This is a genomic window from Veillonella dispar (assembly GCF_900637515.1).
In the GTDB taxonomy this organism is placed as follows: Bacteria; Bacillota; Negativicutes; order Veillonellales; family Veillonellaceae; genus Veillonella; species Veillonella dispar.
On sequence record NZ_LR134375.1, the window covers coordinates 173015 to 230685 of the forward strand.

A 57671-nucleotide genomic window follows, 5' to 3' on the forward strand; every position below is an offset into this window, starting at 1 on the left:
GTCACAGGCTATCAAGGATGTAATTCCTAAGGCGAAACCAGTCCTATTAGAACCAATCTATGAAGTTAACGTGTATGCACCAGATGCTTTCATGGGCGACATCATGGGTGATTTAAATAGCCGTCGAGGTCGTGTATTAGGCATGGAACAAAGTGAAAGAACAGGTATTTCTGTTGTTAAAGCACAAGTACCATTGGCTGAAATGGCCGACTATGTGACAGCATTGCGCTCCATCACTCAAGGACAAGGCGTATTTAACCGTCAGTTCTATACTTATGAAGAGGTTCCACATAAGCAAGCGGAAGAAATTATCGCTGCTCATAAGACTCAAGAATAAAGTTAAGACCATGTCCACGTACTGTATCAAATACAGTTAGAATCACAACAACTGAATAGATAATTGCATATAGTAACAACTTAATAGCATAACAATTGACGTAAGTCATAAATTTGAATAGTATTTTACAGGAGCCCTCCATATATGTAGCGTATGGAGGGCTTTTACTATATATGCCTTACCATATTTGCGCCTCATATAAAGCGTATAATGGCTAGTCCTTTATGTATATATGTGCTAACATTAAAGGTAATATAATTGCTTATATATCAGGTGTTATTTCCATATAACGGGAAAGGATCGTATATGTTTTTCTCTAGCATTACTGCAGATTATACAAAAATGGGCTATCCTAAAGCCATCGTACGAGCTTTAGATTTCTTAAAGAATACAGATTTGAAAGCATTGCCAGGCGGTCGTCATGAAATTGAAGGTGACATGATGTATGCCAATGTGGACGATGTAGAAACCAAGCTATTTGAAACTACGAAACCTGAATCTCATCGCAACTATGTAGATATTCAATTTATGGTGAGCGGCGAAGAAAATATGGGCTTTTTCGTAGATAAAGGTCTCGTTAAACCTGTTGAATCCTATCCAGAACGAGATTGCTATTTCTATCCAAACGAAGCCGTTGATGAAGGGCACATCCACTGTCCGGAAGGGTATTATACGGTATTCTTCCCATCTGATATCCATAGACCTTTGTTAGCGGTTAATGATAAGCCTATTAAAATCCGCAAGGTTGTTGTAAAAGTGCACGTGGATCTCTTAGGCGAGTAATCCTATGAAGCGATACGAAGTTATAGGTGTTCTACTAACCCTATTAGGTGCCATTTTATGGGGCGTATCAGGTGCTTCAGTACAATTCCTAAGCAACTTTAGGGATATGAACTTAGAATGGCTAGTTACCATGCGATTAATTACAGCAGGGCTATTAACCGTTATCTATGCGTGGTTTAAGTATGGTAATGCTATCTTTGATGTCTTTCGAAATTTGAAAGATATAGTAGGCCTTATCGTTTTTGGCGTATTTGGTATGGCCTTGTGCCAATATACATACTTTAAATCCATTGCTTTGGCTGGGGCTGGCATTGCGACGGTACTCCAATACTTGGCGCCATCCATGATTATTATTTATATGCTAGCACGTTATGGTAAACGGCCCTCTAAAGGGGAGATTATTTCTGTTATATTGGCCTTGGTAGGTACGATTTGTTTGATGGGGAATGATGGCTTTTCTTTTGAAAGCTTCCCTCTGGCCGTGCTTATGTGGGGCCTCTTGTCTGCCGTGGGCGTCGCTGTATATAGTGTTTCTCCCGTAGATTTACTATATAAATATGGCACCTTACCGATTGTAGGCTTTGGTATGCTCCTCAGTGGTATTGTGGCGGCTATCTTGTTCCACCAACCAAATTCGTATGCCTTGTGGGATGTATGGACAGTTATTGGCTGTTTCAATGTTGTCTTTCTTGGGACCATTGTATCCTTTAATGCTTATTTAGAAGGTGTTAAGCGCATAGGCGCTGTGCCGGGCTCTATTTTGTCATCTATTGAACCGATTTCGGCGGCTTTCTTTGGATGGGCTTTTTTAGACAACCAATTTAGTGCATTAGGGCTAATTGGCATGGCCATGATCATCGCTACTGTTATTATTATCGCTCTTGAAAAACGTAATTAATATATGAGGTCTCTTTGCTGTATATTGCGGTTTAGAGGCCTCTTTGTTATGATGTTATAGTATTTTAATGTCGCATTAGATGGAGGAATTAGATGGGGGAGAAACAGTGGATTGGCATGGCGTTAGCCATTCTAGGAGCCTTGTTTTGGGGCCTTTCAGGCACATCTGTACAATATCTGGAAGGGGCAAAACACTTAAATGTAGAGTGGCTATTAGAGGTTCGGTTACTCGTGGCCGGGTTCTTGACGATTATATTGGCCTATATGCAAGATGGGATGCGCATCTTTGATATTTTTAAAAATAAAAAAGACTTTGGTAAATTGCTCATCTTCGGTGTTCTTGGCATCGCTTTAGCGCAGTATACATACTTTAGAGCCATCGCTATATCTGGCGTGGGTGTTGCTACGGTCCTTCAATATGTAGCGCCAACGTTGATTATTATTTATCTCTTCCTACGATACTTTAAAAAGCCATCCCTTGCAGAAACTGGCTGTGTTGTATTAGCCATGATTGGCACCGTTTGTATCGTCTCACAAGATGGATTAGATATGGCAAATATTAATGGTGAAGCTTTACTGTGGGGACTCATTTCTGCAGCTAGCATCTGTGTCTATACATTGCAACCTATTGAACTATTAAAGAAATATGGCACTACATCGATTGTTGGTTTTGCCATGTTTATCTGTGGGGTTATTTCGTTAGCCATGTTCCAGCAAATCGATTCTGAAGCAATTTGGGATGGTATGACATGGCTTGGATTATTCGCCATTATTATATTGGGGACGGTTGTATCCTTTAATGCTTATATCGAAGGGGTGCGACGGATTGGTGCCGTACAAGGCTCTATTCTTTCTTCGTTGGAACCGATTTCAGCCGCTCTATTTGGCTGGGCATTATTGGGAAATGAATTTACCTTTATCGGAATTATAGGTATGATTTGTATCATTGCCACCGTATTCATTATCGCCTGGGATCGACAACGACAAATCAAACGAGAAGTGCTAGAAAAACTGAACAAAGTAGAGATAAACTAAAGAAACTTAATTAAATAGAAATTAATTAGACAAACGAAAACACATATACCATGAGGTATATGTGTTTTTTGTAATCAAATATTATATTTTTTGCTAAGTTAGGATCTAGAATATTTTGTTTATTTATTAATACAAATGAATTTTCATAGGTATAGAAATTATCTAAATCTATGTAGTGGTAACCTTCGTATTGGTTTTTAGCCAATTTGTAGTTCCTTCCTTCTGTTTGTAACATAATTTTTTAATTCTAGAACTGATTCAGTTGTAGGAGTGAAGTCTTCAATCATAGATGAACCTATGGCATACCAAACTGCATCAAAGTCCTCATAATTATCAAATTGTACATCTAAAATGGTGAGTTTTTCTTTATTTACATTTAATGTCATAGGCACCTCCTTTATTACTATTATTATAGCATAGCTCGTCTCTTTATTTTGTATACATGACCTATTTTATTGACTATTTACTTATCTATTCATATAGTTAATATATAAGTACTAATTAATTTTTAGGAGGTTCCTATGTCTGTAAAAGATTTCGTACAACAACGACGTGATGATTTTATCGCTATGCGTCGTGATTTTCATATGTATCCAGAGCCAGCTTGGCTTGAATATCGTTCTGCTTCTAAAGTAGCTGAAAAGATAATTTCTTTAGGGTATGATGTAGCACTTGGTGCAGATGTACTCGATTTAGATTCTCGTATGGGTTTACCTAGCGAAGAGGTTATGAAAGCAGCCATGGCTCGCGCTATGGATGAAGGCGCTGATCCTGAGCTCGTAGAAAAAATGGGCTATGGTAAAACAGCTATCGTAGCAACTATGAAGTTCAGTGATGATGGTCCTGTAGGAGCGTTCCGTGCAGATATGGATTCCAATGATGTAATCGAATCTAAAGCATCTAACCATATTCCTGCTAAGAATGGTTTCCGTTCCCGCCATGAGAAGGCTATGCATGCTTGTGGTCATGATACACATATGACAATGGGCCTTGGCCTTGCTGAATATATTGCTACACATAAGGATGGCTTGAAGGGTACTATTAAACTTATCTTCCAACCAGCAGAGGAAGGCGTACGTGGTGCTAAAGCGATGGTAGAGGCTGGCGTAGTAGATGACGTTGACTTGATGTTCGGCATGCATATCGGATTCAATGAACAGTTATCTAATTGCTTTGCTTGTAGTGATCATGGCTTTTTAGCGACTACAAAACTTGATGCTGTATTCCATGGCTATTCTTCCCATGCAGGTGGTTCCCCAGAAAAGGCTCAAAATGCCATGCTTGCAGGCTGTACAGCTGTTATTAACTTACAAGCCATTGCTCGCCATAGTGGGGGTGCATCTCGCATGAATGTAGGCGTTTTTGAAAGTGGTACAGGTCGCAATGTTACTCCTGATGTAGCAACACTTAAATTAGAAACTCGTGGTGCTACTACAGAGATCAATGATTATATGATTGAACGTACTAAGACCATTATTAAAGGTGCTGCAGAAATGCATGATTGTACCTTTGAAATTACAAAACAAGGTGAAACTCCTGCAGGACGTATTAGCGATGATTTAGCTCGCGAAGTACAATCTATCATTGAACCATTAGGTATCTTTAAAGAAGTTCCATTCGATTATAGCGGTGGCGGTAGTGAAGACTGTGCTTACTTCTTAAATCGTGTTATTGATCGTGGTGGTCGAGCAACCTATATGGTATTGGGCTCAGCTATTAAAGCACCTCATCATAATCCATTATTCGATATCGATGAAGAAGACATGCTAAACGGTATTGTTGCGTTAGGTACAATTGCTACTCACTATTTAAAATAGGACATATTGATTGAGATATTGTGATGCATACATCCAAGCTATAGGTACATAACTATATAGATGTATGCATCGAAATATGTATAGTGTGCTATATATTAGATGTAATATGAGTATTAGATTGTGAGGTGTTATATGATTCAACGAGAGCGTTTAGCTAAAGATTTTGATGCTATGGCACAGTTGACTGCACCTGGTGAGGGAATCAATCGCCTAGCTTTTACCGATGCAGATTGGAAGGGGCGTCAATATATTATTGATTGTATGACTGATGCGGGTCTAACTGTAGAGATAGACGATTTTGGAAATGTACTAGGCTATAAGGTAGGTAAGAATCCTGATTTACCGGTTGTCATGGTTGGTTCTCATACGGACAGCGTGCCTAATGGAGGCAATTATGATGGTGTGGTGGGTGTATTATCTGCTATCGAAGCGGTTCGCAGTATGACTGATGATGGTTTTGAACATGATCATACCATTGCAGTGGTAGACTTTATGTGTGAAGAGTCTAGCCGCTTTGGAGCAGCCACATTAGGCAGTAAAGCTATGCGCGGTGAATTGACATTGCAAGATTTACATCGCTTAGTAGATAAACAAGGTATTTCCTTGTATGACGCATTAAAAGCGCGTAATTTAAATCTAGATGCTATTGAACATATGGAATATAAACGACCTGTAAAGTCTTTCACAGAAATTCATATTGAACAAGGTAAAGTGTTAGAGCACAAAGCTAAACCCATCGGCGTTGTAACTGGTATTGCCGCACCAGAGCGGTTCTATGTAACCATTCGTGGCAATGCAGATCATAGTGGGGCTACACCAATGAACTTGCGTCATGATGCACTCTGTGGGGCTTCTAAAATCATTCTCGGTATTGAGGAGATTGCATCTATGCAAGAGGAGCCTCCAGTAGTGGGTACAGTCGGTGTAGTAGAGGTTGTGCCAGGAGCGATGAACGTTATTCCTGGAGCAGTTAAACTGGGCGTAGATATTCGCAGTATTTCTAAGGTGGCCCGAGATTCTGTAGTTACCCTCATTAAGGAATTTATTGATGTTATTGCAGAGAAACGAGGCTTATCCTATACGATTGAACCTGTTGCACAGGATCATCCTGTAGTGATGAATCCGGCTATGATTCGCGAAATTGAAGAGGCTGTTAAGTCTGTAGGCGTAGACTATATGACCATGCCAAGCGGTGCTGGTCATGATGCCATGCATTGGGCTGATGATGTTCCTACAGGAATGATTTTTATCCCATGCCGTGAAGGTATCAGCCATAATCCAGCTGAATTTGCAGATATGGATGACATCGTTACGGGAGCTAAGATATTAGACACGGTGCTAAGAAAGCTTAGCTTAGAAAGTACTAAACTTAACTAGGTTGAGTACTGTGGAATATTTGATGTAGATATAATTTAGTTAGATCTGTGTTAACTAGCTAAGATATCATGTTTTACGTGGTTAGAAGGGTGTATTCCGTAATAGAATGGCAGAGAATACTTGCTATTGATAGGGAATACATGGATTGGAGAGATTATGGTTATTGCTGGTGTTGTTATCGTAGTGGCAACGTTTATTGCCATTATTAAGCAGTTTGAAACACGGCTTGTGTTGTTATTATCGGGCTTATTAATGTGTTTTATAGGTGGGCAGCTTAGTGCTGGTACGACAGCCTTTGTAAAAGAGCTTACAAATCCAGGTCTTGTACCAACTATTTGTACAGTGCTTGGTTTTAGTTATGTTATGGAGTATACAAAATGTACAGAGCACATGGTATATTTCATCTCTGCAGGCCTTAAAAAGATGACTAAAATCATCATTCCTGGTGCTGTTATTATTACGTTCTTGATCAATATTGCGTTACCTACAGCGGCAGGCTGTGCAGCTGCAGTAGGTGCTCTATTAATTCCTGCACTTATTCGCTCCGGTGTGCATCCAGCGATGGCAGGTTCCGCTATTTTCTTAGGAACTTGGGGTAGTGCATTGAGTCCTGGTCTTATGTTTAACCCTCAAGTAGCACAACTTGCCGGTGAAGACGTAATGACCGTTATCGCTAGCTTTTCTATGCAAGCCATTATTGGCATTGTCGTAGCAGCTATTTTGCTCAATATCGTAGCTATCGTTAAGAAAGAGCATACAGGATATGTATTGAAAGAGGCTAACGAAGAAGAAGGCAAAGAATTTAAAGTAAATTATTTATATGCTATCATCCCAATTATTCCGCTTGTATTACTCGTACTCGGTAGTAAACAAGTAGCAGTGATTCCTGAAATTTCTGTTCCTGTATCTATGCTCATTGGTACAGCTATCGGTATTATTGCCGTACGTCCTAATGTAACGGAAGCAGTTAAGAAATTCTTCCGCGGTACTGGCGATGGTATGTGTGATGTTGTGGGTCTTATGGCTGCGGCGGCAGCCTTTACTGCGGGTATGCAGTACATTGGGCTTACAAATGCACTCATTGATGGTATGAAGAACTCTCAACAAATCGCTCAAATTGGTGCGGCCTTTGGTCCATTCTTATTAGCTGTTATCTCTGGTTCTGGTAATGCAGCAGCCCTTGCATTTAACGGAGCTGTAACACCTCATGCAGCAGACTTTGGCTATGGCATCATGCAACTCGGCTCTATGGCCCAATTAGGTGCTGGCATCGGTCGTAGTATGAGTCCAGTAGCAGGTGCAGGTATCATCATTGCTGGCCTTGCAGGCATTAACCCTATGGAAATGGCAAAACGCAATGCTGTACCATGTATTATTGCTACAGTAGTGATTATGCTATTGTTATTATAATTATAATTAGATGAAAGTAGTTGTGCAGTTGTAATGCTATAAAGCACATCTGCTCAACGACCTTAAATTTAAAGTTCACAAGAAAAGAACCCCATCATGATTAATATCATGATGGGGTTCTCTTTATAATGTAGATTTCTATTATTTAAGTTTGAAGCCAATCCAGAGAGCGGAAATAATAAATAAGCCACCGCTAACCCAGAATAGGGTAGTAAAGCCTAGCCATGCCATAAGGCTAGCACCACCGACGGATCCTAAGAAGTAGCCAAAGAATAGACAAGATTGATTGTAGGAGAATACTTGTCCTGTAAATTCACGAGGCGTTTTTGAGGATAGATAGGTGTTTAAAGCAGGCAACATGCCACCTAAACCAAAACCTTGTAGGAACCTGATTATTGCAAGTTGATATACATCAGAAACATAGGCTTGAGGGATATTTAGAATCCCTACATAAATAAGAGATACTACTAATACTTTCCGTGGCCCAATCTTGTCGACTAATTTACCTAGTGGAGAACTACTCATAAGTTGAGCAATACCCATAGCGGAGAATACAGCGCCTGCAATAAATGCTAGATTTTCTGTATCACTAGGAACGATTCCCTTAATATATACAGAGATAACAGGTTGTAAGGACATGATGCATATTGCATAGATAAAGGACGCTACACATAATGCGACAATACTATTAAATTCCGGTATTTGCTCTTTCAACTTACGGATGGAAAGTTTTTCAGGATTCGGTTGTGGTACATAATTTTCATGGATGAATATAGTAGCCAGCACACCAGCTAAACCCATGAGCGTACCGACGATGATGAAGTCATTGCGAATGCCTACTGTATCTGCAATATAGCCGCCCAATAAAGGCCCTATTAGTGAACCAGCAAGATTAGCAGATGCTAATAATCCTAAGGCCCAACCTGTCCGCTCAATAGGTGATTCTGAAGCTATTAATGTAATTGATGCCGAGTAAAAACCACTTACTAGACCTTGGACGAGCCGGATTAAAACAACCCCTTCGGGTGTAGTTTGAAAAGCAATTAATATATTGCATAATGCCATGCCAAAGCTAGATCGTATTAATGTAATTTTACGACCTTTTTTGTCGGCAACACGCCCCCAAAATGGTGCTGCTAAGCAAACGATTATATAGGTTGCGCCAGTGGCTAACCCAGACCATAAGGACATAGCTTCTGGAGTTTGTACGCCTAAATCATGAAAGTATAAAGGCAGAATTGGAGCTAACTGGCTTACACCAAAGGCTGTACAGAATACACAGACTAAACTGATGTACACCGTTCGTTTCCATGTTTCCAAAGTATCCCTCCTTTCTTAGTTTTAGTACTTTCTTAGTTTTAGTATGTTCTTAATAAAATAATATCCTTATTTCTTTTTAATTTCATCCCAATCACTTAAGTCAGGAAGCTTATTGCTAGTTATAGAGTCCTGAATCCAGTAGTTGATGGAGGTTAAGTTGCAAGACTCTCGTTCAAAGCCATATTCGTTGTCCTCATCTACAGTGGCATAGAGTCGAATGCGTAAGTTTTTACCTTTTGCGCGCTCGATGTAATAGCTAATACATTGCTCATCAAGGCTAGAAGGGCGAACCTCAATAATATTATACTTGCCATTCGCTACGCCTTCTAAGGCATCCTTGATCATTTGATTGGAAAGTTCATATTGATTAAGGTAGAAGATATCGTTGTCACAAGTTAATACATATTCTCGAGGAGGCGTAGTGTTTTTGTACTGTTTCTCCCAACTTTCATCAATAACAGGTAATGTAGCATTATCATAGAAGTCTTTAATTAAAGCGAGACCTGCAGGAATGGACATTTCTTTAAAGTATCTTATTTCATATACTCTAGGATCCACGTTTTCATCTAGTTCGCTAGGCTCCTCAATGTAGCCGTATAGATAGATAGTACAAGAGTTTGTATCTTCATTGTGGAACATAACGATACTGTACACATCGTAAATTACGTTTTCTATGGATTGGCGATTATCGTAGATGATAAAGCTGAGATATTTTTGTGTATCCCATTCTCGTTGAATGAAATTCCAGTCGTATCTATTGGTGCGCCAACCAGTAGTAGAGTCCTCAAAGATTTCTAATACATCTACGGAGTTTTGAGGCCAAGCAGGGGGCATAGGATTACATGTTGTAGAAGATTGCGTTATTCCTTCTTTGTACTGATAGTGTCCATCAACGAGTTCAAAGGCCTCTAATCGCTCAGATGCTTCGTCAGGAATTACCAACGGCTTACCAGTGCCTAACCAATTATCATTTCTTGTGTTGAGACGATTGATGCTTTCACGAGCATGCTCGTAAAACGTAACGGCTTGGTCTAAATCCGGTTCTTTTGTAATGGCACCAATTTCGTAGCAATAGCCGGCGGCCAGTTGCCATAGATGGTCAGCATAGTCATAACTACCGTATCTATCGAAACATTTGCTAGCCTGATTAACGCACTCTATGGCGGTTCTTATGGCAGGGGTATTACCTTTTTTGAAAGTAAATACATAAGCGAGATACGGCCAAATCGCATCGAGAGTGTAAATCGCTGGTTGTTGTAATAAGTGAGCGATGCGAGACCAGTCTTGGGACTGACCATCGATATTTAATGTGCGAAGAATGATGGCTTGCATTGTAACGTAAGCGTGGTCGTTAAAGTCTAAATAATCTGGGCTTATAGCAGCACGCTCGTAGTATTTGAGGGCCTTTTGAATATCCTGAGGGATTCTTTTGTTAGACTCACATGGTTTTGCATAGTACTCGGCAGCTTCACGCAAACACATGCCATTATTCATGGTTACGCCACGCTCAAAATATTCGAGTGCTCGTTCATGCTCCCCGCGAGACTTACAAATATCGCCTGCTAAATACATCATGAGTGGCAAACCTGCTGCAGCCCCTTCAAAAATAACTTGTTCTTCCATTGCCTTATTATTTTGCTCGGCATAGGTAAGGCGCAAGTTGCGGTACGCAATGACAAGACCTGCCGCTGCAGATTTATGTAACCATTGCTGCGCAATGGCCGTTACTTTATTTGCCAATCTACGTTGATCTACTTGTACAAATAAAGATTTAAAAAAATGGACAACACCAGATGGTTCACCTTCATTAACTATCTTTCGTGCAGATGGCAAGAGGCGGTAATCGCCCCATTGGAATACATTGGCAATGGCGTATGCACAGTAAGAACAACCCTTTTGGGCGCCCTCATAGACGCGCTGGAATGCTTGGTCCTTCGTCATAGGCATCTCTTTTTCAATAGTAGGTGTAAGGGCACCAGAGGTACGCATAGCCTGTAAAATATCGATGGCACTGCCTTTGCGAATAGCCGTATGTAAATAACTATACGCCTTAGTATCATCCTCGGGGAAACCTGCTTCAATCCAGGTGAACTGAGGGCCAGAATAGACGCGTGCCAAAATAGCGTACACATCACCAATACCTGGAACCTTTTGGCCTTCCTCGTCAAGTTTCACAAGGGCATCAAGCTCAGACTTGCCCGCCCAAGCTATATCTTTATTACACTGGTGGAATATTTTATTGAAAGACTGCTGTATTTGATCCGTGAAATAAAAACTCATACTCTCTCCTTCGCATAATAATCAGTAAAAGCTGATAACATATGTAGTTTCAGTATACTATTAGTGTTTAGAGGAAAACAATATAAATTATCGATTGCTTGAGGAATAATATATTCAATTTTAATTATTTATATTAGAATAGATAGAAAACTGGGTGTGATATAACAATAAAAGGGATGAATATGAGAAATATAAATTTTGATATGATGATTGCCGTATTTGGAGCTTGATATTATTATTTATCTATATATTTTTGTATTGATTATATTTACATAGCTTTAATTTGTAGATATCCTTCGGTATGAGAGAGAAGAGAGCTTTATTTTAATGTGGTTACATAATGAAATTTCACTATTTAAACAAAATATAGAAATGCTGCGAGTGAATCAACGTATAGGCCGATTGGCATTTTTGTGGGCTGTGCTCGGTTTAATGGGAAGTAAATTTTTAGCGTACCTTCTATTTGTGGTATTGATAGGATTTATTCAAGATGGTCTGTTTCAAGGCAGTACATATTTGTCATATATTTATTTTGGATGTTTGCAGATTATACATGTAATTGCATCTATTTTTATTCTCAAACGTAGACTAAATGACTGTGGTTCATCCTTGTGGTATATGATATTAGTTCCCATAGCATACCTAAGTTTGTGGGTGTATTGGGGGATGAGTTTTAGTTGGGAATCTATATCTGAAACCTTTATCAATACAGGCTTTCATTGGGACGGATTTTTCTGGCAGTATTTCATCTTGGCTTGCTTTGCGTTGCCTCTTAGTGTACCGGATTCTAATAAGTATGGTTTAGATGAAGGACGAGATAGCTATAATAACTATATTATTTCCTATACTCGAAGTTCCACGATTACTAAAGCTACAAATAATAGTAAATTTGACTATATTTGTAGCTGTATATGGGATGTTTTATTTGCTAGAATCTTTGATGTTAAGGGAAGGACTCCTGTATCAGCTTTTTGGGTTGGTCTCATAGGAACTCGTCTTTTCATGGATGTCATTATGAATATGGTTATAGCCGTAGTATCGTTAATTGTTCAGCTTGGTATACCTCTTTATATACCACGTTGGGGATTTATGGCTATCCTGATATGGCCAGCTATAGCAATGATTACATTAGGCATACGTAGACTTCATGATTCCCTATTAAGTGGGTTATGGATTATTGGTCTTTTCGTTCCGTATATTAATATTTTTGTTAGTTATCATCTTTTGTTTAAAAAATCTTGGCATATTGAAAGTTAAGATTCTCCTTGACTTTCATTCTATAGAAACATTATAATCAGATTATAATTTTATACTCGCCTAAAAGAAACCGATGAGGTGGAGATAAAAATAGGAAATGCACTCACAGAGAGCGGGATTAGCTGAGAACCCGTAGTACGCAGCTTATTAAATGGACCACCGAGGGCGCATGGAACAGAATGAATTTCATTCCTAGTATGGTGCGACGTCACACGAGCGTTAGTCGTGAGGGATATGTTAGTATCCTGCGAAAGAGGAGTGCGCTGCATTCAAACAAGGTGGTACCGCGATTTATAGCATAATACAAGTATTTTCTAATACTCTTGTAAAAATAGAACTATAGACTCGTCCTTGACGTTATATTGTCATGGGCGAGTTTTTTTATTGGCCAACGCCAGATGGAGGTTCTCATGATTTTTCCTAGTTTAGACCGTGTGAAAGCTATCGCACCGGGCTACGATATCGTGCCTGTATATATGGAAATTTTATCCGACGTACGCACACCGATTAGCGTGTTGAAAGCGTTAAAACAAGTGAGCAGTCATACGTACTTGCTTGAAAGTGCGGATAATAGTAATCATTGGGGCCGTTACTCCTTCTTGGGCTATGATCCTAAGATTGAGCTCTTCTGCAAAAACCATAAAATGACTATCAAAGATGGTACAACACGTACCTTTGAGTGTTCTGACCCAGCTGCAGAGATTCGCAATATTTTGAGCCAATACAAAAGCCCTCGCTTAGAAGAACTACCAACCTTCACAGGTGGCTTTGTAGGGTACTTTGCTTGCGAATATATTCGTTACATTGAGCCAACATTGGACTTCCCAACGCCAGATGATGACTCTGCTATGGTAAACGATGTAGACCTTATGCTCTTTGATAAGGTAATCGCCTTTGACCATTATAAAAATAAAATCTACTTGATTGCTAATATTAGCACTAGCGATTTAGAACGTAACTACAACAAGGCTGAGCTTGAACTTAAAGCATTAGCTGATCTCGTAGTAAACGGCAAAGAGGCAGATGTTCCCAAAGGCATCCTTAAAACAGAGTTTACCTCTGAGTTTACAAAGGACGAGTTTGAGGCAATTGTTAAAAAGACACAGCATTACATCAAGGAAGGGGATATCTTCCAATGTGTTGTATCTAACCGCCGTGAAGCTGAGTTCGATGGTAGCTTGTTAAATGCGTATCGCGTATTGCGTACATTGAACCCATCTCCATATATGTTCTACCTATCCGGTGGCGATGTAGAGCTTACAGGTGCTTCTCCAGAAACATTGGTAAAATTGACAGATGGTAAAATGTACACCTTCCCAATTGCAGGTACTATGCGCCGCGGTAAAACCGAAGCAGAGGACCTCGCTATTGAAGAAAAGCTCATTAACGACGAGAAAGAGTTGGCTGAACATAACATGCTCGTTGACCTTGGCCGTAACGATTTAGGTAAAATTGCTAAATTCGGTTCCGTACAAGTAGAGGCGTTACATATGTTGCAACGTTTCTCCCACGTAATTCACATTACGTCTACTGTAAGCGGCGACATTCAAGACGGTAAAGATGCTCTCGATGCTATCGGTGCTACATTGCCAGCAGGTACTTTGTCCGGGGCTCCTAAGATTCGTGCTATCGAGATTTTACACGAACTTGAAAAAAGCCCGCGCGGTGTATACGGCGGCGCTGTAGGTTACATCGACTTCTCCGGTAATATGGACGTATGTATCGGCATCCGTATGGCTATGAATAAAGGTGGTAAGGTTTATGTTCGCGCTGGCGCTGGTATCGTTCGCGATAGTGTTCCTGCTAGTGAATATAACGAAACCTTGATCAAAGGCCAATCCATGATTTCCGCAATTACAGATGCACAGGAGGTAGAATAATGGTACTCCTTATAGATAATTACGATAGCTTCTCCTTCAATTTATACCAATTAGTAGGCTCTATCGATCCAGACATTAAAGTCATCCGCAGCGATGAATTAACAGTTGAAGAAATCCGCGCTTTGAAACCAGACTATGTGATACTTTCACCAGGACCTGGCAGACCAGCTGATGCGGGCGTATACGAAGACCTATTGCGCGAATGCAAAGGCGAATTCCCAATCCTCGGCGTATGCCTTGGTCACCAAGCCATCGGCGAAGTATTTGGTGGCACCGTTTCCTACGCAAAACAAGTTATGCACGGCAAACAAAGCGTAGCCAAACAAGTGCACCCATCTAAAATCCTTAAAGATGTACCTGAACAATTTGAAGTAGCACGCTACCACTCCTTGGCGATTATTGACGAAACCATGCCAAGCGAACTCATCGTTACATCCATTACCGACGACGGCGAAGTAATGAGCGTAGAACACAAAGACTACCCAATCTACGGCGTGCAATTCCATCCGGAATCCATCATGACACCAAACGGAGAACAAATGATTCGCAATTTCTTAGAAAAATAACCACTGTTTAATTTAGGTATCGAGGGGCTATTATTAGTTACTAGAACGATCGGGCAGAAATAAGGTCTCTCGGAACTCCAAGTGGCCACCGCCCCACTACGTGGGGCCGCCAAGTCGTTCCTTAAGACCTTATTTCCTGCCAACTCAATCTTGGCAGTACCTATAATAGCCCCTCTACAATACATATATCGAACAGTAACTATATTTTTCTAAAGAAATATGCGAACCAGAACCCCTAATATAAGAAAAAGTGGTGCGTAGCACCACCATTCCCACTCTCGATAAAGAAATGACCTGTGCGTTACTGCATATAATGCGCAGGATCATTTGATAATAGTTTGTTTGAGGGATATCTATTAAATTGGTATGATTTTTTAGCTGATAGGTGCGATTGGGTTATGTGCGAAGCCGACTTGGCGCCCCGCATAGCGGGGGGTGGCCACTTGGAGGCTGAGGGCATGACCCAATCGGTACCGACTAGGTAGATATGGTGTCAATTTAATAGACATCCTCAAAAGGAGATATAAAATGATTAAAGACGCATTATATGCAGTAACGCATGGTCAGGATTTATCCTACGATCTTGCTAAAGATACAATGAATAAGATTATGAGCGGCGAGGTAGCTGAGGTTCCTATGGCGGGTTTCTTGTGCGCTTTGGCGGCAAAAGGCCCTACTGTAGATGAGGTTACAGCCTTTGCTGAGGTTATGCGTGAGAAAGCAGGTTCTGTGCCTCATGAAGGTACTGTTGTGGAAATTGTAGGTACTGGCGGTGACGAAGCGAATACGTTTAACATTTCTACTACTTCTGGTTTTATCATTTCTGCAGCAGGTATTCCTGTAGCAAAGCATGGTAACCGCAGTGTATCTAGTAAATGTGGCGCTGCTGACTTGATCGAAGCATTAGGTGCTAAATTAGAGCTTAACGGTGAACAAAATGAGGCAGTTCTCAATAAAGCCAATATGTGCTTCATGTTTGCTCCTGTATACCACCAAGCTATGAAATATGCTGGCCCTGTACGTAAAGCGTTAGGCGTTCGTACTGTGTTCAACATCCTTGGACCATTGGCGAACCCAGCAGGCGCTACTGTGGAGTTGATGGGCGTGTACGATAAATCTTTAGTAGAACCATTGGCTCGCGTGTTGGCTAATCTTGGCGTTAAACGTGGCGCAGTTGTACACGGCTTTGATGGCCTTGATGAAATTACGGCTACCAACAAAACGTACGTATGCGAAATTAATAATGGTACTTTCACAAGCTACGAATTCGATCCTAAGGACTATGGTTTCGAATACGCTGATAAAACTGAGCTTGAAGGTGGCGACGCTGCGGTAAATGCTGAGATTACACGCCGCGTTCTCGGTGGTGAGCAAGGTGGTAAACGCACAGCAGTTCTCCTTAACGCAGGCATGGCGATTTACCTTGCAAAAGATGGTATTACATTAGCAGAGGGCATTGAAGAGGCGAAAAACATGATCGACTCTGGCAAGGCTCTTGCGACAATGGAACAATTTGTGAAAGCAACCCAAGAGGTATAACCATTGATTTTAGATAAGATTGTAGAGGCTACCAAAGTTCGCGTAGCCCAAGAAAAAGAGGTGGAAACGCCTGAGGCTGTAAAAGCAGCGGCTTTGGCGTTACCATCGGATACAGGATTTCCTTTTGAAGCAGCCCTTCGTCAGCAAGACTTTAACTTCATTTGCGAAGTGAAGAAAGCCTCTCCATCTAAGGGGATCATTGCTGAGCACTTTCCCTATTTAGACATTGCTAAAGAATATGAGGTTGCTGGTGCAGCAGCCATCTCTGTATTGACTGAACCAGACTTCTTTAAAGGGGACAAAAAATATTTACAAGAAATCGCTAGCACTGTAAAAATTCCTGTATTACGCAAGGATTTCATTATTGATGAATACCAAATCTACCAAGCAAAGGTATGGGGCGCTAGTGCAATCCTCTTAATCTGTGCATGCCTCGATGTACCAACATTGACCAAATTCCGTGAGTTAGCTGACTCTCTTGGCTTATCCTCCTTAGTAGAGGCTCATGACGAGCACGAAGTACAAATGGCTATTGATTGCGGTGCCCGTATTATTGGTGTTAACAACCGTAATTTAAAAGACTTTACTGTAGACGTACAAAACAGTGTGCGCCTGCGTAATCTCGTTCAAGACGATGTGATCTTTGTATCTGAAAGCGGTCTAGAAACGCCAGGGGATATCCAAGTGTTGCGGGATAACAATATCGGCGTAGCCTTGATGGGTGAAACCTTCATGCGTTCTCCTAACAAGGTTGAAAAGTTGGCATATCTCTATGGGCCCACATACTACACGCCAAAGGTTAAGATGTGTGGCATCTCTAAAGTAGAAACAATCCCTGCAGTAGTAGAGGCAAAGCCGGACTATATGGGCCTTGTATTCGCGCCAAGCAAACGACAAGTCACTGTAGACAAAGCTAAAACATTAGTGGAAGAACTTCATAAACAATACGCAAAAACATATGGTGCAGTTGAAGCGCCAATGAATGTTGAAACAGCACAAGATAGTAAGGAATTTGTCCAAGAAAATCCTAATTTTGAGAACATTAAAACGGTAGGTGTCTTCGTCAATGAAACATTAGATAACCTCGTTACAATTGCTAAAGAAGCCAATCTTGATGCGGTGCAATTGCACGGCGACGAAGATGAAGCTTTCATCCAAACTCTCAAAGAGAAAACAGATGTAGAGGTTTGGAAAGCTGTTCAAATCCGCAGTGCTGCAGATGCGGAGGCATGGATCGATAGCAGTGCCGATATGCTATTATTTGATGCGTACCATAAGGATGAACGAGGTGGTACGGGCGAAGTGTTCGACTGGTCTTGCTTAGATGAGTTTGAACGTCCATTTATGCTCGCAGGTGGTATCGACAGTACAAACGTGGCGCGTGCTATTCGCACAGTTCGTCCTTACGGCATAGATATTAGTAGCGGCATTGAAACAAATGGCGTGAAAGACGATAAGAAGATTAAAGCTTTCACCAACATTGTGAGAACCATAGCTCACTAAATGTTGAGAGAATAAGGCCTATTATAGGCGAGTAATCATAGAAAATACATAAATCTAAGATATAATAATATTTTAGACACATCCGATGGAATTCATCGATTGTTGAGATAGATGCCAATAGTAACGCTATATATGGCGTGCTAGCAGGAATGGTACATGGAAAGGTAAGTTATATGAGTGAACAAAGACATGGTTATTTTGGCTCCTTCGGTGGCCAATTTATGCCAGAAACATTGATGAATGCAGTCATCGAATTGGAAGAGGCATACAACAAGTACAAAGATGATCCTGATTTCGTGCGCGAACTTGAGGATTTACACAAAAAATATACAGGTCGTCCATCCCTTTTATACTATGCAGATCGCATGACAAAAGACCTTGGTGGTGCCAAAATTTATTTGAAACGTGAAGATTTGAACCATACTGGGTCTCACAAATTGAACAATGTAATCGGTCAAATGTTATTGGCAAAACGCATGGCTAAAACTCGTGTTATTGCTGAAACTGGTGCAGGTCAACACGGCGTGGCAACGGCTACTATCGCTGCGTTGATGGGCATGGAATGTGAAGTATACATGGGCGCTGAGGACTGTGAACGTCAAGCGCTTAACGTATATCGCATGGAATTATTAGGCGCTAAGGTGCATCCTGTAACAACTGGTACTAGCACATTAAAAGATGCTGTTTCTGAAGCATTGCGCGAATGGACAAATCGCATGTCCGATACGCACTATGTATTGGGCTCTGTTATGGGCGCTCATCCATTCCCTATGATCGTTCGTGACTTCCAATCCATCATCAGCCGTGAAGCACGTGAGCAAATCCTTGAAGCAGAAGGTAAATTGCCAACAGCTGTTATGGCTTGTGTAGGCGGCGGTTCCAACGCGATGGGTATGTTCTATCACTTCATTCCTGATGAAGGCGTTCGCCTTATCGGTTGTGAAGCGGCAGGTCGCGGTATCGATACAGAGGAACATGCAGCAACAATTGCAAAAGGCTCTGTTGGTATCTTCCATGGCATGAAATCTTACTTCTGCCAAGACGAAGACGGCCAAATTGCTCCCGTATATTCTATCTCTGCAGGTCTTGATTACCCTGGTATCGGCCCTGAACATGCGTACTTGCACGATAGTGGTCGCGCTGAATATGTACCTGTAACAGATGACGAAGCAGTAGATGCTTTCGAATACTTGTCTCGTTTAGAGGGCATTATTCCAGCTATTGAAAGTGCTCATGCAGTGGCACATGCGCGTAAAATTGCGCCTACTATGAGCAAGGACGATATCATTATTATTTGTTTATCTGGTCGTGGTGATAAAGACGTAGCGGCTATGGCGAAATACAGAGGGGTGGATCTTCATGAGTAAAATTAAAGACGCTTTCACAAAGGGCAAGGCATTCATCCCATTCATTAGTGCTGGTGACCATGGCATTGAAAATACAGAACGTTATATTCGCGTGATGGTGAAAGCCGGTGCCGACATGGTAGAAATCGGTATTCCATTCTCCGATCCAACAGCGGAAGGCCCAGTTATCCAAGAAGCGAGTACACGTGCACTTTCTACAGGTGTAAAAATCAACGATATCTTCGATATGGTGCGCCGTTTGCGTACAGGTGATGATGCAGTGACTATCCCGCTCGTGTTCATGACCTACTTGAACCCAATCTATGTGTTCGGTCGTGAAAAATTCTTTACCCTCTGCGAAGAGGTTGGTATCTCCGGCGTTATCGTGCCAGATATGCCATTTGAAGAAAAAGGCGAACTTGCGAGCATTGCTAATAAACACGGTGTTGAAGTGGTGTCCTTGATTGCTCCAACATCTGAAAACCGCATTGAAATGATCGCAAAAGACGCAGAAGGCTTTGTGTACTGCGTATCTTCCCTTGGTGTTACAGGTATGCGTAGCGAAATCAAAACGGATATTAAATCCATCGTTGAAACCATTCGCAAATATACAGATATTCCTGTAGCCGTTGGTTTCGGTATTTCTAAGCCAGAACAAGCGGAAGCAATGGCGCGCGTATCTGACGGTGCTATCGTAGGCTCTGCTATCGTTAAAATCGTGGCAGAACACGGCGAACATGCAGACCAAGCGTTGTTTGATTACGTACAATCTATGAAACAAGCTGTGCTAAAAGCTGACGCATAATAAGAGCTAACGCATAGTAACAGCTACCTCATAATAAAATAGATAATACAATACATAATAAAAGGACGTTATACATGTGTATAACGTCCTTTTTAGGTTAGTTAGTTTAGTTATGTGTTATATGACTGGATAACCAGTTATGAAAGGGGAATGATTAGCCGTTTGTAGATTCGGAACGTTGATGACGTTCACTGCGTTTTGCAGTTGCATTTTTGTCATGTTTTTCACGTTCAGAAATTTTGTGTTTTCTATGTTTCTTTTGATCTGGTTTGAACCATGGATGAGCACTGCTATCTACTGTGCCATCATCGTTCTTTACCATGCGATGGTTTTCGCCGATTTTGAAGTGGTAATCTTTGGCTTGTGCTACATTGGCACCGATACCAACTGATAAGAATGCTGCCAAGCTGGCCATAGCTACTACTTTAGTCAATTTAGCGTTCATAATTATTATCTCCTATACAAACTTAATTGCACGAATTTTAATTGTAAAAAATATATTATTAGTATAGATAAAATTGATGAAGAAAAAATGAAATGATAGGGTTGGTAAAGCATAGTATAATAGGGTTATCTAAGTTTGTATCATATCTAAATATAGTAGGAGATTTATGAAGCAGAGAGTATTTGAAATCCTCTATCGTGAGCTAGTAGAAAACTATGCGAATCATAAGGGACGAACAACGACAGCCGACTTTTGGCTTACCATAAGCGCTATGACCTTTGTATACGGTCTAGTTACTTTTATAACAGGTCTTGCCACATTTATACCCTATGGATTTTTATATGCCCTATCCTTAGGGGGCGGCGTATTGATGGCATTAACAGTATTGTTAGTGTTGCCCACCATTATGATGGTAGCGAGACGGTTACGTGATTCTAATAATGATCCAACCTTGATGATTCTCATCTTTGTTCCTATTTTAGGATGGATTGCGTTGCTCTATTTATTATGTAAAAGATCGGCTCCCACACAAGAAGCAAGCATAATTAATGAACAGATATCTGTAGAACCTAGTATACATGAGAAGCGATCTGTTTCGGGAGCCTTCATCGTGGCTCTTCTTGTTTTAGGCTGGATTGCAAACAGTGTAGGTACATCTATGATGGGGCATAACTATATGATAGAAGAAACTGCCTTTGGGAACTTGGGGCAGGGGGCTTTCACCAAAAAAGCAAATCGTTTATTACATAGTGATTCTGCCACAACAGAAGGCTATCTAGTGGTGAAAGAGTATTACCAAGAACTGGCTAATGGCGATTATCATAGTGCGTATCGAAATTTGAGCGGTCGTGAAATGGAACGATACGGTACCTTTGATCTGTGGCAGCAAGCTAAGGTAAAGGAACAACGTTCTGCTGTAGAAACTATACGATTGGATTATGTATCTCAAGATGTTGATGATGATGTAACGGTGGATTATATCGGATATCGGGTAGACTTTGTAGATAAAAGCCCATCTATGTTAGTTCGTTTATACAGTACTGGCAATGGTTGGAAAATCATTGGTTTTGAAGAGTTTGAGGAGGACTAGACTATGGCATCAGTAAATGTATATGATTTGAACTATACCGATGCCTTCGTGCTAGGCATCAAAAGCTACGCCAATTTTAAAGGTCGTGCGAGCCGTAGTGAATACTGGCGATTCATGGCTGGAATGATGATGATTCAAGGTACCTTGGAAGTCGTAGCTATTCTTTGTAAAGGTGTTGGACTCTATAATTTTGAGTCCATTATTGATACGATCACGTTATTAGTAACGCTATTTTTCGTGCTTCCTAATATCGCCATCACAACGCGACGCATGCATGATATTGGCCGCAGCGGCTGGACTCAGCTGATATCCTTTATTCCTATTATAGGGTTCTTTATATTCTTAACCTACGAATTGAAACGTGGCGATGAAGGAGAGAATGGTTACGGTGAAAGAACTGCCTATATTCCTATTACTGCTAGCGTAAGTGAATCTACAGGGCTTGAAGAAACGCCATCTAGAAAACAAGACTGGATTATGGGCATCACTATATTTATTCTTCAATCCATCGTATTTGGTGATACCATCGGTGATATATTATGGTATGGTATTAACGCTAATGGCTATATATAGTATTAATCTACGTTTGATAGTATAATTATTATTTTATTTTATAAAAGTTTAACAACTCCTTTATAGACAATATAACACTTTGTAGTAAAATGAAATCAAGATGAATTCAAAAATATAGATATGATTACTTCAAAACATATCTAAGTTACTATATGTGTTAAAGCAACAGGACTTTATGAGCTTCACTATTTCCTGCTGTGGATGGAAGGAGTTTATTATGAGACCTTGTCCATATTGTGGACATGAGGTGTTAAAAAGTGAACGATACTGTCCAAACTGTGGACGTATCCGCAAAGCACCCATTTCGTTAGATAAGTATAGTCTAGGAATGATTGAAAACTTTAAACAATGCTTTGTTTATAAATACGCTGACTTTGAAGGGCGTGCCAGCCGTAGTGAATATTGGAATTTCTTTTTGATGTATCAATTGCTATTTGTAGCCATTCTATTCACCTGTGCGTTCTTGAGTTATATTAGTCCGCTCTCTAGTGCCGTTGGCGTAGGCTTCGGGCTAGTTATTCTTGTACTTATGTCCGTTGTTATGGTGATTCCTGGCGTAGCTGTTGCAGTACGACGCTTGCACGATCAAGGCCGTTCTGGCGGTCTTGTGTTTATTGGTGTTGTTCCTGTCATTGGTACAATTTTATTGTTAGTGTTGATGGCTCTTCCTGGTGAAAGCCACGACAATCGATTCGGTTCACCAACAGGCCGTGTTGTTCTAACAAAACAAATGGCCCATGAAATTGGTTTAATAGATGCGACACCTACCACAGGCCTTACGGCAGGACTACTATGTGCCATCTTTGTGCTATGGTTCCTAGTAGATCGATTGCTAATGACTAGTGCAATGTAAAAATAAAATACATATACAAGTAACAGCCTCTTGCATGGTGCAGGAGGCTGCTCGTACTGGCCTTAAAGAAACACCATCTGAAAGCATGGATCAAAAAGCAATGATTGTGTGCATCTGCCTTTGGGTTCTAAATATTTGGATAGCTTTTTTAGCACTATAATGTAAAGTCTATTTATATGAATATGCCACCTTTATTGGAACATAATAAAGGTGGCATATTTATGTGTTAATCTATAAATTTAAACTATCTATACAGTTGACAATTCCCCCTCATGAGACCTATAATTATCTATTATATGAATATTGCGTTGAAAAAGACGGCATGTCTCAGACGGATTTAGTAGAGACCAAACTCATGGGCTGAAAGGTTTGGAAATCTAGAGATTTGCGGATCACTTTGGAGCAAGCAGGAACCCTGCCGGTGAACACCGTTATATGTCTAAGTGGCTTTCACAATATGAAGCCTAGTTATTTCGTATGCTCGAAATGTTCTAGCTTTCACAGAAGGTCAGTAGGGTGGTACCACGGATATTACGTCCGTCCCTTCGGGGACGGGCGATTTTTTTATGTAAAAGGAGCACATCATGGATTACGGTAAGACGTTACATTTGCCTGAAACAGAATTCCCAATGCGCGGCAATTTGCCTAAGCGCGAACCAGAAATCTTAAAATTCTGGGAAGATAACAAAATTTACGAAAAACGTTTGGAATTGCGTAAAGACGCAAAACCTTTCATCTTGCATGATGGCCCTCCATACGCAAATGGTAAATTGCACATCGGTCATGCCCTCAACAAAACGTTGAAGGACATCATCATGAAATACAAAACAATGACTGGTCATTATACTCGCTATATCCCTGGTTGGGATACGCACGGTTTGCCAATCGAGCATGCGGTTATCAAAAATACTGGTCTTAACCGTCATGAAATGGCGCCTCTTGATTTGCGCAATAAATGTAAGGAATATGCATTAGAATGCGTAGAAACTCAAAAACAAGACTTCATTCGCTTTGGTGTATTAGGCGAATGGGAACGCCCTTATTTGACATTGCGCCCTGAGTTCGAAGTAAAACAACTTGGTATCTTCGGCGAAATGGCAAAACGCGGCCACATCTATAAAGGTCTTAAAACTGTATACTGGTGTACTCACTGCGAAACTGCATTGGCAGAGGCAGAAATCGAATACGCTGAGAAAAAATCTTTCTCCATCTACGTAAAATTCCCTTACGTATCTGAGAAAAAGGTAACATTGCCAGCTGGCGTAGATCCAAAACAAGCATTTGCTGTTATCTGGACAACTACTCCTTGGACAATGCCTGCCAACGTAGCAATCTCCGTTAACCCTGAGCTTGAATATGGCTGGGTAAAAGTAGGCGACGAATACTACTTGATGGCCACTGAACTTGTTGATGCGGCTATGAAAGATATCGGTATCGAAGACTATGAAATCGTAAATCGCTTCTCTGGCGCAGACTTAGAATTGGCTGAGTTCAAACATCCATTCGTAGAACGTACATCCACTGTATTATGTGGCGATCATGTAACACTTGAAGCAGGTACTGGTTGCGTACATACAGCTCCTGCACACGGTGAAGACGACTTTAACATCGTTATGCGTTATAACAAGGAAGGTAAAACTGAACTTCCTATCGTATCCCTTGTTAACGAAACTGGTAACTACACTAAACAAGTAGACGACAACCGTTATGGCGATACTGAATTCCCATTGGCTGGCGTAGAAATCCACGATGCAGAAGTGCCTGTAATCAAAATCTTGGCGCACAACAATGCATTGCTTCACAAATCTAGCTTGCGTCACCAATATGCTCACTGCTGGCGTTGTAAAAACCCTGTTATCTACCGTGCTACAGAACAATGGTTCTCCTCTGTAGATGGTTACCGTCAACAAGCGCTTGATGCAATCGACAATCAAGTACAATGGATTCCTAAATGGGGCCATGACCGTATCTTTAACATGGTTCGCGACCGTGGTGACTGGGTAATTTCCCGTCAACGTATTTGGGGCGTGCCAATTCCTATTTACTATTGTGAAAGCTGCGGCGAGCACATCATCAACGATGATACTATCAAAGCATTACAAGAAAAAGTAGCTGTAGAAGGCTCTGATGCTTGGTGGGCTCACAGTGCAAAAGAATTGTTACCAGAAGGCTTCAAATGTCCTCATTGCGGTCATGATGAGTTCAAAAAAGAAACAGACATCATGGACGTATGGTTCGACTCTGGGTCCTCTTGGGCTGGCGTACTTGAAGTTAATGGCTTAGATGTACCATGTGCTATGTACCTTGAAGGTTCTGACCAACATCGCGGTTGGTTCAACTCTTCCTTGTTAACTGCAGTAGCAACAACAGGTAAAGCACCTTACAACTCCGTATTGACTCACGGCTTCGTTGTGGACGGCGAAGGTCGCAAAATGTCTAAATCTGTAGGTAATACAGTAGCTCCTAGCGATATCATCGACGTATACGGCGCTGACGTTATGCGTTTGTGGGTATCCTCCGCAGATTACCAAGCAGACGTACGTTTGTCCAAAGACATCGTAAAACAATTATCCGAAGTATACCGTAAGATCCGTAATACATTCCGCTTCTTATTAGGCAACTTGGATGACTTCAATCCAAACACTGACAAAGTGGCTTATGCAGATATGTCCGAATTCGATAAATGGGCATTGTTGCGCTTAGAAGAGGTACGTCAAAAGGTTACTGAAGCGTACGAAAACTATGAATTCCACATGTTGTACCATGCAATTCATAACTTCTGTACAGTAGACTTGAGCTCTATCTACCTTGATGTAATGAAAGATACTATGTATGCTGAAAGCAAAAACAACGTAGCTCGTCGTTCTGCTCAAACAGCTATGTACGAAATTTTGAAAACATTGGTAGCCATGGTATCTCCTGTACTTTCCTTCACAGCAGAAGAAGTTTGGAAATACATGCCTAAAGAAGATGGCATGCCTGAATCCGTTATGCTTCAAGATTGGCCACAAGGTCATCCTGAACACTTCAACCAAGAATTGGCTGATAAATGGAACCAATTGTTAGACTTGCGTACATCTGTACAAAAAGCATTGGAATTGGCTCGTCAAAACAAAACAATCGGTCATCCATTGGATGCATCCGTTACAGTATATGCTGAAGGTGCTGCATTCGATGCATTGAACGCTCTTGGTGAAGACGGCTTGGCTAAACTCGTTATCGTATCTGAAGCTCACATCGTAAATGGCGCTGCTCCAGCAGAGGCTGTAAAAGACGAAGAAACAGGCGTTGCAACAGTAGTTGCTCCATCTGAACTTGAAAAATGTGAACGCTGCTGGATTCACCGCGATACAGTAGGCCAAGATAGCGAACACCCTACACTTTGCCATCGTTGTGCAGAGGTTGTTAAATCCCTATAATTATAGATAGGAAACAAGATAATTTATAGAAACCCTTCTCTAATATTCTTTAGTTCGGTTTGAACTGGGAATGTAGAGAAGGGTTTTTCTATTATAGCTGAGTTTCTAAGTCATATTTATGCTAGTTTACAAAATATTAAGAAAATATATAGAATTATGAATTCATTGTATGCTATCTTTCTCATAAAACTATCTATCATAATTAGTACTTTATTATTTTCCTCATGAAAAATTAATGTGTAAAAATTTACTCATTTCACATTAAATTTAATGTAGTGGTTTAAGATATTTATAGTTAGTTTAGTTATTGTGCTTATATGAGAAGGAGGAAGAGCAATGGTAGCAACTATCATTAAAGCAATTTTGGCTGCACTTACTGGTTTAGCAAACGCAATCTTGCCTTTATTCAAATAACAATTTCATTCCCCAGAAAAAAGACCACCCAGCTTGCGGGTGGTCTTTTTCTTTTGCCTAAAAATAGAAATCAATTTGTAACATAATGATTTAGAGAATCTTTAACTATCGTTTAACTATAGGGCTTTATATTGACTATGGAAAATAGCATACCTATAATTAAGATGAATAAACCATGAAATGAACGTGAAGGGCGTACAGTGTTGTGTGGTTTTATTTCTTATGCAAAACGAGGGGAGCGTGTAAGTCATGAGAAAAAATGTAATCATTAAGGCGTTAGTTTTAGGATTTATAGGATGTGCTTTCACTATTACAGGAATGGCAGCCAATGGGCATGGGCAAGGTTACGCAGATTCTACTACAGAAGTGAATGGGACAAAGCATGAAGCAGTTCGTTCAAATTGGATGGATCGCACAGATATTACTGTAGGGGCTCAATCTAAGGTGGGAGCTCAAGTTTCTGTAGAAACATTACAACCCTTGACCCATTATGATGAAAACTCTAAATCAGTGCTCTTTGTACAAGGCGGCATCGGTAAAGGTGGACAAGAAGATAAGGCTAGTTATTTCTCTGGTGGTAATGGAGGATTTTGGTATCCGTACAATCCAATTACAAAAAAAGGTGAACAACGATATAGACCTGAGGAACATCATGATACTAAGTCATTGGGGACTGTTGCCAATGTTGGGTTAGGCTATCGTGTTCTCAGTAAGCATGAACATGCGTATGTAGGCGTTAATACGTTCTATGACCATTCTTTCTCGAAAAAATATAACCGTATCAGCGGCGGTTTGGAATATGTATCTGGCCTTAATGAAGTTCGCGCTAATATCTATAAGGGGTTAAATAGTACAAAATCTGAACCTTATAATGTACCTTTATATGAAGGTTATTTTGAATTCTTGTTAGATGGTGGCCCTGCAGGCTATACAGTTTACAAATCTCAAAAAGCATTGTCCGGATATGATGTAAGCTATGCACGCACCTTTAAAAATGCTCGATGGGCACGTGCTTATGTAGGAGCTTATCATTGGAATGGTTTAGGTGTTAAAACTCATGGTGAAGGACCAGCCTTAGCTCTTAATGTTGGTAAAAGCCACGGCTGGCAAGCTGGTACTACATTGCAACTTACACCACATGTTTCTCTAGATGTAGGGTATACATCAGATAATAATCATTCTAGTGGGGCCTATGGCTTTGTTAAATACACATTGGGTACATCTAAATTTGCTTGGCATGGTGGTAAGCACAGTGATGATATTATTACCAATGCACGGGCTAGAATGTTAGATAAAGTAGACCGTAGTCCAATGCGAGTAGGTAATACCTATGAAGAATTCTGGATGGTAGTACCTTATGATCACTTATAAAGGTTAGTGGGGAGTAAGTAATATATGAAAAACAAGTTAGTATTTAGAGCCATGGTGTTAGGGGCTGTAGCATGTGCGTTTAGTGCGATAGGTTTTGCAGCAGATGTACAAAATGGGCATGGACAAGGTATTGCTGATTCTACTACAGAAGTGAGTGGGGCTAAACATGAAGCTGTAAGTTCGAATTGGATGGATCGTACGAATATCGCGGTAGGTATACAGTCCGGAGGTCACTCCAAATTAGATAAAGGTCATTTTTTAACGGATGATCAGAATACAATTTATAATAAGAAATCTGATTATAGCAATCTAACGAAAGCCTATATAGAAACATTGCAACCCATAACGCATTATGATGAGAACAGTAAAAGCATTCTGTTTGTACAGGGGCGCATTGGACGCGGTGGTGAGAAAATAGCGTCGAAAGAAATGCGTGGTTATCTTCTTCCTGAAGTAATAATCAATCGCTATGGACAAACTTCTTATACAAAAATAAATACGGATGAAAAATCATCCGAAACATTAGGGATTATTGGCTCTGTCGGTATTGGATATCGACGCCTTAGCCGAAATGAACATGCTTATGTAGGTGTTAACGCTTTTGTAGATCGTGCTTTCACAGGCAATTATAATCGTATCAGCGGTGGTGTAGAGTATGTGAATGGACTCAACGAAGTGTATGCCAATGTGTATCGAGGCCTTGGTGATAAAGATCTCGTAAAAGGTGGTGGCGGTAATCCATATCCTAAACGGTTATATCCTAATGGCTATCCAGATACATTCCCATATAATACCATTCCTAGTGAAAATTATAATACCTATGTAGGTGGTGGCGTGTTAGATGGCTATGAAATAGGGATTGTAAGATCCTTTAAAAATGCACGTTGGGCTCGTGCCTATGTAAATGGTTATCGTTGGAACGGCAATGGATTTAGCCATAAACAAGAATATAATTGGGGACGTCCAGGTCATTGGTCCGTGCCATGGTTTACTTCACGAAATGCTAATCATTATAAAGGCATTAAAATTGGTGCTGAATTACAGTTGACACCACATATATCTTTAGATATTGGGTATAACAATGCTAATAACATGTCGAAAGGTATGTATGGCACTCTTAAATATACATTAGGCACATCTAAATTTGCCTTCTGGGGTGGTAAGCATAGTGATGATACGATTACTACAGCTCGCTCTAAAATGCTAGATAAGGTACGTCGTCAAGACATGATTGTAGAGTCCTTTGATAACATTGAATATGATTATTTAGCGCCAATCGATCATCTATAATACCACTGTAGTTTAGATTATAGATATTAAATAAGACATGTAATAATAGGGAAGTAATTTATATGAGCAAGACATTAATGATAAAAGTAATGGTTTTAGGTGCTGTAGCATGTGCGTTTAGTGCTACAGGTTTTGCAGCAGATGTTCAAAATGGGCATGGACAAGGTATTGCAGATTCTACTACAGAAGTGAATGAGGCTAAACATGAAGCTGTTCGTTCTAATTGGATGGATCGCACAGATATCGTAGTTGGCGTTGGTATGAAAGATTCGAAAGAGATGCATACCCAGCACCATACTGTTTTTACAGTACCGAGACATGATCTACATACTGTAACTTCGAAAAATTCAAAATCTACTGAAATCAATAAATTGTATATTGAGACCTTGCAACCTATAACCCATTATGATGAAAATGCTAAAAGCGTTGTCTTTGTACAAGGTCGTATTGGGCGCAGTGGAGAAAAAATTTCATCTTATAAATTAGATGGTTATTTGGAGCCAGCCAGACCTGCAGGGACGTTTATAAGACATGATAAACAAACAGATACGAAAGAATCATTAGGAATGAATGCTAATGTTGGCATTGGCTATCGTCGTCTTAGCAAAGGTGAACATGCTTATGTTGGTGTTAATGCATTCTATGACCATGTGTTTAAAGGTGGCTATAAGCGTGTTAGTGGCGGTGTAGAATATGTGGCAGGCCTTAATGAATTTCATGCTAATCTGTACCGAAATCTAGGGACTGATGATAGAAAATATATAGGTCTCCATGGCCGTAGTGTTGTATTGGGCGATCCTACAGGATTGTATCCATATGGTATGGATCCTGATCAAAGTCTTTATAATTATGGTATAGCTGCTTATGAAAATCATTGGATGCTATCAGAAAAGGTTGCTGCCAGTGGATTTGATGTAGGATACTCACGAACTTTCAAAAATGCTCGATGGGCTCGTGTCTATGCAGACTATTATAATTGGCGTGGTAGAGAGGCTGTAAGAGTAGGCTATTATAAATTAAATAAGCGCGATGCTATTAAAGGGTTTAAAGTGGGTGCAGAATTCCATATTACACCACATTTTACTCTTGATGCGGGTTACCAAACGGCATCTCATCATTTGAGTGGTCCTTATGCGACCTTGAAATATACCATCGGTACATCCAAGTTTGCTTGGCGTGGTGGTAAACATAGTGAAAGCGCGATTACAACGGCTCGTTCAAAGATGCTTGATAAGGTACATCGCAGTGATATGGTTGTACAAGAGACTGTAGTAGAAACTTATGAACAGCAGTTTGTCGATGTTGGTTTATAGGAATTTCCGTATTCATTACCCTCATGATCATTTATAATAGTTTGGCCTATTCGTAGGTTATAAATAGGAGCTAGTACTTTATGTACAAGCTCCTTTTATATTCCTGATTATTTTTATTGTAATGCCTTTGGTACGCTGAGTTTTTTCCAGTTATCTAATTCAGGTATCTCCAAGGTGTTGATTGTTTTTTGAATCCAGTAGTTTAAGGATACTTCGTTACCTAACTGTTGTTCAAATAAATAGGTATTGCCTGGTGTATCGAGAGGTTTACCATCCTTGTCGATGGAGTGGCGCATGGATTCTTTCAGATAGAGTTGCACTCTAAAAGGATTGGCGTGATTGCCTCTGAAAATAAAATAGGAAGGGCCGATAAAGTCATGGGTACGGACATTAATTTGTTCGTACTTTTTGTCTTTTAAGCCTTGTAATGCGGTTTGTATCATGGCATTTGCATCGTCGTATTCTTCAAGCAAGAAAGCTTGTTGATCTACGTCGAGTACATAGTGCCAAGTTGGTTTTTCTTCATTTTTTTCAATAGACCAGTTATCACCAAATACAGGTAATTGATGATTATCATAGAGGTCTTTTAACAGATGTATAGCATCCTCTTTCTTGAATAGCGCTCGATAGATAATCTCTTGACCTTCTGTAGGGTCATATCCATGTAATCGTACTTGGTATGAATCTCTTGGCATGCGCTTTACATCTAGATTAAAGATGTTGCGTAATTTATCTGGAACGGATAGAAAATGATTGTAAAAGCTCAGTTTCATTTCTTCTTGTGATTCTAAAGCATGCTCGATGGTTTGCCAATCATATAAGGTAGTGTCCCATAAGAAGTCATCCATGTTTACAGATAAGCGGGCTGCATGTTGCGGCCATTCCGTATGACCAGGGCGTACTGTGGAGGTAGACTCTGTAAAGCCCTCTTTATAGTGCCAATGGCCATCTATTTCTTCGAAGGCTGCCAAGCGCTCTTCTGCTTCATTATCGATAGGGATATCCTTCAGCTCTTCATCAAGGTTTGCCTTATGAGATAGTATATATTGATGAGACTCTTCGTAATAGGCTACAGCGGTATCCAAATCAGGTTTTCCTGTAACATAGCCTTTTTCATAGGCATACCCTAAGGCAACTCGCGTTAAAGCTCGTGTAATATCATAGAAGAGAACACGATCCTCCTCTTCTAATGCGCGCTTTTCCTCATCTAGTACACGTGTTAAAGATTGTACACCGAAACGTATATTTTTCGTTACCCCTAAGCCATGGATTCTCATGTAACCAATATATGGTAAGGAGAACATAAAACGCTCTTTAGTGGCTGCCATGTGTGTTAAGTCTGCAATGAGACCCCAGTCGAGAGGTAGGTGACCAATGTGAAAGATATAGCCAAAGGCAGCTTGCAATGCAGCATAGCCGGCGTCGCTAAAATGCTTAGTAGCTGCGCGACGGTAGAGGCCGATTGCTTTTACAGGATTATACGGAATTAGGCGGCGTAGCTCTTTCGTATCATAAAAGTGATAGTAATAATCTGCTAATTCAGCGGTGCTTTCAGCTTGGCCCAAGGCGGCACCTTTCGTGAACCATGTGAAAGCATCCTCAAATTTTCCATGTTCATGACAGTCTAGGCCAGTGTAGAGCATCATAGTTGGATTACCTAGCTCAGCAGCCGTTAGTGCGACACGGCGCGCATTATCAAAATCGCCTTCGTCGATATAGATGTTACGTAAATTGCCTTGGAACATGGCAAGTCCATTGTTGAGGGCCTTGTTAAACCATTCTTTGGCTAATGTAGTAGCATTTTCTTGCAATGTTTCGTCTGAGACTGTGCCTTGTAAGGCTCCAATACGTTCTTGTATAGAACCTTTTTGTAAGCTTTGTTGAATCCGTTTTGCCCAGCTTAGGCGGGGCGGTGTAATCATATCCCGAGCTAAGCTAATGCGATCATCATCGCGCCAGAAAAAGACATTACCTATAATGTATTGGCAAAAGGCATCGCCTTGTTCAGCGTAGTCGTAAACGATACGAAATGCATCATTAAAGGATATTAACATATCCTTTTCAACCGTAGGTGTAATGGTTCCATTGATACGCAATGCTTGTAAGGTACCGATAGGACTACAGCGGCGAATGCTATCGTGCAAGCATTGATAGGTACGCATGTTATTTTCAGGGAAATTAGATTCCTCCCACGTAAAGCGTGGACCTGCGTAGATACGAGCCAATAAAGCATATGCATCAGCTATTTCTCGAGCCTCTGGATCATTGGCTATTTTTAATGCGTCCTCTTTGGTGTCGATTTCATTTTCTAAAGAGGTAGTCATATCATTTCTTAGCGCCCGATGATTCGGCTGCTCAGGACTGTGCTGATTATTTACAATCAGTTCTAATTGGCGCAAACCTTCTTGAGCCATTTCTTGATTGTATGATTTGAAAATCATGTGGAAGACCTTTTGTAGGCGTTCCGTAAAGTACTGTGCCATAAGGCCTCCTTTAATTAGTTACATTTACTATAGAATACGTATTTATTATATAACGAACGCGAGGGACCGTAAAAGAGGGATTAGAATAAAAAATCCCCTCTGAAAAAACTTTGAAATCACAATACTGTGCGTCCTGTAGTCTTTCAGAGGGGTCATATTTATCCTAGTTTATAGAGATAGATATTATTTTTTGTTGTAATCGCCGAACCATTTGTCGTAGATTTTTTGGTAAGTGCCGTCTTCTTTAAGTTCTTTAAGAGCTTTGTTAACAGCTTCTTGTAAAGCTTTGTTGCCTTTTTTCACGCCAAGAACTGTACCTTCAGCTTTAGTAGGTTCGCCTACGAGTTTAAGGTCTTGATCAGCACCTTGTTTGAGGTAGTACATAGCCACTGCGTTATCGATGATAGCACCGTCGATTGTGCCAGCTTTCAATTCCATGAAGATATTAGCATTGGAATCGATTTGTTTTACTGTTGTATTAGGGATTTTTTGAGCCATTTCAACAGGGATTGTACCGATTTGAGCACCTACAGTATGACCTGCTAATTCATCCATGTTGTGGATTGTTGTGTTGTCTTTACGAACAACTGTGATGAAACCACCTTGGTCGAAGTATACATCGGAGAAGTCCAATGCTTTTTCACGTTCAGGTGTAGCGTTGATACCTGCTGCGATCATATCGATATCGCCAGATTGAACTGCTGGAATCAAAGCATCGAAGCCCATGGATTTGAATTCCATTTTTAAACCTAATTTTTTCGCAATTGCTTCGGACAAATCAACGTCGAAACCAACGTATTTGTCGCCTTCAGTGAATTCGAATGGTGGGAATGTAGTTTCAGAACCTACACGCAATACACCTTCTTGTTGTGTCATTTTTGGTTTGTCATTGCCACAACCAGCCAATAAACCCATTGCTGCTACCGCTACGAGGGCGATGGCTGTCAATTTTTTGAACTTAAACATAGAAACCTCCTCAAACATCCATATACATGGTTTATCAAATTCTGTTTATATTGTACGGAATTTTACAATAATAGGCAATAACATTGTATAATTAAGAGTAAATGAGTTTTATATTTATCATTATATTTAAAATTTTTATTTAAGATGGCTCTCTCTTAGGCCATATTTTATAGTAATATAACATTTTCCATTTTAGGTTGTAGAGCATCTTCATTCTTTACAATCATTGACGTATATATGGAGGCACTATGTCCCTTATCAATACATTTTCTGATCTTTGTAAAAGCTTCGCACCTGATGCGTTTGCTATCAATTATACATTAGCTAAGAACCCCGAATTGTCGAGTCATGAATTTGAATCCGTCAAAACGATCGGCGCTGTTCTTGAAAAACATGGCATGGATGTTACCTATGAATTCTGTAATTTGCCAACAGCGTTCAAGGCTTCTGCTGTGAAAGTAGATAACCCAAAAGGTCGTTTGGCTATCCTTTGTGAATATGATGCACTCCCTGAAGTAGGCCATGCATGTGGTCACTCTGCCAGTGGCTCTATGAGTGTTCTGGCAGCATTAACACTACATAAAATGCAACAAGACGGCGTTGCTTTCAATATGGACATTGATATTATCGGTACACCTGATGAAGAAGCCACAGGTTGCAAGGTGGATATGTGTAACGCAGGGGTATTTAAAGACTATGATTTTGCTATCATGGTTCACCTTGATGGGGAAGAAACACGACCAAATTCACAATTCTTGGCGCTCGACTGTTTCCGCGCTCGCTATCACGGTAAACCAGCTCATGCAGCCGGTGAGCCTTGGAATGGTATCAACGCGGTAAACGGTGTGCAACTCGCTATTCATGCGATGGATATGATGCGTCAACAAGTACGACCTGAAAGCCGTATTGGTACATGGATCATTGCCGGTGGCACTGCATCTAATGTCATTCCTGACTTTGGCGAATTAGAGGTGACCGTGCGTCATACTGAACGGGAATATTTGAATGGTCTATCTGAACAGATTAAGAACATCTTTGAAGGGGCCGCTCTCTGTACTAGCACTACTGTAGATGTAGAGTTCTATGGCAATCCTTATGATGATATGAACCAAAACCATAGAGGAACAGCTCTCATTGAAGACGTAATGTCTGATATGGGCATTGATTTCAAGCCAGGCCCAGCAGATATCGGGGGCAGCTCAGACATTGGTAATGTTAGCTATCAATGTGCTGCATTCCACCCTAAATTGCGACTCGCTGGGGAAGACAAGGTGTGTCACTCTAAAGAATTCGCTGCGGCTATGCTAGAATCTACCATTGAACAAACAATTGTGGACGGTGCTAATATCATAGGCCGTACCTTGTTACGATTGGTAGAAAATCCAGCTGTATTAGAAGAAATCGTTGCTGAATTTAATGCATCTAAATAAAGCGTTTTCTATATCTATCAGGATGGCTGTAATAGTGTAGGTAGAATTCGTGGCCTTTTTCAGAGTTATTAATTATGGATGATAATGAGATGTTTCCATTTATGAAGCTCTGAATCTTGGTGAAATAGGCACCTAACTCACGTTCGTGATAATAGAGTGCCCAGACCACGTTATTTCCAGCGATGATTGGAATGTACTTAAACTCAAGGAATTCAAATAAACCAGCGATAGTGATATCATTTGGTACGGTAAACTCTTCGCGATGATGATTCATATCATCGCCTGCACAAACTGCATCTCGATCTATTATGATGCGCATATAATTTCACTTCCTATCTATGCCTTACATACTATCTGTGTATCCTTTTAACAGATATATTTGTAACTATTACTGTACTACTGATTGAAAATAATATCTATCTATTTATATACCGTATTAAAGGAGGCTTTATGTCCTCAACTGAAACATTACAAATTAAAAATTATATAGGGCTTACCGGTGATAAACCCATCCGATTCATTGCATCCGATGTAGATGGCACCTTGGTTAATGATGCGAAAGCAATTCCTGATGAGGCTATTGAGGCGATTCGTGCTGCTCGTGAAAGTGGGATTCGTGTAGCCATCGCTTCTGGTCGTGCTTGGAATGAGATGAACGATGTCATCGAGAAGTTGCCATGCTTACGCTACTTCATGTGTACTAATGGTGCTTATGTAATGGATAAGGAAGAAAAACGTTCGCTATTCCATGTAACATTTGATAAAAAGCAAGCCTTATATTTATTGCGTAAACTTTTAACCTATGGCGTCTATGTGGAGGCCTATGTAAAAGATAAAATCTATGGCATGTATCCACCATCTCGTTGTATTACGCCGGAACGTTTATGTGCCTGTGCAGATGAACGTAATGAGGGCGATGGCAGTAATACAAAGAGTTCTCATAGCGTAATGAATAATCATATTTCTGCTGATACAGAAGGTCATCTGCCTGGTGAAACCCATGATCACTATGCTTTGGTTGAAGGTGATGCAGCAGCGAATACAAAGATGTCTGAGTGTGAAGTCGAACAGTCTAATTTCTTCTTTAGACCTAATATTCGTCCATTTATCTTGGCAACACGTACGATGGTGCCTGATTTACTGGCTCATATGGAAGCCTTAGACGAAGGCCCTGAAAAGATGCAAATCTTCTACGGTGATGAGCCTATGCGCCAACACATCTTACAAGACTTACGCGATGAATACCAAGGTATGTCTCATGACGGTACAGGCCGTGAACGTTTTTATGATGTACTACTCTCTAGTGAAGGTAACTTAGAATTCGTATTACCGCATACCACAAAGGGAACAGCCGTTGAGGCTTTAGCCAATCATTGGGGCTTTAGTCCAGACGAAGTAATGTCACTGGGTGATAGTGAAAACGATCTATCCATGCTACGCTTTGCCGATGCTAGCGTTGCTATGGGCAATGGTAAACCGAATATTAAAGAAGCAGCGCGCTACGTGACTACAGATAATAACCACCAAGGTGTAGCAAAGGCTATCTATTCAGCTATTGCATACAACAATGAATTACTTAAAAAATAATAATCATATCTAAAATTAGAGATACTACCAGTTAAAAATAAATACTTTTAACTGGTAGTATAGGGAAATATATATTATTTAATTGTAAGAGCTTAATAGTAAAAGCGTCGGCATCGTAATAGAATTTATGACCCCTATCGTTGGTAATAGTTGATGTATAATCAAAGATCGGAGGTGATGTAAATGGGAAATCTAAAATTTCATATCGATGACACTTGTGTTAAGTGTGGTGCATGTGCCGTAGATTGTCCTGTTCAATGCATCACCAAAGGGGAGACTCAGTTTAATATTGGCAAAGGCTGTATCGGCTGTGGCGATTGTTATTCAATCTGTCCCGTTGGAGCTGTAAAAATGTCTAAACGCGAGGATCATAAAACATAGTCCATTGAAAGGCTAGAGTCCCTCGAAAGGTTAGAGCTTATTAAAGATTATTTCCTCGTATTAAGTTTGTTATATAGTAAAATCCGAACATTAAAATCTTTTCTATAAATTTCATACGGAATATATGGAGTCCATATACTTCGTATGGTATAATGAAATGTAATGAAATTTAGCGTTTTGCTCGAGAAAACGCACCGCCAGTACAGAAATGTATGGGCATTAAAAAATGGTGAATATACTTTCACAAATAGATGCATATGGAGGAAGGCATGGAAAACAAGGAATTTGTTATTGTTGTTGACTTTGGTGGTCAATATAATCAATTGATCGCGCGCCGTGTTCGTGAAAATCACGTATACTGCGAAGTATATCCATACAACAAAGCGCTGGACAAAATTAAAGAATTAAAACCGCAAGGTATCATCTTCACAGGTGGCCCTAACAGCGTGTATGAAGAAAACTCTCCAAAAATCGAAAAAGAGATTTTTGAACTTGGTATTCCAGTTCTTGGCATGTGCTATGGTATGCAATTTATGGCGCATACATTGGGTGGCGAAGTTAAATCTGCTGATAACCGTGAGTTTGGTAAAACACCTACTAAAGTGGACACTACATCTCCATTGTTCAAAGGCTTGGACGAAGACCAAGTTGTGTGGATGTCTCACGTTGACTATGTAGCAAAAGTTCCTGAAGGGTTCGAAATCATTGCGCACACAAAAGACTGCCCTGTTGCATCTATGCAAAATAAAGAACGCAAATTATACGCTATGCAATATCATGCAGAAGTATTGCATACTGAACATGGTAAAGAAATGCTTCACAACTTCTTGTATGAAGTGTGCGGCTTCACAGGCACATGGACAATGGCAAACTATGCAAAAACTGCTATTGATGAAATCCGTAACACTGTAGGCGATGGTAAAGTATTATTAGCATTGTCTGGCGGTGTAGATAGCTCCGTTGCGGCAGCTCTTATTTCTAAAGCTGTTGGCGACCAATTGACTTGTATCTTTGTTGACCATGGTTTAATGCGTAAAAACGAAGGCGACGAAGTTGAAGCAGCTTTCAAAGATTCCGGCATGCATTTCATCCGCGTCGATGCGGAAAAACGTTTCTTAGATAAATTGGCTGGTCTTGAAGATCCAGAAGCTAAACGTAAAGCTATCGGCGAAGAATTCATCCGCGTATTCGAAGACGAAGGCCGTAAAATCGGCTCCGTTGACTTCTTGGCACAAGGTACAATCTACCCTGACGTTATTGAGTCCGGTACTGGCGAAGCAGAAGTTATTAAATCTCACCACAATGTAGGCGGCTTGCCTGCAGTTGTAGACTTCAAAGGCCTTATCGAACCATTGCGCAACCTCTTCAAAGACGAAGTACGTGAACTTGGTTCTGAATTAGGTTTGGCTGACTATCTCGTATGGCGTCAACCATTCCCAGGTCCTGGTCTTGCTATTCGCGTAATGGGCGAAATCACGAAAGACAAACTCGACATCTTGCGTGATGCGGACTACATCTTCCGTGATGAAATTGCAAAAGCTGGTCTTGATCGCGACATCAACCAATACTTTGCAGTATTAACATCTACACGTACTGTAGGCGTTATGGGTGACTTCCGTACATACGATTACACATTGGCATTGCGTGGCGTAACAACAACAGACTTCATGACTGCTGACTGGGCGCGTATCCCTTACGACGTATTGGACACAATCTCCCGCCGTATCGTAAACGAAGTACAACACATTAACCGTATCGTGTATGATATTACATCTAAACCACCTGCTACAATTGAGTGGGAATAAAAATTAGAACAACATAGTATTTAAAGAATACATATACAAAGGCCTTTCATCATTATGGTGAGAGGCCTTTTGTGAAAGTAGTAGTTGCTCTAATTTATTTTGTTGTTGCTAGTAGATATCTTTAAGGAAATAAGGGTATGGAAACCATAAAAGAATTTTTAGTTAGTGACATATATTTAGATATTATAAAAGAACTAGGTGTAGACAACTTTAATCAAGATGTACAAAGTGTTGAAGTAGAAGAGCTAAAAAATCGATTAAGTCAGAGACAATTCTTACTAGAAGGCTTTAATTGTAAGGTGCTTTCAGAAAAAGAGATGGTGCAGTTTTACGAGCAAATGATAGAAGCATATGGAAAAGATATTATCGTTTGGTCTAAAAAGTTTTTGCAATATAGCGACGATACTATTGAGGAGTATCCTGATGGAGAATTTCCAAAAGGAGAGGAAATATCTGAGGAGGATGTATCAACTACAATTGAAATAGGAAAATACTCTATAACAAGTATTGGTTTGTATATAATTGAATTTGACCTCTTGAAGAATCATCAAGAGATAGTAGCTGACTATTATAAAAGATTGGGCATTCCTCGGGCCATGAAATATGCAAAAGACATGATAGCATTTTATAAAGAGGTTTTTACTTTAGGTATTTAAATATTAATGATTGAGGGCTGTTTTGTTACAGCCTCTTTTATGTTATACAAAAAAATTGGTATACTGATTTTAAGTTATAGATTTTGGTTTAAACAGTTGTTTGAAAATAGAGGTTCTATGAAAACGACAAGATCTTTTGGCGAGTATCCCAAATATTCTCTCCATGATGCAAGGGTACAGAAAATAGAATATGTAGATGATAGTTTAACTTTTACCTTTGATTATATTTTTTCTTATGAGAATGGTATTGAACAGACTCATAAGGCTCAAGTTGTATTTGAAAAATGCGATGTTGATGATCTAGAAATTCTCGTCTTTAATAGTACAATATTAGACACTTTCACAGGTAAAAGAATTGAATTACCTCAGTATCAGCAGGAGTATAGTGAAAGTGAGTTCGAGGTCATTACAGAGACTTATAACTGGGGTCGAGCTGTACTCCAAGGTTGGTTATGTACCGAAGGGAGTCCCGTACATTGTATAATGAACATATACTTTACAGGCGATATGGTATATGTAGTTGATGAGGGCTAATATGAGCGATTTAGATTTTACTATTTATTGCACCGTTACATTCTTTAGTAAGAAGATGGTGAATTCACCAAATTTAACTAATGGAAAGTATAGCCCTCAAATTGTTTTAAAAGGCATTGAGGAGCATCTTGAAGTCAACTTTATTGATGGTGAGGATGTTATCTTTGATCAGCCAATACGAGCTAATGCGCTTCCAATAAATGAGGATGTAGATTATTCTAGTTTACAAGAAGGTACTGAGTTCCTTATCATGGAAGGTAGTAATATTGTTGGAGAAGGGATTGTAAAAGAAATTTTTCAACATAAACCACATGAGAGAAAAAATTTTAGAGTATTATATCCATTGGTGGTTCTATAATCTTAAGAAGGAGCTTTTATGGCGATTACGTATACAGAAGAACGAAATTTTACGCCTCAACAAGTAGCAGAGTTGTTTCTATCTGTTCGTTGGGTAGTAGGCAAGTACCCTGAACGATTACATAAGGCTCTTATGAATTCATCGCGCGTGATTTCTGCATGGGAAGGCGACCGTTTAGTTGGTCTTATTCGTGTCATGGACGATAGCGAGTTGGTGTGCTTCATCAATTATGTACTGGTTCATCCTGATTATCATGGCCGCGGTATTGCAGGTCATTTGCTAGAAATGGTGAAAGAGGCGTACAAGTCTTACTTGTACGTTAATGTTATGATTGGTGATAGCAAGAATGCATCATTTTACGAGAAGCATGGCTTTAAAATAAAAGAAGATTCCTTGCCAATGCAATATCGTAATGTGCCGAAATATACAAAAAGATAATTGGTGGGATAATCTGTATAGCAAGTAAGTGGTCAAATTGTTAATAAAAGGCTACACGTACATAGCGTTACGTGTAGCCTTTGTTATGTAAACGGTATATACTAAAACGGATATGTAGATACGATGGAGAAGGATATGGATATTTTAATACGAAAAGCGACAACCTCTGATTTAGATTTGGTGACATATATAGAAGCAACTTGTTTTCCGCTTGCAGAAGCGGCGCCTCGTGAGGCTTTTAAGGAACGATTAGATCATTATGCAGGTCAGTTTTTAATTGCCTTTGACGGCGATGCACCTATTGGTTTTATCGATGGTTTTGTAACGGATGATGAAGTCTTGACGGATGAGATGTTCGCCGATGCTTCGCTGCATAATCCTAAGGGTGCGTGGCAAATGATTTTTGGTCTAAATACATTGCCAGAATATCGCAACCGTGGTGTAGGTGGTCAGTTAATAGAGGCATTTATCGATCTTGCGAGAGAGGAAAAACGTAAAGGCGTTATTCTAACCTGCAAGGAAGAAAAGATTCATTATTACGCCAAGTTTGGTTTTGTTAATGAAGGTGAATCTGTATCTGATCATGGCGGTGCTAAGTGGTATCAGATGCGTATTGTGTTCTAGCCATATAATTAAATACAAAAGAAGAAGCTGAAATCTTGCAGACTAGCATTGATTTCAGCTTCTTTTTGTTGGGAAGATATGTATTTTGAAGGAGTCTGATTAAAATTAATTAAATAATTTCTTTAACTTGCGCCACGCCTTTATCGGTCAGCATATAGTACCCATTCGTTACATACAACAAGCCTTGTTTCTTAAGGTGTGATGCGGCTTGGTGTGTATAGTCTGGGTTCCAGTTCAAGTGTTCGTGAATGGTGCCGATACCGTTTTCAATGGCTGCCACAGGTGTATTCATATGGGTATAGATGTGGCAGAGCATCATTGTTTCTCGATAGTGACGACGCAAGTGGCGTTGGCGAAGATAGGTTGCAATATAGCCTGTCTTTGGCGTGCAAATAACGGCAATTAATAATGCGAAACCAATCGTTGTTGCGATAGCGCCTGCAATGGATACGTCTAGGGTGAAAGCGACTTCAGTACCGATAACAGCACAGATAATGCCGATGATGATACTGCTAGTGAGCATGGCTTTCACAGAGTCTGTCCATAAATAAGCGATAACCGCAGGTCCGATCATGAGGCCGATAACGAGGATGGCGCCTACTGCTTGGAATGAAGCCACCACGGTAAGGGATACCATGGTCATGAGCACGTAATGGATGAGGGCAGGCATGAAGCCGAAGAGCCCTGCTAATAGAGAATCGAAGGTAGATAGCTGCAATTCCTTGTAGAAGAGCATAACTAATAGGAGGTTGATGACCGCTACCCCCAGGGAAATCCATAGAGATACAGGACCTAGGTCGGTGGAGTTTACAATCCATCTGTCGAACGGGGCGAACGCGATTTCCCCTAGAAGTGCCGTATCTACGTCAAGGTGTGCGTTGCCGCTGTAGAGACTGACGAGGATGATGGCAATGGAGAATAGAAGGGGGAAGATGATACCAATGGATGCGTCTTCGTTGACGAGGCCCGTGTTATGAATCATCTCTGTAAGCCACACCGTTCCTACGCCGACTACGGTTGCCCCTACTAATAGCAAGGGCGAGTTTAAATCTTTCGTTACAAAGAAAGCGAGAACGATGCCGAGGAATACGGTGTGCGTAATGGCGTCGGCCATCATAGACATGCGACGTAGCACGAGGAATACACCAGGGATAGCACACGCGATGGATACTGCGATGGCGATGAGTAAAATCTCTGTATGTACTGTCATGGGGCACCTCCTATGCGAGGCTGTCCACCCTCTGCTCTATATATCTTTTGTTGCAAATCGGCAGGACTTATCTTTGCGGTTTCTGATAATAAAGCTTGTTTTGATTGTTTGTTTCTACGATATTGCCACAAGATGCCTCTATTAGGTGCAAATATGAGGCTCAATAGTACAATAACCGACAGAATGACGATGATGGCAGGTCCTGTAGGCAGTTTTTGTACTGTTGTACTCCAAATGGTACCGCCTATAGCAGATACCATGCCGAAACATCCTGCTAGTATACACATGGTACCGAGCTTGTTCGTCCACTGACGGGCCCCTACAGCCGGTGCAATGAGTAGGGAACTGATCAAGATAGCACCTACTGATTGAATGCCGATGATGATGGTCATGATCAATAGAGAACGATATAAAATGAGTGTAAAGGTGACGGGAATTTGCAATGTTTTAGCGTATTCTACGTCAAAGGAAATGAGATTTAGCTCTTTCCAAAATAAGGCTGTTAAAACGATAATGATGAGCGCTGCCGCCGATGTAATGTACACGTCGCGGGCTAATATGGTGGCGGCCTGTCCAAATATAAATTTTGAAAGCCCCGCCTGACCTGCATTGTTTAGACTTTGAAGGTAGGTGAGTAGGACCATACCAAGACCAAAGAAAGCAGATAGTATAGTAGCTAGAGCGCCATCGAATTTGATTTTACTGTTTTCCACGGTGATGGTAATGAGCCACGCCGCAGTGATAGAGGACAGGGCGGCACCTATAATGAGTACCTCAATGTCTTTTATACCGGTCAGCAAGAATGCGATGACTACACCAGGTAGTGCCGCGTGAGAGAGGCCGTCACCGATGAGGCTTTCCTTGCGCAGTACAGCGAAGGTGCCCGCAATACCACTGGCAAGGCCCAAGAGAGCTGTACCGAGCAATACCATCTGTGTCGTATAGGATTGGAGAATGGTCATACAATCCTCACCTTGCCGTAGGTGCGTTCTATGGCTTCGTCAGTAAAGGTCTCTGCTACGGGACCATAGGCAACAGTTTGCTTGTTGACCATCGTTACCCAGTCGAAATATTGAGGTACCGTATTTAAATCGTGGTGTACGACGATGACCGTTTTGCCACGGGCTTTCATTTCTTGTAATAGGGAAATAATGGCATGTTCCGTCGTTTTATCGACGCCCTTGAAAGGCTCGTCCATGAGGTAAATATCTGCCTCTTGTACGAGGGCTCTCGCGAGGAATACACGCTGTTGTTGGCCCCCTGAAAGTTGACGAATTTGCCTGTTTACATAGTCGCTCATACCCATTTTTTCAATCATGGAGAGGGCTAGCTCCTTATCCTTTTTACTTGGTCGTTTGAACCAACCTAGATGACCATAGCGGCCCATAAGTACAACGTCTAATACGGTAGTAGGAAAGTCCCAGTCTACGCTACCGCTTTGAGGTACATAGGCGATTTTCTTGTAATCCTTTTTGCCCATTGCAAGGTGGTGGTCGATATAAAACTTAACACTACCTGAGATAACTGTTAATAGGCCTAACATGGCCTTTAATAATGTAGATTTACCGGCTCCATTAGGGCCGACGATGGCCGCTAAGGAACCGATGGGTACCTTCATATCTACGTCCCATAATACGGGTTTTGTCGTATAGGCTACGGTCATATCTTCAACTTCAACGGCCCATTCCATAGAGACCTCCTTTTATCAATAGTGCTACTATCGCTGTATTGTTAGTAGTACTTGTACTTACATAGGACGTACACTGTATGTCGCCCTTGTTTTGAAACGTTATTTGTTATTTAAGTGCTTTAGCGATGGTATCGATGTTGGCTTTTACCATACCGATATATGTGCCGCCTTCAGTGCCTTCAGAACCGAGGGAGTCGGAGTATAATTCGCCACCGATGGCAACGTTCCAACCTTTAGCTTTAGCTGCTTCTTGAACGGCTTCAATTGTTTTGTGCGGTACAGAAGATTCTACGAAGATCGCTTTAATTTTGTGATCTACGATAAATTGAACAAGTTCATTCACATCTTGTGTGCCTGCTTCTGTAGCAGTACTTACACCTTGCAAACCTTTTACTTCAAAGCCATAAGCACGAGCAAAGTATTGGAAGGCGTCGTGTGCTGTTACGAGAACGCGAGATTCTTTAGGAATTGATTCTGCTTGCGCTTTGATGTATGCATCTGTTTCATCTAATTTAGTGAGGTATGCATCATACCGTTTCTTGAAATCCTCTTTGTGAGCTGGATCTGCTTTCGCAAGACCTTCGTATACAGCTTTTGCTGCAAGTTTCCAATTCGCTACATCGAACCAAATATGAGGGTCTTTAGTTTTCACGCCATCTTCTTCGTCAAAGTCGAGTAGAGTAGCTGGATCAATGGCGTCGGATACGCGGATAGTAGCTTTATTTTGTTTTGTTAAATTGTCAAAAATGGAACCCATTTTACCTTCTAAGTGAATGCCGTTGTACACCACAACATCTGCCTTAGACATAGTTGTTACATCGCCGGCGCTAGCTTGGTAGAGGTGAGGGTCCACGCCAGGTCCCATAAGACCTTGTACAGACACATGGTCACCGCCAATTTCTTTTACTAAATCCGTTAACATTGTAGTAGTAGCTACAACATTTAATTTTTTCTGACTGTCTTGTGCTGCATCCTTACCACAGCCTACAAGGGCTAATAACATAAGTGCTAATGATACGACGACTAATACGACTCGGTTGAACTTCATAATAAACCTCCTTTTATGTATTAAATAATCAATCTGAATTACTAAATTTAAAAGCTAAAAAACATATAGATTAGTCTTAATTCCAAGGGCTACCCATATAATGTCTTGATGAAAGGAAAGACTACCTATATTTAAGCAGAAGAATAGCCGCTACTAACGTAGTGGCTATTGGCAGTTATACGTTCTTCTGCTAGGGTCATAATCATTTAGTGAATAAGAGCTTGTAGATGGTTAGGCCCAATGAGGGCAATGAGACCAAGTACCATCATGACCTTCATTTGAATACGCTTTCTACGTCTCATGATGAACCTCCTTTGTGTAGTTTTTTGTCATATCTACCTGATATGTAAGTCCGAACAGTTATCTTGTGTTCAATATATCATAAATGAGAAATTTTATCAATAAGAAAATGTTCTTTAAATATTCATCTTTATTTAGTATGATATTATTCATAGACTCACAATAATTATTTTAGGAGGCTTATTATGAATAAATTATTCAGATTCACTGCAGCGGCTTTACTTGTTGCATCTTTTGGCGTATTGGGTAATTATACAGCTGATGCAGCTAAGTTCTTAGAATCTCCTCGCGAAGTGGAAATTGTAAAACCTGAGTTACCTGAGGTTCCTCAAACAGCTACCGTAGCACCTACTATGCGCGTACGCTTTTTGATTGATAAAAAAGGGAATGTTAAAAATGTATTCGTGGAACGTTCTTCTGGTTATGCTCCAGTTGACGAAGCGGTGAAAAAAGCCATTTTACAATGGAAGTTTACACCTGCTATTGGTATGGACCAAAAGGCTCATGAATCTATTATTGGAATGACAATTACTCTACCTAAACATGCTGTAACAGCTAAATAAGGAGAATGTGATGAAAAAAGTGTTGCGTTGTACTGTGTTATGCGCATTGTTTGTAACTAGTATGGTAGCCTCTGTGTTGGCAGCTCCATTCCAATTGCCTGTAGCCATATCTACTCCATCTGTAGATCAAATTAATATTGCTGGTTATGGCGATTCGATTCAAAGTGCAGATGTGCGTTTTACCATCAATGAAGATGGCTCTGTAGGGGATATAGAGGTTGTAAAATCTAGTGGGGTTACTGCTCTTGATGAGGCTCTTGTTGAGAAAATCTCCACATGGCGTTTCAATCCGGCTACAGACTCCAATGGTAATCCTGTGGCATCTTCTAAAACTGAATATATTGATTTTAGAAATTAATAGAAGGCACTCATACATTGTATGGGTGCCTTTTTATGTGCTGGTGAAAGTACTTAAGGGTTTAATTATATGGGGTGAAAGTATTTTGTGGTTCAATTATCTTGGGAAATGTATCCACAGCAACTGAAAATTACTTTCAAAATAAGTATAATAAATGTATATTTAATATAGTAATAATATATTGTATATACTAATAGTCTTTGACCCTTGGAGGTATAAGCATATGAATCCATTACAGCAAAAGCTAGACATTAATAACGAACGGTATAGAATTATTGTATCTATTAAAGAGGATTATTTAGATGGTAAATTGTCCTTGGAAGAGGGCAATCGTATTTTGAAAGAAAAATTAGGCACTTGCACGCCTGACGAGTTTGCTTATGCAGAGCAAAGTTTGAAGGGTGTATATAAGGATGAAGAAATCCTAGATAAGATGGATGATCTATTGAACTTATTTGATGGCGTATTAGTGCGCGCTGAAAATGAATACCCTGAAAATCATCCATTATGGGCATATTTGGAAGAGATTAATGCCGTTGAAAAGGTAGCTCTTGAAGCGGATGAATTGTTGAAACAAGATAAGTTTATTAAAAATCCTTGGCTTGGTGTATTTGATTCCCTAGCACAATGGCGTATACATCTATCTCGTAAACAAAATCAATTATATCCAATGCTTGAAGAACATGGCTTTGATCGTCCTACGCGTATTATGTGGACCTTTGACGATGGCGTGCGCGATGCCATCTCTGCGTCCTATGCATTGCTTCGAGAAGATAAATACGAAGAATTTTTAGCATCCGTTCCTGAAACACTGGCAAAGTTACGTGATTTGAACTCTAAGGAGTTAGAGGTTTTATTGCCAACATCTTTTAAATTATTAAGCGATGAAGAGTTTGTGCGCATGAGCAAAAATGACCATGAAATCGGTTATGCTATTATTAACGCACCAGGTTTATATGTCGTGCCAGGTATTAACGATTCCGCAGCCTCATTAAATGGAAATGCTGCTAGTCAAAATAGTGCAGTATCTAATGAGTTTCTAAATGATTTAGCAGGCTTATTATCTAAGTATGTAGGTCCTGTAGGTGGAGCACAAGTTGGTAAGGATGCTGTCCTCGATGTGGCGACAGGCAAATTAACCTTAGAGCAAATCAATTTGCTGTTCCGTCATCTTCCAGTAGATTTGTCTTATGTTGATGAAAATGAACTTGTTAAGTTTTACAGTGATACGCCACATCGTATATTTCCTCGCAGTGCCAATGTTATTGGTCGTGAAGTGAAGAATTGTCATCCTGCTAAGTCTGTTCATGTTGTAGAAGAAATCGTAGAGAAATTTCGATCTGGTGAGCAAAACCAAGCTGAATTCTGGATCAATAAACCGGGATTGTTTATCTATGTTATCTATACAGCGGTACGTGATGAAAATGGTAAATTCCGCGGTGTCTTAGAAATGATGCAAGATTGTACTCATATTCGTGAACTTGAAGGCTCTCGTACCTTGTTGACTTGGGATAAGACTGATTTTGTAGGAAGTACAGATAATAATAGTAATGATAAATCCCTAGCTCAAGAGGCCGCAGAAGAGGTTGATGAAGAACCACTTACTACCGATGCAGATGGAAGATTCCATATCGATGCGAAGACTACGCTATCTAACTTGATTAAGCAAAGCCCTGAAGTGGTAGATTATTTAATTTCTTTGAACCCTAAGTTTGAGAAATTGAAAACTCCGATGGTAAAGGTTATGGCTAAGGTGGCTACTATAAAGATGATCGCAGAGCGTGGTGATTTTAATGTAGATGAGCTAGTCGGCAAAATCGATGCCTTCATTAATAAAGCTAGAAAATAAATATGTTGCACTAATTTAAGATAAGCATGCATTAATTTCTTATAATTCATCTCTTTTGTGTATACAAATTTGTCTGAAAAGGGTACAATAAAACATAATGAAAGTATTTGCCGAGGCAGTATTTTCTTATCTTAAACTACTTTTACAAGAGAAATTACGTATATATTAAAGGTGAGGATCTGGATACTATGTCGACAAGACGCGTTTGGAAGCAAAGTGAAATTAAAACAAACCCATTATTTTCTAAGATGCGCAGTACTATTGAAACTGCATTTTATGGAAACAATGTAACGCCTATTACATCTGTGGCACAAGCGTACCAATTGGCCACTGAAGAACCTGGTGTTATCGTCCTCGATATGCCTGTATATAAACCATGCGAGCAAGGTTTGCCAGCTGATGCAAAGGTACTAGTTACAAACGATGGTAAAACTACAGGCCGTTATGCAAAAGCTCGTCGCATTATTGGCGATGAAGGCATTGACGAAGTGGAACTTGCTAATATTGCACGTGATGCAGTCTATGATAGCCGTGGTAAAGAATGGATTTCTGCTGATACTATCGTAGGTCTTGATAAAAAATTTACTGCTCGTGCGCATTTGATGATTCCAAAAGACCATGCATCCATTTTGTATTCTTGGATTATGAACTTTAAGTTCTTTGATGCAGCTGTAAAAGAGTTCTACAATGATAGCGTAGAAATTCCAGAAGGCGACATTTATATCTATTCTGATCCTGAATATGTGGTACCAGGTCATCCAGGTGGGCTTGCTATTTTTGATCCAGCTCATAATTGCGCTATGATTCTTGGTATGCGCTACTTCGGTGAGCATAAAAAAGGTACCCTTACATTGGCATGGTCCTTGGCGAATCGTTTCGACTATGTAGCATGCCACGGCGGTATGAAACGTTACAATCTTGACAATGGTAAAAGCTATACAATCGGTGTATTTGGCTTGTCCGGTTCTGGTAAATCTACATTAACTCATGAAAAGCATGATGGTCGTTATGATATTTCTATCTTACATGACGATGCGTATATCATCAATACTAATGACTTGAGTTCTATTGCTCTTGAACCTACATATTTCGACAAAATGCAAGATTACCCTGTGGAACATCCGGCTAATGAATTCTTGTTAACACTACAAAACGTAGGCGTAACTATGGATGAGGATGGCCGTAAGGTTGTGTTGGCAGAAGATGTGCGTAATAACAATGGTCGCGCTATTAAATCTCAATTCTGGACAGATAATCGTGTAAACTACGTAGATCAACCAGTTAATGCCATTGTATGGCTTATGAAAGATAAAACGTTACCACCAATCCTTAAAATTAATGACCCTGTTTTGGCATCTACAATGGGCGCAACACTTGCTACACGTCGTTCTACTGCTGAAAAACTCGATGCCCATGTGGATCCAAATGCACTTGTTATCGAACCATATGCAAATCCATTCCGTACATATCCATTGGTTCGTGACTATGAAAGCTACAAAAAATTATTCTCTGAATGTGGCGTACAATGTTACATCATGAACACAGGTTTCTTCTTGGAAAATAAAATTCCTAAAGAGGTAACTCTTGATTTATTGGAACGTTTGGTAGAAGGTGCATTGGACTTCAAACCATTCTATAAATATGAAAACCTCTCTTATGTTGAGGTTCCTGGTTTTGAACCACCATTCCAAGTGCGTGAATACCATCACCAATTACACAAAGCTTTCGAGTTCCGCTATGACTATGTAGAAAAACTTATTGGTCATAAAAACGAATTGCCACAAGAAGTATTGGATGTATTAAAAACTCTAATGTAGTCTCAAAATTTATTAAATCCTCAATATAATATTGAGATTGTCTACTCAAAATTTATTAAATCCTCAATATAATATTGAGATTGTCTAACTGCTCAAATAAAAGGCCCTCCTTGTGGAGGGCTCTTTCTTTTGTGGTAATATATACTTATGATAAATCAATAATGTTTTGTTATAAGGTGTTTTTATGGATATAAAGGATATTAAATATATAAGTACCATCGTTGAGATGGCATCATTTTCAAAGGCGTCTAAAAAACTATATATCTCTCAACCTGCATTGAGTCAAAGTATTCGTCGCATTGAGGCTGAATTAGGTGTACCTTTATTTGCTCGAGATCGGACAAAGGTTGTACCAACCGCTGCAGCCTTACAAATTGCTAAAGAGGGTATGCCTTTAGTAGGAAAGGTAGAGGCTTTAACGCAGTCGATCATTAATCAAGGGTCTGATGCGGCTTATCATGTGCGTATTGGATTATCTCAATTCTATGGTCACCATATGTTGGGAAAAACATTGAAGAGCTTTCAACAAATTGAGCCATCCTGGGAATTTCATGTAGTAGAAGGGGAGTCCCATTTTTTGGAGCAACAAATTTGTGATGGATTGGTTGATGTAGGTCTATTTCCAACACCAATTTACTCGCAAGCTCTTGAAAGTTATCCTGTGTTAGATGAGCAAATTTTATTAGCTGTTAGTGTAGAGAATAAAAAAGCTATAGCTATTGCTGACTCGCTTATGACACCGAATGGAATACATGAGATAGCACCATTTGGGTCTTTCCCTTTTATTCTCATAAGAGAAGGCCTTAAGTTGCGAACCTTGGTAAATCGTCTATGTCAGGCTGAATCCTTTGTGCCTAAAGCGGTTATTGGTTCTGAAAATCTTGACACTTGTAGATCCTTGGTAGAAGATGATTATGGTATTACATTCTTGCCGAGTACACTTAATAGTAAAGGTGATGATGATAAAGTTAAATTCTATCCTTTAGCATCGAAACTATGTTTCCGTCAATTAGTTCTTGTAGCGAGATCAGATAGAGCAAAGCGATTCCATTTGCCTGAAGTGGCTCAAGTTATGCAACAATTCTTATAAATTATACAGATGGAATGTTAGAGTATTAAGTACTGTTTGCAAATAATAATTCATATAAAACAATATATAAATATAGTATTCTATAGATAAAAGAGGTTAATTCCCTAAGTTCGCAGGAATTAACCTCCTTTGCTTTGTGAAAGAAAACTGAAAATATCGAATTTGATAAATATAGCAATTACGATGTTCTTTGAAGCAAATGAGTCAAAAAATTCTCAAAAAATAATTGACAAATGCCCTGTCAAAAAATATACTTAAATTAGGTTAAAACATATTTAGGAGATAGGATTTAAAACCCACAAGTGTGGTGGATTTAAAAAATAAAAGTAGAATATGTTTTCTTATTATTGTTAGTTGGCCTACGTAGGCCCCTAGGAGGTTTATTATGAATAAAGATGTGGAAAACAAAAATACCCATGACCACAGCCATGGCGAACATCATCACCATCATGATCATGACCATCATCACCATGACCATGACCACTGCCATTGTGGCGGTCACCATCACGATCACGACCATGATCATCATCACGATCACGATCATGAACATGGTCACGACCATAGTCATGCAAAGGCTATGCCGACGGATAAATGGGTGCCACACACTCATGAACCAGGGGTACCTCATGAACATGGCGTAAATGACTACATGAAAGCTGTTGCAGAATACCGTAAAACTTGGCCTACAAAACAAGATGTTATCGAACAAACACCAGATCCTGCTGTGCGCGAAATGATCCTTCGCATGGAGCAAATTGGTTGCGATACAGTATTTGACCGTTTCGATAAACAACAACCACAATGTACTTTTGGTATTGCAGGCGTATGTTGTCGTGTTTGCTTCATGGGTCCATGTAAAATTACACCTAAGAGCCCTCGTGGTGTCTGCGGTGCTGATGCTGACCTTATCGTAGCTCGTAATATGACACGCGCAGCCGCTGGTGGCTTAACACAACATGGTGCGCATGCTCGCGAAATCTTGATTTCTTTGAAAGCTGCTGCTAACGATCAATTGGATATCCCAATTTTGGGCGAAGAAAAAATTCGCACAGTATGTAAAGCTTTTAACATTCCTGAAGAAGGTCGTTCCTTAAAAGAAGTGGCTAATGACTTGGCAGATGTTCTATTAGAAGATTTGAGCCGTGCATTGCCTGGCGAATATAAAACAATTACAGCGTTAGCTCCAGCTGAGCGCCGTGAAGTTTGGAAAAACCTTGATATCTTACCTATTTCTGCGTACAATGAAGCCTTTGATGCATATCATCGTACTTGCGTAGGTACAGATGGCGATTGGGAAAGCAACATGAAACAATTCTTGCGTTGTGGTCTTGCTTTCACATTCACAGGCGTAGTAGCTGCGGACATCGCAACAGATGCATTGTTCGGTCAAGGTGGTCGTCGTACATCAAAAGTTAACATCGGTGCATTGAAAAAAGGTTATGTTAACATCGCTGTTCATGGTCACTTGCCAACATTAGTATCCCAAATTTGTACAATTGGTGCCTCTGAAGAGTATTTAGAAAAAGCGAAAGCTATCGGTGCTAAAGGTATCCAATTCTACGGTATCTGCTGCTCTGGTTTGTCCAGCATGTACCGCTACGAAAACGTTATTCCATTGTGTAATGCTATCGGTGCAGAACTTGTACTTGGTACAGGCGCTCTTGATTGCTGGGTAGCTGACGTTCAAGACGTATACCCTGCTATCATGGACGTAGCACGTTGCTTCAACACAAAAGTTATCACTACATCTGATGCAGCTCGTTTACCAGGTGCAGAACACATTGGTTACGATCACCATCATACTAACTTGTCTGAAACAAAAGCATTGGCTCGCAAAATCTTGGATCGCGCTCTTGAAGCTCATGAATTGCGCAAAGGCATGCCTGTATTCATTCCGCCATACGAAATCACTGCTGAAGTTGGTTTCTCTCCAGAATCCACTGTTAAACATTACGGTTCCTTCAAACCATTGGCAGAGGCTTTAAAATCTGGTAAAGTTCGTGGTATTGTAAACGTAGTAGGTTGTTCCAACCCTCGCGTTATTTATGAAAAAGCAACTGTAGATATTGTTGATACACTTATCAAAAATGGCTGTATCATCTTAACAAATGGTTGTGCATCCTTCCCATTGATGAAACTTGGTTACTGTAATACAGATGCTATTAAGAAATGTAGCCCTGCATTGCAAGAGTTCTTGGGCGATGATCAACCACCTGTATGGCATGTCGGCGAATGTGTAGATAATGCACGTTCCTCCGGTATTTTTGCTGGTATTGCTGGTGAATTAGGTCTTAACTTACCACAAATGCCATTTGCTATGTCTAGCCCTGAATGGTCTAACGAAAAAGGTATCGATGCATCCCTTGGCTTCCGCTTGATGGGTATTAACTCTTACCATTGCGTTGAGCCACCTACACAAGGCTCTGATGCTGTTACAAAATGGCTTAAAGAAGACACTAAAGACATCTTAGGTTCTGTTATGTATGTAAATACTGATCCTGCTAAAGTAGCTGAAAAAATCTTAGCTGATATCGATGCTAAACGTGCTGCTTTAGGTTGGGCTGAAGTAAAATAGTTTATCCTTTGATAGATTATAATTTGTAGTTGCGTATAAAAACACCCTCTATAGATCTTATAGTTATTATGACTATTAGAATTAAGAGGGTGTTTTTTATTGCTTGTGGATAGATTTTTTACTTGTCTTGTATTAGCCGTAGTATAATGTACTAATTGTTTTAGACCTATTAAAGTGTGATGGTTTCACCATCTTCAGGCACTGCTACATGGCTTTCAATATTGTTGCCTTTGATAAATTTGCGTACATCCTTACGACTTGTTGCAGTATGATTAACTGTATCCATGTGAACCGCAATAATTTTAGCCTCTGGTTTGCGTACCACCATGCGGCCAATATCTTTTGTACCCATAATAATACTATCTTCAAAGCCTAAAATTTGAGCATATCCAGTGTTCATAATAATAACGTTAGGGTCGAAGCGAAGGAGGGCCTTCTCTACATCACTTGTCCAAACTGTATCGCCTACAAGGTACACAGTTGGTTCGTCTGCTGCTTCAAAAATAACGCCCATCGCATCGCCTGCTAATTGTGCGAGAACTGGATTTGCATACATTTCTAGAGTGCCGTGGGAGCCACCTGTTTTTCTTAATGTGATACTATTAAACTCTAGACTTTCAAAAATGATGCGTACATCATTAAAGCCTTGTGAAGTAATAAGTTCTTTGTCCGCTGTATTTTGTACAAAAATAGGAAGTGATTTTGGAATAGCATTAATTGCCGTATCATCCCAATGGTCAAGATGTGTGTGTGTGACTACCACTGCAGTTACATTGCTTAATAGATTGTCCATTGATAGAGGTAAATCAACCATAGGCATTCTTTGTTGATAGTTAAATGTTCCTTCAAAGCCAGGATAAGTATCTTTTGGTGCTAAAAATGGATCAATAAGGAATGTTGTATTTTTTATTGTTAATTTTCCTGTGGCGTTTCGAATGTGAGTATATTGTGTCATAGTTATCTCCTTAATTAGATTATTGTCGATTTAATTGAATAGATTATTATTTGTAATCTCTAGAACTAGTGTACCTTGTTTTGGTATACTAGTCTCAACAATAATTAACACTATGTTTATTAATAGACACATTGTATAAAAGTGTCTATGTTGGAGGTTATATGATAACTCGAAAAGAAATGACACGTATGTTGTTAAAAGAAGGCTTGCTTAGTTGGTTAGCAAACAATTCCTTTGAGTCTGTAACAGTAACATCGTTGTGTAAAGCTTCGGGTATAACTCGTTCCACTTTTTATTTACACTATAGTAATATCATGGAAATTGTTGATGATTTAGTGGATGATGCAATCGCTTATTCAAAGCCAGGAATGGTAGATAACAACAATTTACAAACTATAGCTAACACCTTATCAGCTGCTTCTAATTCTGTTTCGTTGAGAGAAGCATACGATTCTATTTTTGATAGATTGCCTTTATGTCAGCGTATTATACGACATAAAAAGTATTTACCTTTATTTTTAGATGAACAAATTTCAGAATATGTATTACAACGCATTATAGGACGTGAAAAAGATCGACAAGGACTCGTTATAGCAGAATCTCTTGGCGTTTCGTTTGATGTTGGGGTATCTGTTTTTGTATTTTTAGTACACGGTCTATATGCTGTTAATAAACAATATAAGTGGTCTCAGAGCGATGAGTGGTTAGAAGCTCAGAAAATTATTTTTGAACTAGTTTATCGTGGATTACAAAGAAGATAGAATTTATATACGCTTATATTTTGAGATTCATTAAAGTTTTATACAACGAAAAAAGGACTCCAACGGGAGTCCTTTTTTCATGTAAGGGGAGTGTTAGTATTAATATCAAATGAACCATGTATTTAAACAAGTAGTAGGTTTGGGGTTAGTAATACTTGTCGGGAGATAAATACACGTATGGTAACCAGGGAATTGTTACCTCTATTTATCATTTGACATTGTCATTATAAGAACAAAAAATGAGTTGAAAATGAAATTTTTTAAGAAATTTCTTTTAATTTCTTGAAATTCTAAAAAAGATAATAATTAAGTTTAATTATTGTTGATAAATATGGGGCAATTTTGGTATTATATATAAAGGAGAAGTTGTATATTTTATAAAGGTTTAATGGCTATTAAAGTTTTATAAAGTATACAGCTCTAAGGCATGAGAGGAGCAGTCATATGAGGAAAATATTAACCATATTGTCCCTTTTGTGGCTACTCAGTATAGGGGGGACCGCTAACGCAACGGACTGGTATTATGTTGGGCCAGATGCGTCAGGAAACCAATTATTTATTGACAATGACAGTGTTCAAAAAAGTGATTATGATGCGCTTTTGTGGCTGCGGGTCAATGAACTGGGTGGCGACGAATTGCGATATAAAGTGTATATAAGTAGATATAATCGTACCATGGAAACGTTAAAGGTAGATGCGTACATGGCAGACGGTACACCTTATGAAAATGTAGAGTATAATGAAAATCCTGAACCTATTGAAGGCAATACAAATGGTCAAGCCATTTATAATTTATTGTGGCAATAAAAGAACCATCTAGCACAGCAAACTAGATGGTTCTTTTTTATATGTGTAAAAAATTTATAAATCTTAGGAATATTTTTTATATACAACATCCTCAAATGAGAATGGTATATACGAAAATTTAAACTTGGGCAGAATTGCGACTTAGCTCCAAGTCTTGAATCATTTGGAGATCGTCTTGTGGAGAACGACCACCAGTTGTTAAGTAGCCACCAACCATGATGCCGTTAAGGCCACCTTTTAAAGCATAAGCTTGTAAGTCACGAAGATTTACTTCACGACCACCAGCTGTACGAATCAATGCGTTTGGCAAGATGAAACGGAACACAGCGAAGGTACGTAAAATATCTAGAGGACGTAATGCTTTATTACTTTCAAATGGTGTACCTTTAACAGGATTTAAAATGTTGAGTGGTACAGAGTCAATATGCAAACGTTTAAGCTCGAATGCCATCTCTACGCGTTGTTC

At 39.9% G+C, this 57671-nt stretch carries 52 protein-coding genes (2 of these 52 running past the window's edge); 39 read left to right on the plus strand and 13 right to left on the minus strand.

Annotated elements, in window-relative coordinates:
* From fusA to EL171_RS00740, 4 genes are all read left to right on the plus strand, one after another.
* Positions 1-337 carry the 3' end of an elongation factor G gene (gene fusA / locus EL171_RS00725; RefSeq protein ID WP_005387532.1) on the plus strand. The gene continues 1730 nt to the left of window position 1, outside the view, so the window shows 337 of its 2067 coding nt (coding positions 1731-2067); its start codon lies beyond the left edge, outside the window; the stop codon is at positions 335-337.
* A 306-nt stretch (positions 338-643) separates the two neighbouring features.
* Entirely contained in the window at positions 644-1120 is a 477-nt protein-coding gene (locus EL171_RS00730; RefSeq protein WP_005387533.1) for a NanQ anomerase/TabA/YiaL family protein, read from the plus strand.
* Between the two features lie 4 nt (positions 1121-1124).
* Positions 1125-2018, plus strand: coding sequence for a DMT family transporter (locus EL171_RS00735; protein ID WP_005387534.1), 894 nt, complete (start codon positions 1125-1127; stop codon positions 2016-2018).
* 92 nt (positions 2019-2110) lie between these two features.
* A complete protein-coding gene (locus EL171_RS00740; protein WP_005387535.1) occupies positions 2111-3052 on the plus strand; it encodes a DMT family transporter in 942 nt (313 codons plus the stop codon).
* A gap of 197 nt (positions 3053-3249) precedes the next feature.
* Here the strand turns inward: EL171_RS00740 and EL171_RS00750 are convergent, their stop codons facing one another.
* On the minus strand, positions 3250-3438 hold the full coding sequence (locus EL171_RS00750; protein WP_005387539.1) for a hypothetical protein: 189 nt from the start codon (positions 3436-3438) through the stop codon (positions 3250-3252).
* A gap of 135 nt (positions 3439-3573) precedes the next feature.
* On the opposite strand from EL171_RS00750, the gene EL171_RS00755 reads away from it, so the two are divergent.
* The 3 genes from EL171_RS00755 (at position 3574) to dcuC (ending at position 7656) form a co-directional block, all read left to right on the plus strand.
* Positions 3574-4869 (plus strand): amidohydrolase, encoded by a 1296-nt coding sequence (locus EL171_RS00755; RefSeq protein WP_005387541.1) that lies wholly within the window; start codon positions 3574-3576, stop codon positions 4867-4869.
* A gap of 132 nt (positions 4870-5001) precedes the next feature.
* Positions 5002-6246 (plus strand): M20 family metallo-hydrolase, encoded by a 1245-nt coding sequence (locus tag EL171_RS00760; protein WP_005387543.1) that lies wholly within the window; start codon positions 5002-5004, stop codon positions 6244-6246.
* 156 nt (positions 6247-6402) lie between these two features.
* Positions 6403-7656 (plus strand): C4-dicarboxylate transporter DcuC, encoded by a 1254-nt coding sequence (gene dcuC, locus EL171_RS00765; RefSeq protein ID WP_005387545.1) that lies wholly within the window; start codon positions 6403-6405, stop codon positions 7654-7656.
* Positions 7657-7797: 141 nt separating this feature from the next.
* Here the strand turns inward: dcuC and EL171_RS00770 are convergent, their stop codons facing one another.
* Both EL171_RS00770 and EL171_RS00775 read right to left on the minus strand, forming a co-directional pair.
* Positions 7798-8976: an MFS transporter gene (locus tag EL171_RS00770; protein ID WP_039969502.1), complete on the minus strand. Its 1179-nt coding sequence runs from the start codon at positions 8974-8976 to the stop codon at positions 7798-7800.
* A 66-nt stretch (positions 8977-9042) separates the two neighbouring features.
* Positions 9043-11256, minus strand: a complete 2214-nt coding sequence (locus EL171_RS00775) for an SEL1-like repeat protein (protein ID WP_005387549.1) — start codon at positions 11254-11256, stop codon at positions 9043-9045.
* Positions 11257-11583: 327 nt separating this feature from the next.
* Between EL171_RS00775 and EL171_RS00780 the strand changes: the two genes are divergently transcribed.
* From EL171_RS00780 to trpA, 7 genes are all read left to right on the plus strand, one after another.
* The gene (locus EL171_RS00780; protein WP_005387551.1) at positions 11584-12513 is read left to right on the plus strand and encodes a DUF805 domain-containing protein; all 930 of its coding nucleotides are present in this window, start codon (positions 11584-11586) and stop codon (positions 12511-12513) included.
* A gap of 410 nt (positions 12514-12923) precedes the next feature.
* Positions 12924-14393, plus strand: coding sequence for an anthranilate synthase component I family protein (locus EL171_RS00785; RefSeq protein ID WP_039969504.1), 1470 nt, complete (start codon positions 12924-12926; stop codon positions 14391-14393).
* Positions 14393-14959, plus strand: a complete 567-nt coding sequence (locus EL171_RS00790) for an anthranilate synthase component II (protein WP_005387556.1) — start codon at positions 14393-14395, stop codon at positions 14957-14959. The genes EL171_RS00785 and EL171_RS00790 overlap by 1 nt, the downstream gene beginning before the upstream one ends.
* Positions 14960-15487: 528 nt before the next feature.
* Positions 15488-16498: an anthranilate phosphoribosyltransferase gene (gene trpD / locus EL171_RS00795; protein ID WP_005387558.1), complete on the plus strand. Its 1011-nt coding sequence runs from the start codon at positions 15488-15490 to the stop codon at positions 16496-16498.
* 3 nt (positions 16499-16501) lie between these two features.
* Positions 16502-18001 carry a bifunctional indole-3-glycerol-phosphate synthase TrpC/phosphoribosylanthranilate isomerase TrpF gene (gene trpCF / locus EL171_RS00800; RefSeq protein WP_005387560.1) on the plus strand — a complete coding sequence of 500 codons (1500 nt, stop codon included), beginning with the start codon at positions 16502-16504 and terminating at the stop codon, positions 17999-18001.
* Between the two features lie 173 nt (positions 18002-18174).
* Positions 18175-19368 carry a tryptophan synthase subunit beta gene (trpB, locus tag EL171_RS00805; RefSeq protein ID WP_039969505.1) on the plus strand — a complete coding sequence of 398 codons (1194 nt, stop codon included), beginning with the start codon at positions 18175-18177 and terminating at the stop codon, positions 19366-19368.
* The gene (gene trpA, locus EL171_RS00810; RefSeq protein WP_005387564.1) at positions 19361-20152 is read left to right on the plus strand and encodes a tryptophan synthase subunit alpha; all 792 of its coding nucleotides are present in this window, start codon (positions 19361-19363) and stop codon (positions 20150-20152) included. The genes trpB and trpA overlap by 8 nt, the downstream gene beginning before the upstream one ends.
* 154 nt (positions 20153-20306) lie before the next feature.
* Here the strand turns inward: trpA and EL171_RS00815 are convergent, their stop codons facing one another.
* On the minus strand, positions 20307-20597 hold the full coding sequence (locus EL171_RS00815; RefSeq protein WP_005387565.1) for a hypothetical protein: 291 nt from the start codon (positions 20595-20597) through the stop codon (positions 20307-20309).
* A 166-nt stretch (positions 20598-20763) separates the two neighbouring features.
* On the opposite strand from EL171_RS00815, the gene EL171_RS00820 reads away from it, so the two are divergent.
* The 8 genes from EL171_RS00820 to EL171_RS00850 all read left to right on the plus strand — a co-directional run bounded on the left by EL171_RS00820 (position 20764) and on the right by EL171_RS00850 (position 30920).
* Positions 20764-21687 carry a DUF805 domain-containing protein gene (locus EL171_RS00820; RefSeq protein WP_005387566.1) on the plus strand — a complete coding sequence of 308 codons (924 nt, stop codon included), beginning with the start codon at positions 20764-20766 and terminating at the stop codon, positions 21685-21687.
* Between the two features lie 3 nt (positions 21688-21690).
* Positions 21691-22260 (plus strand): DUF805 domain-containing protein, encoded by a 570-nt coding sequence (locus EL171_RS00825; RefSeq protein WP_005387567.1) that lies wholly within the window; start codon positions 21691-21693, stop codon positions 22258-22260.
* Positions 22261-22477: 217 nt separating this feature from the next.
* Complete coding sequence (locus tag EL171_RS00830; RefSeq protein ID WP_039969507.1) at positions 22478-23113, plus strand: DUF805 domain-containing protein; 636 nt, start codon at positions 22478-22480, stop codon at positions 23111-23113.
* 34 nt (positions 23114-23147) lie between these two features.
* Positions 23148-23273, plus strand: coding sequence for a hypothetical protein (locus EL171_RS10035; RefSeq protein ID WP_005387569.1), 126 nt, complete (start codon positions 23148-23150; stop codon positions 23271-23273).
* Positions 23274-23697: 424 nt separating this feature from the next.
* The gene (ileS, locus tag EL171_RS00835; RefSeq protein ID WP_005387570.1) at positions 23698-26532 is read left to right on the plus strand and encodes an isoleucine--tRNA ligase; all 2835 of its coding nucleotides are present in this window, start codon (positions 23698-23700) and stop codon (positions 26530-26532) included.
* Positions 26533-27195: 663 nt separating this feature from the next.
* A complete protein-coding gene (locus EL171_RS00840; protein ID WP_005387572.1) occupies positions 27196-28317 on the plus strand; it encodes an inverse autotransporter beta domain-containing protein in 1122 nt (373 codons plus the stop codon).
* A gap of 24 nt (positions 28318-28341) precedes the next feature.
* Positions 28342-29607 carry an inverse autotransporter beta domain-containing protein gene (locus EL171_RS00845; RefSeq protein ID WP_005387574.1) on the plus strand — a complete coding sequence of 422 codons (1266 nt, stop codon included), beginning with the start codon at positions 28342-28344 and terminating at the stop codon, positions 29605-29607.
* A 62-nt stretch (positions 29608-29669) separates the two neighbouring features.
* Entirely contained in the window at positions 29670-30920 is a 1251-nt protein-coding gene (locus tag EL171_RS00850) for an inverse autotransporter beta domain-containing protein (RefSeq protein WP_005387576.1), read from the plus strand.
* Positions 30921-31033: 113 nt separating this feature from the next.
* Here EL171_RS00850 and EL171_RS00855 read toward each other — a convergent pair whose 3' ends face one another.
* Entirely contained in the window at positions 31034-33403 is a 2370-nt protein-coding gene (locus EL171_RS00855; protein ID WP_005387577.1) for a tetratricopeptide repeat protein, read from the minus strand.
* 183 nt (positions 33404-33586) lie between these two features.
* Complete coding sequence (locus EL171_RS00860; RefSeq protein ID WP_039969510.1) at positions 33587-34369, minus strand: basic amino acid ABC transporter substrate-binding protein; 783 nt, start codon at positions 34367-34369, stop codon at positions 33587-33589.
* Positions 34370-34617: 248 nt separating this feature from the next.
* Here EL171_RS00860 and EL171_RS00865 point away from each other — a divergent pair, with 248 nt between their 5' ends.
* Positions 34618-35799 (plus strand): amidohydrolase, encoded by a 1182-nt coding sequence (locus tag EL171_RS00865; protein WP_005387579.1) that lies wholly within the window; start codon positions 34618-34620, stop codon positions 35797-35799.
* Here the strand turns inward: EL171_RS00865 and EL171_RS00870 are convergent.
* Complete coding sequence (locus tag EL171_RS00870) at positions 35792-36118, minus strand: hypothetical protein (protein WP_005387587.1); 327 nt, start codon at positions 36116-36118, stop codon at positions 35792-35794. The two genes, EL171_RS00865 and EL171_RS00870, sit on opposite strands and share 8 nt — an antisense overlap.
* Positions 36119-36249: 131 nt before the next feature.
* Here EL171_RS00870 and EL171_RS00875 point away from each other — a divergent pair, with 131 nt between their 5' ends.
* The 8 genes from EL171_RS00875 to EL171_RS00910 all read left to right on the plus strand — a co-directional run bounded on the left by EL171_RS00875 (position 36250) and on the right by EL171_RS00910 (position 42182).
* Positions 36250-37386, plus strand: a complete 1137-nt coding sequence (locus EL171_RS00875) for an HAD family hydrolase (RefSeq protein ID WP_005387589.1) — start codon at positions 36250-36252, stop codon at positions 37384-37386.
* A 183-nt stretch (positions 37387-37569) separates the two neighbouring features.
* The gene (locus EL171_RS00880; protein ID WP_005387591.1) at positions 37570-37767 is read left to right on the plus strand and encodes a DUF362 domain-containing protein; all 198 of its coding nucleotides are present in this window, start codon (positions 37570-37572) and stop codon (positions 37765-37767) included.
* 269 nt (positions 37768-38036) lie between these two features.
* The gene (gene guaA, locus EL171_RS00885; protein WP_039969514.1) at positions 38037-39572 is read left to right on the plus strand and encodes a glutamine-hydrolyzing GMP synthase; all 1536 of its coding nucleotides are present in this window, start codon (positions 38037-38039) and stop codon (positions 39570-39572) included.
* A gap of 137 nt (positions 39573-39709) precedes the next feature.
* Positions 39710-40228, plus strand: coding sequence for a hypothetical protein (locus EL171_RS00890; RefSeq protein ID WP_005387595.1), 519 nt, complete (start codon positions 39710-39712; stop codon positions 40226-40228).
* Between the two features lie 117 nt (positions 40229-40345).
* The gene (locus EL171_RS00895; RefSeq protein ID WP_039969653.1) at positions 40346-40762 is read left to right on the plus strand and encodes a hypothetical protein; all 417 of its coding nucleotides are present in this window, start codon (positions 40346-40348) and stop codon (positions 40760-40762) included.
* Position 40763: 1 nt separating this feature from the next.
* On the plus strand, positions 40764-41120 hold the full coding sequence (locus EL171_RS00900; RefSeq protein ID WP_039969517.1) for a hypothetical protein: 357 nt from the start codon (positions 40764-40766) through the stop codon (positions 41118-41120).
* A gap of 18 nt (positions 41121-41138) precedes the next feature.
* Entirely contained in the window at positions 41139-41558 is a 420-nt protein-coding gene (locus EL171_RS00905; protein WP_005387600.1) for a GNAT family N-acetyltransferase, read from the plus strand.
* Positions 41559-41693: 135 nt separating this feature from the next.
* Positions 41694-42182 carry a GNAT family N-acetyltransferase gene (locus EL171_RS00910; RefSeq protein WP_081442688.1) on the plus strand — a complete coding sequence of 163 codons (489 nt, stop codon included), beginning with the start codon at positions 41694-41696 and terminating at the stop codon, positions 42180-42182.
* A 109-nt stretch (positions 42183-42291) separates the two neighbouring features.
* Here the strand turns inward: EL171_RS00910 and EL171_RS00915 are convergent, their stop codons facing one another.
* The 4 genes from EL171_RS00915 to EL171_RS00930 all read right to left on the minus strand — a co-directional run bounded on the left by EL171_RS00915 (position 42292) and on the right by EL171_RS00930 (position 46130).
* Positions 42292-43392, minus strand: a complete 1101-nt coding sequence (locus EL171_RS00915) for a metal ABC transporter permease (protein WP_005387602.1) — start codon at positions 43390-43392, stop codon at positions 42292-42294.
* Entirely contained in the window at positions 43389-44354 is a 966-nt protein-coding gene (locus EL171_RS00920; RefSeq protein WP_005387603.1) for a metal ABC transporter permease, read from the minus strand. Before EL171_RS00920 ends, EL171_RS00915 begins: the two co-directional genes overlap by 4 nt.
* Positions 44351-45082, minus strand: coding sequence for a metal ABC transporter ATP-binding protein (locus EL171_RS00925; RefSeq protein WP_005387605.1), 732 nt, complete (start codon positions 45080-45082; stop codon positions 44351-44353). Before EL171_RS00925 ends, EL171_RS00920 begins: the two co-directional genes overlap by 4 nt.
* 106 nt (positions 45083-45188) lie before the next feature.
* Positions 45189-46130, minus strand: coding sequence for a metal ABC transporter solute-binding protein, Zn/Mn family (locus EL171_RS00930; protein ID WP_005387607.1), 942 nt, complete (start codon positions 46128-46130; stop codon positions 45189-45191).
* Between the two features lie 485 nt (positions 46131-46615).
* On the opposite strand from EL171_RS00930, the gene EL171_RS00935 reads away from it, so the two are divergent.
* The 6 genes from EL171_RS00935 (at position 46616) to cooS (ending at position 54682) form a co-directional block, all read left to right on the plus strand.
* Positions 46616-46993 (plus strand): energy transducer TonB, encoded by a 378-nt coding sequence (locus EL171_RS00935; RefSeq protein WP_005387612.1) that lies wholly within the window; start codon positions 46616-46618, stop codon positions 46991-46993.
* A 10-nt stretch (positions 46994-47003) separates the two neighbouring features.
* Complete coding sequence (locus EL171_RS00940; RefSeq protein WP_039969520.1) at positions 47004-47351, plus strand: energy transducer TonB; 348 nt, start codon at positions 47004-47006, stop codon at positions 47349-47351.
* Between the two features lie 223 nt (positions 47352-47574).
* A complete protein-coding gene (locus EL171_RS00945; protein WP_005387614.1) occupies positions 47575-49200 on the plus strand; it encodes a PAS domain-containing protein in 1626 nt (541 codons plus the stop codon).
* 188 nt (positions 49201-49388) lie between these two features.
* Positions 49389-51017, plus strand: coding sequence for a phosphoenolpyruvate carboxykinase (ATP) (locus tag EL171_RS00950; protein WP_005387616.1), 1629 nt, complete (start codon positions 49389-49391; stop codon positions 51015-51017).
* A 226-nt stretch (positions 51018-51243) separates the two neighbouring features.
* On the plus strand, positions 51244-52107 hold the full coding sequence (locus EL171_RS00955; RefSeq protein ID WP_232013635.1) for a LysR family transcriptional regulator: 864 nt from the start codon (positions 51244-51246) through the stop codon (positions 52105-52107).
* 385 nt (positions 52108-52492) lie between these two features.
* Positions 52493-54682 (plus strand): anaerobic carbon-monoxide dehydrogenase catalytic subunit, encoded by a 2190-nt coding sequence (gene cooS / locus EL171_RS00960; protein ID WP_039969522.1) that lies wholly within the window; start codon positions 52493-52495, stop codon positions 54680-54682.
* Positions 54683-54851: 169 nt separating this feature from the next.
* On the opposite strand, the gene EL171_RS00965 is transcribed toward cooS, so the two are convergent.
* On the minus strand, positions 54852-55637 hold the full coding sequence (locus EL171_RS00965; protein ID WP_005387622.1) for an MBL fold metallo-hydrolase: 786 nt from the start codon (positions 55635-55637) through the stop codon (positions 54852-54854).
* A 161-nt stretch (positions 55638-55798) separates the two neighbouring features.
* Between EL171_RS00965 and EL171_RS00970 the strand changes: the two genes are divergently transcribed.
* Both EL171_RS00970 and EL171_RS00975 read left to right on the plus strand, forming a co-directional pair.
* A complete protein-coding gene (locus tag EL171_RS00970) occupies positions 55799-56398 on the plus strand; it encodes a TetR/AcrR family transcriptional regulator (RefSeq protein WP_005387624.1) in 600 nt (199 codons plus the stop codon).
* 444 nt (positions 56399-56842) lie between these two features.
* Positions 56843-57205, plus strand: coding sequence for a hypothetical protein (locus tag EL171_RS00975; protein WP_005387626.1), 363 nt, complete (start codon positions 56843-56845; stop codon positions 57203-57205).
* Between the two features lie 118 nt (positions 57206-57323).
* On the opposite strand, the gene bioB is transcribed toward EL171_RS00975, so the two are convergent.
* Positions 57324-57671 carry the final stretch of a biotin synthase BioB gene (gene bioB, locus EL171_RS00980; protein WP_005387628.1) on the minus strand. It continues 681 nt past the right edge of the window, so the window shows 348 of its 1029 coding nt (coding positions 682-1029); its start codon lies beyond the right edge, outside the window; it ends in the stop codon at positions 57324-57326.

What these genes read in the sequence shown, in the direction of transcription:
- EL171_RS00860 (WP_039969510.1), bottom strand. Translation starts at nt 34,369, where the DNA reads ATGTTTAAGTTCAAAAAATTGACAGCCATCGCCCTCGTAGCGGTAGCA.
- EL171_RS00735 (WP_005387534.1), top strand. Translation starts at nt 1,125, where the DNA reads ATGAAGCGATACGAAGTTATAGGTGTTCTACTAACCCTATTAGGTGCC.
- EL171_RS00925 (WP_005387605.1), bottom strand. Translation starts at nt 45,082, where the DNA reads ATGGAATGGGCCGTTGAAGTTGAAGATATGACCGTAGCCTATACGACA.
- EL171_RS00905 (WP_005387600.1), top strand. Translation starts at nt 41,139, where the DNA reads ATGGCGATTACGTATACAGAAGAACGAAATTTTACGCCTCAACAAGTA.
- EL171_RS00760 (WP_005387543.1), top strand. Translation starts at nt 5,002, where the DNA reads ATGATTCAACGAGAGCGTTTAGCTAAAGATTTTGATGCTATGGCACAG.
- EL171_RS00880 (WP_005387591.1), top strand. Translation starts at nt 37,570, where the DNA reads ATGGGAAATCTAAAATTTCATATCGATGACACTTGTGTTAAGTGTGGT.
- EL171_RS00755 (WP_005387541.1), top strand. Translation starts at nt 3,574, where the DNA reads ATGTCTGTAAAAGATTTCGTACAACAACGACGTGATGATTTTATCGCT.
- EL171_RS00815 (WP_005387565.1), bottom strand. Translation starts at nt 20,597, where the DNA reads ATGAACGCTAAATTGACTAAAGTAGTAGCTATGGCCAGCTTGGCAGCA.
- EL171_RS10035 (WP_005387569.1), top strand. Translation starts at nt 23,148, where the DNA reads ATGGTGCAGGAGGCTGCTCGTACTGGCCTTAAAGAAACACCATCTGAA.
- EL171_RS00965 (WP_005387622.1), bottom strand. Translation starts at nt 55,637, where the DNA reads ATGACACAATATACTCACATTCGAAACGCCACAGGAAAATTAACAATA.
- EL171_RS00975 (WP_005387626.1), top strand. Translation starts at nt 56,843, where the DNA reads ATGAGGAAAATATTAACCATATTGTCCCTTTTGTGGCTACTCAGTATA.
- EL171_RS00740 (WP_005387535.1), top strand. Translation starts at nt 2,111, where the DNA reads ATGGGGGAGAAACAGTGGATTGGCATGGCGTTAGCCATTCTAGGAGCC.
- EL171_RS00955 (WP_232013635.1), top strand. Translation starts at nt 51,244, where the DNA reads ATGGCATCATTTTCAAAGGCGTCTAAAAAACTATATATCTCTCAACCT.
- EL171_RS00950 (WP_005387616.1), top strand. Translation starts at nt 49,389, where the DNA reads ATGTCGACAAGACGCGTTTGGAAGCAAAGTGAAATTAAAACAAACCCA.
- dcuC (WP_005387545.1), top strand. Translation starts at nt 6,403, where the DNA reads ATGGTTATTGCTGGTGTTGTTATCGTAGTGGCAACGTTTATTGCCATT.
- EL171_RS00855 (WP_005387577.1), bottom strand. Translation starts at nt 33,403, where the DNA reads ATGGCACAGTACTTTACGGAACGCCTACAAAAGGTCTTCCACATGATT.
- EL171_RS00825 (WP_005387567.1), top strand. Translation starts at nt 21,691, where the DNA reads ATGGCATCAGTAAATGTATATGATTTGAACTATACCGATGCCTTCGTG.
- EL171_RS00940 (WP_039969520.1), top strand. Translation starts at nt 47,004, where the DNA reads ATGAAAAAAGTGTTGCGTTGTACTGTGTTATGCGCATTGTTTGTAACT.
- EL171_RS00845 (WP_005387574.1), top strand. Translation starts at nt 28,342, where the DNA reads ATGAAAAACAAGTTAGTATTTAGAGCCATGGTGTTAGGGGCTGTAGCA.
- EL171_RS00970 (WP_005387624.1), top strand. Translation starts at nt 55,799, where the DNA reads ATGATAACTCGAAAAGAAATGACACGTATGTTGTTAAAAGAAGGCTTG.
- trpB (WP_039969505.1), top strand. Translation starts at nt 18,175, where the DNA reads ATGAGTGAACAAAGACATGGTTATTTTGGCTCCTTCGGTGGCCAATTT.
- EL171_RS00780 (WP_005387551.1), top strand. Translation starts at nt 11,584, where the DNA reads ATGTGGTTACATAATGAAATTTCACTATTTAAACAAAATATAGAAATG.
- cooS (WP_039969522.1), top strand. Translation starts at nt 52,493, where the DNA reads ATGAATAAAGATGTGGAAAACAAAAATACCCATGACCACAGCCATGGC.
- EL171_RS00850 (WP_005387576.1), top strand. Translation starts at nt 29,670, where the DNA reads ATGAGCAAGACATTAATGATAAAAGTAATGGTTTTAGGTGCTGTAGCA.
- EL171_RS00865 (WP_005387579.1), top strand. Translation starts at nt 34,618, where the DNA reads ATGTCCCTTATCAATACATTTTCTGATCTTTGTAAAAGCTTCGCACCT.
- EL171_RS00915 (WP_005387602.1), bottom strand. Translation starts at nt 43,392, where the DNA reads ATGACAGTACATACAGAGATTTTACTCATCGCCATCGCAGTATCCATC.
- EL171_RS00910 (WP_081442688.1), top strand. Translation starts at nt 41,694, where the DNA reads ATGGATATTTTAATACGAAAAGCGACAACCTCTGATTTAGATTTGGTG.
- trpA (WP_005387564.1), top strand. Translation starts at nt 19,361, where the DNA reads ATGAGTAAAATTAAAGACGCTTTCACAAAGGGCAAGGCATTCATCCCA.
- trpD (WP_005387558.1), top strand. Translation starts at nt 15,488, where the DNA reads ATGATTAAAGACGCATTATATGCAGTAACGCATGGTCAGGATTTATCC.
- EL171_RS00790 (WP_005387556.1), top strand. Translation starts at nt 14,393, where the DNA reads ATGGTACTCCTTATAGATAATTACGATAGCTTCTCCTTCAATTTATAC.
- EL171_RS00895 (WP_039969653.1), top strand. Translation starts at nt 40,346, where the DNA reads ATGAAAACGACAAGATCTTTTGGCGAGTATCCCAAATATTCTCTCCAT.
- EL171_RS00785 (WP_039969504.1), top strand. Translation starts at nt 12,924, where the DNA reads ATGATTTTTCCTAGTTTAGACCGTGTGAAAGCTATCGCACCGGGCTAC.
- EL171_RS00920 (WP_005387603.1), bottom strand. Translation starts at nt 44,354, where the DNA reads ATGACCATTCTCCAATCCTATACGACACAGATGGTATTGCTCGGTACA.
- EL171_RS00875 (WP_005387589.1), top strand. Translation starts at nt 36,250, where the DNA reads ATGTCCTCAACTGAAACATTACAAATTAAAAATTATATAGGGCTTACC.
- guaA (WP_039969514.1), top strand. Translation starts at nt 38,037, where the DNA reads ATGGAAAACAAGGAATTTGTTATTGTTGTTGACTTTGGTGGTCAATAT.
- EL171_RS00730 (WP_005387533.1), top strand. Translation starts at nt 644, where the DNA reads ATGTTTTTCTCTAGCATTACTGCAGATTATACAAAAATGGGCTATCCT.
- EL171_RS00945 (WP_005387614.1), top strand. Translation starts at nt 47,575, where the DNA reads ATGAATCCATTACAGCAAAAGCTAGACATTAATAACGAACGGTATAGA.
- EL171_RS00750 (WP_005387539.1), bottom strand. Translation starts at nt 3,438, where the DNA reads ATGACATTAAATGTAAATAAAGAAAAACTCACCATTTTAGATGTACAA.
- EL171_RS00830 (WP_039969507.1), top strand. Translation starts at nt 22,478, where the DNA reads ATGAGACCTTGTCCATATTGTGGACATGAGGTGTTAAAAAGTGAACGA.
- EL171_RS00870 (WP_005387587.1), bottom strand. Translation starts at nt 36,118, where the DNA reads ATGCGCATCATAATAGATCGAGATGCAGTTTGTGCAGGCGATGATATG.
- EL171_RS00820 (WP_005387566.1), top strand. Translation starts at nt 20,764, where the DNA reads ATGAAGCAGAGAGTATTTGAAATCCTCTATCGTGAGCTAGTAGAAAAC.
- EL171_RS00890 (WP_005387595.1), top strand. Translation starts at nt 39,710, where the DNA reads ATGGAAACCATAAAAGAATTTTTAGTTAGTGACATATATTTAGATATT.
- EL171_RS00840 (WP_005387572.1), top strand. Translation starts at nt 27,196, where the DNA reads ATGAGAAAAAATGTAATCATTAAGGCGTTAGTTTTAGGATTTATAGGA.
- EL171_RS00930 (WP_005387607.1), bottom strand. Translation starts at nt 46,130, where the DNA reads ATGAAGTTCAACCGAGTCGTATTAGTCGTCGTATCATTAGCACTTATG.
- EL171_RS00775 (WP_005387549.1), bottom strand. Translation starts at nt 11,256, where the DNA reads ATGAGTTTTTATTTCACGGATCAAATACAGCAGTCTTTCAATAAAATA.
- ileS (WP_005387570.1), top strand. Translation starts at nt 23,698, where the DNA reads ATGGATTACGGTAAGACGTTACATTTGCCTGAAACAGAATTCCCAATG.
- EL171_RS00935 (WP_005387612.1), top strand. Translation starts at nt 46,616, where the DNA reads ATGAATAAATTATTCAGATTCACTGCAGCGGCTTTACTTGTTGCATCT.
- EL171_RS00900 (WP_039969517.1), top strand. Translation starts at nt 40,764, where the DNA reads ATGAGCGATTTAGATTTTACTATTTATTGCACCGTTACATTCTTTAGT.